The 57,671-nt window shown below is 70.0% G+C and carries 46 protein-coding genes and 6 pseudogenes (1 of these 52 running past the window's edge); 38 read left to right on the forward strand and 14 right to left on the reverse strand.

The features are described 5' to 3' along the window. Nucleotides 1-371 precede the first annotated feature (371 nt). The 5 genes and pseudogenes from xylA to ACRRRO_RS16265 all read left to right on the forward strand — a co-directional run bounded on the left by xylA (nt 372) and on the right by ACRRRO_RS16265 (nt 6,592). Complete coding sequence (gene xylA / locus ACRRRO_RS16245; RefSeq protein WP_434080585.1) at nt 372-1,601, forward strand: xylose isomerase; 1,230 nt, start codon at nt 372-374, stop codon at nt 1,599-1,601. Nucleotides 1,602-1,608: 7 nt separating this feature from the next. After that, nucleotides 1,609-3,035: pseudogene (locus ACRRRO_RS16250) on the forward strand (xylulokinase). 139 nt (nt 3,036-3,174) lie between these two features. Next, nucleotides 3,175-4,794, forward strand: a complete 1,620-nt coding sequence (locus ACRRRO_RS16255) for a circularly permuted type 2 ATP-grasp protein (RefSeq protein ID WP_424795965.1) — start codon at nt 3,175-3,177, stop codon at nt 4,792-4,794. Further along, on the forward strand, nt 4,794-5,720 hold the full coding sequence (locus ACRRRO_RS16260; protein WP_424795966.1) for an alpha-E domain-containing protein: 927 nt from the start codon (nt 4,794-4,796) through the stop codon (nt 5,718-5,720). The genes ACRRRO_RS16255 and ACRRRO_RS16260 overlap by 1 nt, the downstream gene beginning before the upstream one ends. After that, nucleotides 5,717-6,592 carry a transglutaminase family protein gene (locus ACRRRO_RS16265; RefSeq protein ID WP_424795967.1) on the forward strand — a complete coding sequence of 292 codons (876 nt, stop codon included), beginning with the start codon at nt 5,717-5,719 and terminating at the stop codon, nt 6,590-6,592. The genes ACRRRO_RS16260 and ACRRRO_RS16265 overlap by 4 nt, the downstream gene beginning before the upstream one ends. A gap of 52 nt (nt 6,593-6,644) precedes the next feature. On the opposite strand, the gene ACRRRO_RS16270 is transcribed toward ACRRRO_RS16265, so the two are convergent. After that, nucleotides 6,645-7,313 carry a hypothetical protein gene (locus tag ACRRRO_RS16270; RefSeq protein ID WP_424795968.1) on the reverse strand — a complete coding sequence of 223 codons (669 nt, stop codon included), beginning with the start codon at nt 7,311-7,313 and terminating at the stop codon, nt 6,645-6,647. A gap of 144 nt (nt 7,314-7,457) precedes the next feature. Here ACRRRO_RS16270 and lepA point away from each other — a divergent pair. From lepA to ACRRRO_RS16285, 3 genes and pseudogenes are all read left to right on the forward strand, one after another. Next, nucleotides 7,458-9,312, forward strand: a pseudogene (lepA, locus tag ACRRRO_RS16275) (translation elongation factor 4). 92 nt (nt 9,313-9,404) lie between these two features. Next, nucleotides 9,405-10,523, forward strand: a complete 1,119-nt coding sequence (gene hemW, locus ACRRRO_RS16280) for a radical SAM family heme chaperone HemW (RefSeq protein ID WP_434081596.1) — start codon at nt 9,405-9,407, stop codon at nt 10,521-10,523. 85 nt (nt 10,524-10,608) lie between these two features. Beyond that, entirely contained in the window at nt 10,609-11,313 is a 705-nt protein-coding gene (locus tag ACRRRO_RS16285) for a hypothetical protein (RefSeq protein ID WP_424795971.1), read from the forward strand. 7 nt (nt 11,314-11,320) lie between these two features. Here the strand turns inward: ACRRRO_RS16285 and ACRRRO_RS16290 are convergent. Continuing rightward, nucleotides 11,321-12,192, reverse strand: a pseudogene (locus tag ACRRRO_RS16290) (DUF3097 domain-containing protein). A 185-nt stretch (nt 12,193-12,377) separates the two neighbouring features. Here ACRRRO_RS16290 and hrcA point away from each other — a divergent pair. From hrcA to ACRRRO_RS16400, 22 genes and pseudogenes are all read left to right on the forward strand, one after another. After that, a complete protein-coding gene (hrcA, locus tag ACRRRO_RS16295; protein WP_424795973.1) occupies nt 12,378-13,406 on the forward strand; it encodes a heat-inducible transcriptional repressor HrcA in 1,029 nt (342 codons plus the stop codon). 24 nt (nt 13,407-13,430) lie between these two features. Next, a complete protein-coding gene (gene dnaJ, locus ACRRRO_RS16300) occupies nt 13,431-14,549 on the forward strand; it encodes a molecular chaperone DnaJ (RefSeq protein ID WP_424795974.1) in 1,119 nt (372 codons plus the stop codon). A 113-nt stretch (nt 14,550-14,662) separates the two neighbouring features. Beyond that, nucleotides 14,663-15,707, forward strand: a pseudogene (locus ACRRRO_RS16305) (PhoH family protein). Continuing rightward, nucleotides 15,704-16,189: an rRNA maturation RNase YbeY gene (ybeY, locus tag ACRRRO_RS16310; protein ID WP_424786200.1), complete on the forward strand. Its 486-nt coding sequence runs from the start codon at nt 15,704-15,706 to the stop codon at nt 16,187-16,189. The pseudogene ACRRRO_RS16305 and the gene ybeY overlap by 4 nt, the downstream one beginning before the upstream one ends. Further along, on the forward strand, nt 16,186-17,151 hold the full coding sequence (gene era / locus ACRRRO_RS16315; RefSeq protein WP_424786199.1) for a GTPase Era: 966 nt from the start codon (nt 16,186-16,188) through the stop codon (nt 17,149-17,151). Before ybeY ends, era begins: the two co-directional genes overlap by 4 nt. Nucleotides 17,152-17,193: 42 nt before the next feature. Continuing rightward, nucleotides 17,194-18,651 (forward strand): alpha/beta hydrolase family protein, encoded by a 1,458-nt coding sequence (locus ACRRRO_RS16320; RefSeq protein WP_424795976.1) that lies wholly within the window; start codon nt 17,194-17,196, stop codon nt 18,649-18,651. A 67-nt stretch (nt 18,652-18,718) separates the two neighbouring features. Continuing rightward, nucleotides 18,719-19,630: a PP2C family protein-serine/threonine phosphatase gene (locus ACRRRO_RS16325; protein WP_424795977.1), complete on the forward strand. Its 912-nt coding sequence runs from the start codon at nt 18,719-18,721 to the stop codon at nt 19,628-19,630. Further along, nucleotides 19,627-20,994: a hypothetical protein gene (locus tag ACRRRO_RS16330; RefSeq protein WP_434080586.1), complete on the forward strand. Its 1,368-nt coding sequence runs from the start codon at nt 19,627-19,629 to the stop codon at nt 20,992-20,994. The genes ACRRRO_RS16325 and ACRRRO_RS16330 overlap by 4 nt, the downstream gene beginning before the upstream one ends. Further along, complete coding sequence (locus ACRRRO_RS16335) at nt 20,949-21,488, forward strand: FHA domain-containing protein (protein WP_434080587.1); 540 nt, start codon at nt 20,949-20,951, stop codon at nt 21,486-21,488. Before ACRRRO_RS16330 ends, ACRRRO_RS16335 begins: the two co-directional genes overlap by 46 nt. After that, entirely contained in the window at nt 21,489-23,024 is a 1,536-nt protein-coding gene (locus ACRRRO_RS16340; RefSeq protein ID WP_424795979.1) for a serine/threonine-protein kinase, read from the forward strand. Nucleotides 23,025-23,048: 24 nt separating this feature from the next. Further along, nucleotides 23,049-23,777 (forward strand): hypothetical protein, encoded by a 729-nt coding sequence (locus tag ACRRRO_RS16345; RefSeq protein ID WP_424795980.1) that lies wholly within the window; start codon nt 23,049-23,051, stop codon nt 23,775-23,777. A gap of 195 nt (nt 23,778-23,972) precedes the next feature. Then, nucleotides 23,973-26,627, forward strand: coding sequence for an Ig-like domain-containing protein (locus tag ACRRRO_RS16350; protein ID WP_434080588.1), 2,655 nt, complete (start codon nt 23,973-23,975; stop codon nt 26,625-26,627). Then, a complete protein-coding gene (locus ACRRRO_RS16355; protein WP_434081597.1) occupies nt 26,530-30,237 on the forward strand; it encodes an Ig-like domain-containing protein in 3,708 nt (1,235 codons plus the stop codon). The genes ACRRRO_RS16350 and ACRRRO_RS16355 overlap by 98 nt, the downstream gene beginning before the upstream one ends. 39 nt (nt 30,238-30,276) lie before the next feature. Further along, nucleotides 30,277-31,263, forward strand: a complete 987-nt coding sequence (locus tag ACRRRO_RS16360; protein WP_424786192.1) for an AAA family ATPase — start codon at nt 30,277-30,279, stop codon at nt 31,261-31,263. 6 nt (nt 31,264-31,269) lie between these two features. Continuing rightward, the gene (locus tag ACRRRO_RS16365) at nt 31,270-32,514 is read left to right on the forward strand and encodes a DUF58 domain-containing protein (RefSeq protein ID WP_424795982.1); all 1,245 of its coding nucleotides are present in this window, start codon (nt 31,270-31,272) and stop codon (nt 32,512-32,514) included. Further along, on the forward strand, nt 32,511-34,814 hold the full coding sequence (locus tag ACRRRO_RS16370; RefSeq protein WP_424795983.1) for a transglutaminaseTgpA domain-containing protein: 2,304 nt from the start codon (nt 32,511-32,513) through the stop codon (nt 34,812-34,814). The genes ACRRRO_RS16365 and ACRRRO_RS16370 overlap by 4 nt, the downstream gene beginning before the upstream one ends. 26 nt (nt 34,815-34,840) lie before the next feature. Next, the gene (locus ACRRRO_RS16375; protein WP_434080589.1) at nt 34,841-35,512 is read left to right on the forward strand and encodes a lactate racemase domain-containing protein; all 672 of its coding nucleotides are present in this window, start codon (nt 34,841-34,843) and stop codon (nt 35,510-35,512) included. Next, nucleotides 35,440-36,153, forward strand: a complete 714-nt coding sequence (locus ACRRRO_RS16380) for a hypothetical protein (RefSeq protein ID WP_434080590.1) — start codon at nt 35,440-35,442, stop codon at nt 36,151-36,153. Before ACRRRO_RS16375 ends, ACRRRO_RS16380 begins: the two co-directional genes overlap by 73 nt. A gap of 127 nt (nt 36,154-36,280) precedes the next feature. Further along, nucleotides 36,281-37,651 carry an FHA domain-containing protein gene (locus ACRRRO_RS16385; protein ID WP_424795985.1) on the forward strand — a complete coding sequence of 457 codons (1,371 nt, stop codon included), beginning with the start codon at nt 36,281-36,283 and terminating at the stop codon, nt 37,649-37,651. Nucleotides 37,652-37,860: 209 nt separating this feature from the next. Next, nucleotides 37,861-39,569: pseudogene (leuA, locus tag ACRRRO_RS16390) on the forward strand (2-isopropylmalate synthase). Nucleotides 39,570-39,626: 57 nt separating this feature from the next. Further along, a complete protein-coding gene (gene recO, locus ACRRRO_RS16395; RefSeq protein WP_424786186.1) occupies nt 39,627-40,358 on the forward strand; it encodes a DNA repair protein RecO in 732 nt (243 codons plus the stop codon). Beyond that, entirely contained in the window at nt 40,355-41,140 is a 786-nt protein-coding gene (locus ACRRRO_RS16400; protein WP_424795986.1) for an isoprenyl transferase, read from the forward strand. The genes recO and ACRRRO_RS16400 overlap by 4 nt, the downstream gene beginning before the upstream one ends. Before the next feature lie 134 nt (nt 41,141-41,274). Here ACRRRO_RS16400 and ACRRRO_RS16405 read toward each other — a convergent pair whose 3' ends face one another. The 5 genes from ACRRRO_RS16405 to ACRRRO_RS16425 form a co-directional block, all read right to left on the reverse strand. After that, nucleotides 41,275-41,847: a DedA family protein gene (locus tag ACRRRO_RS16405; protein WP_434080591.1), complete on the reverse strand. Its 573-nt coding sequence runs from the start codon at nt 41,845-41,847 to the stop codon at nt 41,275-41,277. Next, nucleotides 41,847-42,239 (reverse strand): Fur family transcriptional regulator, encoded by a 393-nt coding sequence (locus ACRRRO_RS16410; RefSeq protein ID WP_424786183.1) that lies wholly within the window; start codon nt 42,237-42,239, stop codon nt 41,847-41,849. Before ACRRRO_RS16410 ends, ACRRRO_RS16405 begins: the two co-directional genes overlap by 1 nt. A 13-nt stretch (nt 42,240-42,252) precedes the next feature. After that, complete coding sequence (locus ACRRRO_RS16415) at nt 42,253-43,128, reverse strand: metal ABC transporter permease (RefSeq protein ID WP_424796331.1); 876 nt, start codon at nt 43,126-43,128, stop codon at nt 42,253-42,255. 95 nt (nt 43,129-43,223) lie between these two features. Beyond that, complete coding sequence (locus ACRRRO_RS16420) at nt 43,224-43,913, reverse strand: metal ABC transporter ATP-binding protein (protein ID WP_434080592.1); 690 nt, start codon at nt 43,911-43,913, stop codon at nt 43,224-43,226. A gap of 72 nt (nt 43,914-43,985) precedes the next feature. After that, nucleotides 43,986-45,071 (reverse strand): metal ABC transporter substrate-binding protein, encoded by a 1,086-nt coding sequence (locus ACRRRO_RS16425; protein WP_434080593.1) that lies wholly within the window; start codon nt 45,069-45,071, stop codon nt 43,986-43,988. Between the two features lie 166 nt (nt 45,072-45,237). Between ACRRRO_RS16425 and ACRRRO_RS16430 the strand changes: the two genes are divergently transcribed. The 3 genes from ACRRRO_RS16430 (at nt 45,238) to dusB (ending at nt 47,802) form a co-directional block, all read left to right on the forward strand. Continuing rightward, entirely contained in the window at nt 45,238-46,002 is a 765-nt protein-coding gene (locus ACRRRO_RS16430; RefSeq protein WP_434080594.1) for a YibE/F family protein, read from the forward strand. After that, nucleotides 45,965-46,507 (forward strand): YibE/F family protein, encoded by a 543-nt coding sequence (locus ACRRRO_RS16435; RefSeq protein ID WP_434080595.1) that lies wholly within the window; start codon nt 45,965-45,967, stop codon nt 46,505-46,507. Before ACRRRO_RS16430 ends, ACRRRO_RS16435 begins: the two co-directional genes overlap by 38 nt. Nucleotides 46,508-46,617: 110 nt before the next feature. Further along, nucleotides 46,618-47,802 (forward strand): tRNA dihydrouridine synthase DusB, encoded by a 1,185-nt coding sequence (gene dusB / locus ACRRRO_RS16440; protein ID WP_424795991.1) that lies wholly within the window; start codon nt 46,618-46,620, stop codon nt 47,800-47,802. 54 nt (nt 47,803-47,856) lie between these two features. Here dusB and ACRRRO_RS16445 read toward each other — a convergent pair. From ACRRRO_RS16445 to ACRRRO_RS16475, 7 genes and pseudogenes are all read right to left on the reverse strand, one after another. Then, nucleotides 47,857-49,588: pseudogene (locus ACRRRO_RS16445) on the reverse strand (glycoside hydrolase family 13 protein). A gap of 75 nt (nt 49,589-49,663) precedes the next feature. Beyond that, nucleotides 49,664-49,942: a hypothetical protein gene (locus ACRRRO_RS16450; protein ID WP_434080596.1), complete on the reverse strand. Its 279-nt coding sequence runs from the start codon at nt 49,940-49,942 to the stop codon at nt 49,664-49,666. Continuing rightward, entirely contained in the window at nt 49,905-50,699 is a 795-nt protein-coding gene (locus tag ACRRRO_RS16455; protein ID WP_434080597.1) for an ABC transporter substrate-binding protein, read from the reverse strand. The genes ACRRRO_RS16450 and ACRRRO_RS16455 overlap by 38 nt, the downstream gene beginning before the upstream one ends. A 76-nt stretch (nt 50,700-50,775) precedes the next feature. Beyond that, nucleotides 50,776-51,588, reverse strand: a complete 813-nt coding sequence (locus ACRRRO_RS16460) for an ABC transporter ATP-binding protein (RefSeq protein ID WP_424795994.1) — start codon at nt 51,586-51,588, stop codon at nt 50,776-50,778. Then, nucleotides 51,585-52,667, reverse strand: a complete 1,083-nt coding sequence (locus tag ACRRRO_RS16465; RefSeq protein WP_424795995.1) for a FecCD family ABC transporter permease — start codon at nt 52,665-52,667, stop codon at nt 51,585-51,587. The genes ACRRRO_RS16460 and ACRRRO_RS16465 overlap by 4 nt, the downstream gene beginning before the upstream one ends. After that, complete coding sequence (locus ACRRRO_RS16470; protein ID WP_424795996.1) at nt 52,664-53,725, reverse strand: FecCD family ABC transporter permease; 1,062 nt, start codon at nt 53,723-53,725, stop codon at nt 52,664-52,666. The genes ACRRRO_RS16465 and ACRRRO_RS16470 overlap by 4 nt, the downstream gene beginning before the upstream one ends. A 34-nt stretch (nt 53,726-53,759) precedes the next feature. Then, the gene (locus ACRRRO_RS16475; RefSeq protein WP_424795997.1) at nt 53,760-54,782 is read right to left on the reverse strand and encodes a siderophore-interacting protein; all 1,023 of its coding nucleotides are present in this window, start codon (nt 54,780-54,782) and stop codon (nt 53,760-53,762) included. 468 nt (nt 54,783-55,250) lie between these two features. Here ACRRRO_RS16475 and ACRRRO_RS16480 point away from each other — a divergent pair, with 468 nt between their 5' ends. The 5 genes in view from ACRRRO_RS16480 to ehuA are tightly spaced (at most 7 nt apart) and all read left to right on the forward strand, a layout consistent with a single transcriptional unit that may run on beyond the window. Further along, on the forward strand, nt 55,251-55,979 hold the full coding sequence (locus ACRRRO_RS16480) for a transporter substrate-binding domain-containing protein (RefSeq protein ID WP_434080598.1): 729 nt from the start codon (nt 55,251-55,253) through the stop codon (nt 55,977-55,979). Beyond that, on the forward strand, nt 55,976-56,221 hold the full coding sequence (locus ACRRRO_RS16485) for a hypothetical protein (RefSeq protein WP_434080599.1): 246 nt from the start codon (nt 55,976-55,978) through the stop codon (nt 56,219-56,221). Before ACRRRO_RS16480 ends, ACRRRO_RS16485 begins: the two co-directional genes overlap by 4 nt. A 3-nt stretch (nt 56,222-56,224) precedes the next feature. Beyond that, nucleotides 56,225-56,938 carry an ectoine/hydroxyectoine ABC transporter permease subunit EhuC gene (ehuC, locus tag ACRRRO_RS16490; RefSeq protein WP_424795999.1) on the forward strand — a complete coding sequence of 238 codons (714 nt, stop codon included), beginning with the start codon at nt 56,225-56,227 and terminating at the stop codon, nt 56,936-56,938. Next, a complete protein-coding gene (ehuD, locus tag ACRRRO_RS16495; RefSeq protein ID WP_424786170.1) occupies nt 56,935-57,576 on the forward strand; it encodes an ectoine/hydroxyectoine ABC transporter permease subunit EhuD in 642 nt (213 codons plus the stop codon). Before ehuC ends, ehuD begins: the two co-directional genes overlap by 4 nt. Before the next feature lie 7 nt (nt 57,577-57,583). Further along, nucleotides 57,584-57,671, forward strand: the 5' end (the start) of a protein-coding gene (gene ehuA, locus ACRRRO_RS16500; RefSeq protein WP_424796000.1) for an ectoine/hydroxyectoine ABC transporter ATP-binding protein EhuA. It continues 668 nt past the right edge of the window; the window shows 88 of its 756 coding nt (coding positions 1-88); the start codon lies at nt 57,584-57,586; its stop codon lies beyond the right edge, outside the window.

The raw sequence follows: 57,671 nt of genomic DNA on the forward strand, positions 1-57,671 counted from the left end.
CGACGGTGGAGCGGTTCAGGCCCGTCGCCCGGGTCAGGTCTGCCCGGGACAGGGGCCCGCGGGTGTGCACCAGGCGCATCAGGGTAGAAAGGTTGATCCGGCGCACGGGCAGGCTGCCGGTGGCGCCGGGACGCCGCGCGGTGGTAGCGGTGGGGGCCGGACCGTTCGCGGACGAGACCGGCTCGTCCGGATCCGTGCCCCGCGGCCCGTCGGTTCCGTTGCCGGATGCTCCCGACGCCTGGGCACCCGGGGGCGTGGGATCCTCGAGGGCCACGCGCACCTCCGCGTCTAGTCGGTCAGGACCTACCGGTTCGGAACCGGCCGGCCAGATCTGTCGCTCAGGCTACCCGCACCGCCGCACACCTGATAGGTTGTGGTCAACAACAAAAGCCTCAGGAAGGAACCGCAATGGCGCTGCCCACCCCCACAAAGAAGACAAGTTCTCCTTCGGACTGTGGACGATCGGATGGACCGGCACTGACCCCTTCGGTGGTCCGACCCGTCCGGACCTGGACGTGGTGGAGGCGGTGGAGAAACTCGCCTCCTACGGCGCGTACGGGATGACCTTCCATGACGATGACCTGTTCGCCTTCGGCTCCACCGACGCCGAGCGGCAGAAGCAGATCGACCGCCTGAAGGAGGCGCTGGCTGCCACGGGGCTGGTGATCCCGATGGTCACCACGAACCTGTTCAGCGCCCCGGTGTTCAAGGATGGCGGCCTCACCAACAACGACCGTGAGGTGCGTCGTTACGCCCTGCGCAAGGTGCTGCGCAACATCGACCTGGCCGCCGAGCTCGGCGCGCAGACCTATGTGCTGTGGGGCGGGCGCGAGGGCGCCGAGTACGACGCCGCCAAGGACGTGCAGTCGGCGATGGCGCGTTACCGGGAGGGGATGAACCTGCTGACCTCCTACGTGCAGGAGCAGGGCTATGACATCCGCTTCGCGTTGGAGCCCAAGCCGAACGAGCCTCGCGGTGACATCCTGCTGCCCACCCTGGGGCACGCGATGGCCTTCATCGCCACCCTGGAACACCCCGACCTGGTCGGGATCAACCCCGAGGTGGGTCACGAGCAGATGGCCGGTCTGAACTTCACCGCCGGTGTCGCTCAGGCCCTGGACCACGGCAAACTCTTCCACATCGACCTCAACGGCCAGCGCAGCATCAAGTACGACCAGGACCTGGTCTTCGCCCACGGCGACCTGTACAACGCCTTCTCCCTGGTGGACCTGCTGGAGAACGGTTCGCCGGACGGGGGCCAGGCCTACACCGGGCCGCGCCACTTCGACTACAAGCCGTCCAGGACCGAGGACTACACCGGCGTGTGGGACTCGGTGCGGGCGAACATGGTCAACTACCTGATCCTGAAGGAGCGCGCCACCGCCTTCCGCGCCGACCCGGAGGTCGCCGAGGCGCTGGCGCAGGCCAAGGTCAACGAGCTGGCCACACCGACGCTGGGGCAGGGGGAGTCCGTCCAGGACCTCCTGACCGATGCCAGTGCCTGGGAGAACTTCGACGCCGACGCCTACTTCGGTGGCCGTGGCGCCGGGTTCGTGCGGCTGCAGCAGCTCGTCACCGAGCACCTGCTCGGCGCGCGCTGAGGTCGTGATGAGCCGGCGCCGACTCGTGGCCGGGGTGGACTCCTCCACCCAGTCCTGCAAGGTGGTGATCCGAGACGCCGACGACGGGACCCTGGTCCGGCAGGGCCGCGCCACCCATCCCGACGGCACCGAGGTGGACCCCGAGGCCTGGTGGCAGGCGCTGCTGGCCGCGGTGGCCGACGCCGGTGGGCTGGCCGACGTGGCCGCGATCTCGGTGGGTGCCCAGCAGCACGGCATGGTCGCCCTGGATGCGGGCGGCCGGGTGATCCGGGACGCGCTGCTGTGGAACGACACCCGCAGCGCCGGGGCCGCGGCCGACCTGACCGAGGAGGTCGGCGCGGCCGAGTTCGCGCGCCGCACGGGATTGGTGCCGGTGGCCTCCTTCACCATCACCAAACTGCGCTGGCTGGCCGATGCCGAGCCCGAGAACGCCGCCCGGGTGGCGGCGGTGGCGCTGCCCCACGACTGGCTCACCTGGCGGCTGCGCGGATTCGGGCCGGACAACCCGGACCTTGGCGCGCTGACCACCGACCACTCCGACGCCTCCGGCACCGGGTACGTCACCCCGGCCGGGGACTACGACCTCGACCTGCTCTCCCGGGCGCTGCGCCGGGACGCCTCCGAGGTGGTACTGCCCCGGATCGCGGCGGCCGGGGAGGCGGTGGGCGTCACCGCCGGTCACGAACCGATCCCCGAGGGGCTCACCGTGGGACCCGGGTGCGGAGACAATGCCGGCTCGGCGCTGGGGCTGGGGGCTCGTACCGGTGATGTGATCGTCTCGATCGGCACCTCCGGGGTGGTCTGCGCGGTCTCGGACACCGTCGCGCAGACGATGCCACCGGCACCGTGGCCGGGTTCGCCGACGCCGCCGGCGCCTACCTGCCGCTGATCGCCACGATGAACGCCGCCCGGGTGCTGGACGTGATCGCCAGTTTGCTCGACGTCGGCTATGAAGGGCTCGGGCGACTGGCCCTGGCGGCCCCGCCCGGCTCCCACGGCTTGGTGCTGCGCCCCTACTTCGAGGGTGAGCGCACCCCGAACCTGCCCGATGCCACGGCCACCCTGTACGGGATGACGCCGGCCTCCACCACCCGCCAGTGCATGGCCAGGGCAGCGGTGGAGGGCCTGCTGTGCGGGTTGGCCGACGGGATCGACGCCGTACGCGGCCAGGGCGTGGACGCCCGGCGGGTGAAACTCATCGGGGGCGCGGCCCAGAACCCGGCGGTGCAGGTCGTAGCCGCCCAGGTACTCGGGCTGCCGGTATCGGTGCCCGAACCTGGGGAGTACGTGGCCACCGGTGCCGCTGTCCAGGCGGCCTGGTCCCTGACCGGCGACCGCCAGACCTGGCAGGTGCAGGAGGAGCACGTCAGTGGTGTAGCGGCCGAACCGCTGATCCGTCGCCAGTACGCGGCCACCCCGGTCCAACCTCGATGAGGGTGGGTTCCGGGCGCGGGCGCGTGCGGACCCGGATGAGTGCGCCGGCGTGGATTGGGGTGCCGGCCTGACCGGCGGCGATCCGGTGGTGGGGCCGACCGGGCCGCGCGAACGGCGCGAGCGCGCTACCGTCGAAACCATGGCAGATCTGTTCGACGGCTACCCCGACGGCACGGCCTGGGATGAGATGTTCGAGGACGGCTTGCAGGTGCGCAAGCCCTACCGGCACGTGCACGACACCGTGGGTGCGCTGGACGCCGAGGAGTTGCGCCGGCGCGCCGACACCCTGGCCCGCTCCTACCTGAACCAGGGCGTCACCTTCGACGTCGGCGGTGTGGAACGGCCCTTCCCCCTGGACGCGGTGCCCCGGGTGATCGATGCCGCCGAGTGGGACCACCTGGCTCCCGGGATCGCCCAGCGGGTCCGCGCCCTGGAGGCGCTGCTGGATGACATCTACAACGATCAGCGTGCCGTCACCGACGGAGTCATCCCGCGCCGGCTGATCGTCTCCTCGGCGCACTTCCACCGCGCCGCCCGCGGGATCCAGCCTGCCAACGGAGTGCGTGTGCACGTCGCCGGCATCGACGTGGTGCGTGATGCGGCGACCGGGTGGCGGGTGCTGGAGGACAACGCCCGGGTGCCCTCCGGGGTCAGTTACGTGCTCTCCAACCGGCGCGCGATGGCACAGACCTTCCCCGAGTTGTTCGCGCGGATGCGGATCAACCAGGTCGCCGATTACCCCCGCCGGCTACTGGCCGCGCTGTCCGCCGCCGCCCCGGCCGGGGCGGAGGACCCGGTGGTGGTGGTGCTGACCCCGGGGGTGTACAACAGCGCCTACTTCGAGCACTCCCTGCTGGCCCGCCTGATGGGTGTGGAGCTGGTGGAGGGCCGGGACCTGTACTGCGCCGGGGACAAGGTGTACATGCGCACCACCGGGGGCCGCCGGCGGGTGGATGTGATCTACCGCCGCATCGACGACGACTTCGTGGATCCGGTGACCTTCCGGCCCGACTCCATGCTGGGTGTGCCGGGGTTGATGGGCGCGGCCCGCGCCGGCAGCGTCACCATCGCCAACGCGGTAGGCACCGGGGTGGCCGACGACAAACTCGTCTACACCTACATTCCCGACCTGATCCGGTACTACCTCGGCGAAGAGGTGCTGCTGCCCAACGTGGACACCTGGCGGCTGGAGGAACCCGAGGCACTGGCCGAGGTGCTGGACCGCCTGGACGAGCTGGTGGTCAAACCGGTCGACGGCTCCGGCGGCAAGGGCATCCTGATCGGACCCGACGCCGACGCGGCGGAACTGGACGCCGCCCGCAGGCAACTGCAGGCCGACCCGCGCGGCTGGATCGCCCAGCCGGTGGTGCAGTTGTCCACGGTGCCCACCCTGGCAAGTGACGCCCTGCGCCCGCGCCACGTGGATCTGCGCCCGTTCGCGGTCAACGACGGGACTGACGTGTGGGTCCTGCCCGGCGGGCTCACCCGGGTGGCCCTGGCCGAAGGGCAGCTGGTGGTCAACTCCTCCCAGGGCGGTGGGTCGAAGGACACCTGGGTGCTGGGTGAGCAGCGCCCCCTGGCCCGCACCTCCGACCTACCGGAGTGGACCCGGTCCGACTCCCAGCCCGCGCCCCCGGGGGTGGCACGGGACGCCAATCCGACCGACGGCTTCCTGACCGCTCAGGCCCGACAGCAACAACAGACGTCGGATGCGCCCGGTGCTCGCTCGTTCCCGCTGGCGACAGAGGTGGGTGGCTGATGCTCTCCCGGATCGCTGAGTCCCTGTTCTGGATCGGGCGGTACGTCGAGCGCGCCGACGACACCTCCCGGATCGTGGACGCCTATTTGCAGCACCTGCTCGAGGACGCCTGGATCGATGACGACCTGGCGCTGCGCTCACTGCTGGGGGTGATGGGCCTGGAAGCAGGCGAGTCCCAGGTCACCCGCTTCGACGTGCTCTCCAGGCTGGCCTACGACCAGGCCTCACCCAGTTCCTGCGCCGGTGCCCTGGCCGCGGCCCGGGAGAATGCCCGCCGGGCCCGGGACTCCCTCTCCTCGGAGTTGTGGGAGGCCCTGAACTCCACCTGGAACGCACTCCCGCAGATGATCGGGACCTCCACCTCCCATCAGTTCTTCAGCTGGGTGCGCGAGCGGGCGGCGGTGGTGGGTGGTATCACCGACGCGGCCACCCGGCGCGATGAGACCTTCCAGTTCTTCCTCCTCGGACGCAGCATCGAACGGGCCGACATGACCGCGCGGCTGATCAGTACCCGAGCGGTGGCCGGGCCGTCCGCGCCGGACTGGACCACCCTGCTGCGCTCCTGCGGGGCCTACGAGGTGTTCCTGCGCACCTACCGGGGCCGTGACTCCGACTCCCTGGCCGCGGAGTTCCTGCTGTTGGACCGGCTCTTCCCGCGCTCGGTGCTGTACGCCCTGGAGACCGCCGAGCGGTGCCTCGCCCGGCTGGACACCAGCGAGGTGCACCACCGCAGCGAGGCCGACGCCCGCCGCACCCTGGGCCGGGTGCGCTCAGACCTGGAGTACCAGCCGCTGCTGGCACTGCTGCACAACCTGCCCGAGCAGATGCAGCGCGTCCAGCAGGGGTGTTCGGAGGCCAGCGACGCCATCCGGGTGAAGTTCTTCCCCTCGGCAACCGACGATGAGTGGATCGGAGGGCAACTGTGAGTTCCCAGGCTCCGGCACCTACCTCGACCAGGACCACCTTGTTGATCGAGCACCGCACCACGATCACGTATGAGCGGGCCGTCACCGCCTCCTACAACGAGGTGCGGATGCGGCCGCTGACCCTGCCCGGGCAGACCGTGCTGGAGACCGACATCGCGGCCGACCCGTGCACCTTCCGGTCGGAGTACCGGGACTACTTCGGCACCGCGGTGCTCAGTTTCGAGGCGCTCACCCCGCACACCGAACTGGGCGTGCTGGCCCGGGCGCGGGTCGAGCTCAGCCCCCTGCAGGGCCGCTCGGGCGGAGCCGGCTGGGAGACCTTGAGGGCGCCGGACCTGCAGGACCGGATGACGGAGTTCCTGATGTCCACCCCGAGCACCAGGATCCCGGAGGATCTGCAGGCCCTGGCCACCGACGCGGCCGGGACCGCCGCCCCGGGGGCGGCGGCGGAGGCAGTCTGCCTGGCGCTGCGGGAGCAGATGGAGTACGTCACCGGGGTCACCGGGGTGCACACCTGGGCCGCGGAGGCCTGGGCCGAGCGCAAGGGTGTGTGCCAGGATCTGGCGCACCTGGCCGCGGGCGCGCTGCGCCACCTGGGCATCCCCACCCGGTACGTGTCCGGCTACCTGCACCCCTCCGCCGAGACCGCTCGGGTAGGGGAGACGGTGGCCGCGGAGTCACACGCCTGGGTGGAGTACTGGTGCGGGGACTGGTTCGGGTTCGACCCCACCAACTCCATCCCCACCGGGCCCCACCACGTGATCGTGGGCCGGGGCCGGGAGTACGACGACGTGGCGCCGCTGCGGGGTGTGGTGGCCGGCGGTGGTGCCTCGAGTCAGCAGGTGCAGGTGCACATCACCATCGAGGGGTGACCCGGCCGGCGCTCCCGTGTCAGCGGTGCTCCCGGGCAGGGGAGCAGCAGCGCTACTGGGTGAGCAGCACCAGGGCCAGGACGATCAGGGCCAGCGCCCCGAGCGGGATGGCCAGCATCGTCCCGAACAGGGACGCCACGGTGAGGCGCAGGTCGTCCTTGAGGTACGGGGCGCCGGCGGTGCCACCGGCGGCGGTGAGCAGGGCCCGCTGGGCGCGATCGATGGCGGCCAGTGCCCGGCCCACCGGGGAGAGCCGCCCGAGGCTGAAGACACGCGTCACTCGCGCGCCGGCGCCACGACCCGAACCCGGAGCCCGGGACTCGTTGACGGCGTCGAAGAGGACCTGCACGTCCTCCTGTCCCGGCCGGCCGCGCATGTCCTCCGAGATCCGTGCGGTCAGGTCCACCGGCGCGAGATCGGTGGACTCGGAGGGCCCGGGCAGGATCACCTGGTGTGTGGTGCCGGTCTCGGTGGTCCGGGCGAGCCAGCGGCGCCGTCTCCGCGCGAGCAGGAGCACCGGCAGCACCAACAGCACCCAGATCGTCACCCAAGCCACGGTGCCCGCCGTCCCGGCGTGACCGGAGGTCACGAAGACCACCACGAGCAGGCCCAGCACCACGAGCACGACGGTGGCCATCACCAACAGGATCTTGGTCGGCAGCGCCAGGAGCTGGCCCACGCCCTTGGCCAGCATGCTCAGGTGTTCCGGCAGGGAAGACATGGTCACGATGATGCCTGATGAGAGCCGCCGACAACGAGCCGAGCTCACCACGGGCGTAACCCGGCCACGCCCGGCGGACAGCCCGTACCCACCGGACGTGGGACGATAGGGCACAGCCCCACCAACCGACCGAAAGACCAGCAGGTGTCCCCGATCGCTTCCGCCGATGCATCCGCGCTGATCCAGCCGTCCACGACGGCACCGGAACTGCTGCGCAACTTCTGCATCATCGCCCACATCGACCACGGGAAGTCGACCCTGGCCGACCGGATGCTGCAGAACACCGGCGTGGTGGAGGAACGCCTGATGCGCGCCCAGTACCTGGACCGGATGGATATCGAACGCGAACGCGGTATCACCATCAAGTCCCAGGCGGTGCGGATGCCCTGGCAGGTGGGCGAACGCGCTTACGCCCTGAACATGATCGACACCCCCGGGCACGTGGACTTCTCCTACGAGGTCTCCCGTTCTCTGGCCGCCTGTGAGGGCGCGATCCTGCTGGTCGACGCGGCCCAGGGGATCGAGGCCCAGACCCTGGCGAACCTGTACATGGCGATGGAGCACGACCTGGTCATCATCCCGGTGCTGAACAAGATCGACCTGCCCGCCGCGCAGCCGGAACGCTTCGCCGAGGAACTCGCCGGCCTGATCGGCGGCGAGCCGGAGGATTGCCTGCAGGTCTCGGGCAAGACCGGTGTGGGGGTGACGGACCTGCTCGACCAGATCGTGGCCCAGGTGCCCGCCCCCCAGGGGTCCTCCGAGGCGCCGGCCCGGGCGATGATCTTCGACTCGATCTATGACACCTACCGCGGTGTGGTCACCTATGTGCGGATGGTGGACGGGCACCTGACCCCTGGCCAGAAGGTCCAGATGATGTCCACCGGGCAGTCCCATGAACTGCAGGAGATCGGCGTCATCTCCCCGGACCCGACCGCATCCAAGGGACTGGGCGTGGGTGAGGTGGGCTACCTGATCACCGGTGCCAAGGATGTGCGCCAGGCCCGGGTGGGTGACACCGTCACCAATGCGGCGAACCCGGCCACGGAGTCCCTGGGCGGCTACCGCGACCCACGCCCGATGGTGTTCTCCGGGCTGTACCCGATCGACGGATCGGACTATCCGACGCTGCGCGATGCGCTGGACAAACTCAAACTCAACGACGCCGCGCTGGGCTACGAGCCCGAGACGTCGGTGGCCCTGGGCTTCGGGTTCCGGTGCGGATTCCTGGGCCTGTTGCACCTGGAGATCGTGCGGGAGCGGCTGGAGCGCGAGTTCAACCTGGACCTGATCGCCACCACCCCGAACGTCATCTACCAGGTGACGATGGAGGACGGCACGCAGGTCGAGGTGACCAACCCCAGTGAGTTCCCGGCCGGGAAGGTCAACACCGTCACCGAACCCATGGTGGCCGCCACCGTGCTTACCCCCACCGAGTTCGTCGGAGCGGTGATGGAACTGTGCCAGGGCCGGCGCGGGGTGATGCAGGGCATGGACTACCTCTCACCCGAGCGCGTGGAACTGCGGTACGAGTTGCCCCTGGGAGAGATCATCTTCGACTTCTTCGACCAACTGAAGTCCCGGACCCGTGGCTACGCCTCCCTGGATTACGAGATGTCCGGGGGAGCAGGACGCGGACCTGGTCAAGGTCGACATCCTGCTGCAGGGGGAGCAGGTCGATGCGTTCAGTGCGATCGTGCACCGGGACAAGGCCTACGCCTACGGGGTGATGATGACCGGCAAACTCAAGGAACTCATCCCGCGCCAGCAGTTCGAGGTGCCCATTCAGGCCGCGATCGGCTCACGCATCATCGCCCGGGAGACCGTGCGCGCGATGCGCAAGGACGTGCTCGCCAAGTGTTACGGGGGCGACATCTCCCGCAAACGCAAACTCCTCGAACGCCAGAAGGAGGGGAAGAAGCGGATGAAGAACATCGGCCGGGTGGAGATCCCGCAAGAGGCGTTCGTGGCCGCGCTCACCTCCGACGGCGGTTCGGACTGACCCCCGATCGGCACCCGCAGGTGAGTACGGAGCGCAGCCACGAGCTGGACCTGGCCGGGGCAGCAACCGGCTCAGCCGACCGGGACTTCGGTGTGTACCTGCACATCCCGTTCTGCGCCGTGCGCTGCGGATACTGCGACTTCAACACCTACACCGCCACCGAGCTGGGCGGCGGGGCCAGCCAGGACGCCTACGCCGGGACCGCGATCGCCGAGATCGACCTGGCCCGGGCCGCCATGGACGCCGCCAGGATCCCCGCCCGAGAGGTCCGCACCGTCTTCTTCGGCGGCGGGACCCCCACGCTGCTACCGGCGGCCGATCTGGTGGCGATGCTGCAGGCGGTTCGGCAGGCGTGGTCCCTGGCCCCCGATGCCGAGATCACCACCGAGGCCAACCCCGACTCCGTCACCCCGCAGGCGCTGGCCGAACTCGCCGGAGCCGGGTTCACCCGCGTCTCCTTCGGGATGCAGTCCGCCGTCCCGCATGTTCTTGCCACCCTGGACCGCACCCATGACCCGGCCCGCGTGCCCGAGGCGGTGGCCTGGGCGCGCCAGGCCGGGCTGTCGGTCTCGCTGGACCTGATCTACGGCACTCCAGGGGAGTCGCTGGCGGACTGGGAGGAGAGCCTGCGCGTGGCCATCGCGATGGCCCCGGACCACGTCTCCGCCTACGCACTCGTGGTCGAACCCGGTACCAGGATGGCCACGCAGGTGCGGCGCGGGGAACTGTCGATGCCCGACGACGACGACGAAGCGGACAAGTACGAACTCGCCTCGGCGATGCTCACCCGGGCAGGGTATGAGTGGTACGAGATCTCCAACTGGTCCCGCGGCGCCTCCCAGCAGTGCCGGCACAACATCGCCTATTGGCGCTCGCAGGACTGGTGGGGGGTCGGCCCGGGTGCCCACAGCCACATCGGGGGACAGCGGTGGTGGAACCTGAAGCACCCGCGCCCCTATGCCGCAGCAGTCGAGGCCGGACGTCTCCCGGTGGCCGGTCAGGAGCACCTGTCCGCTCCCCAGCGCCGGGCCGAGGAGGTCCTGCTGGGGGTGCGTCTGGCCCAGGGCTTCCCGGTGACCGATAGCGCGGTGCTGGAGGGGCTGGTGGCCGAGGGCCTCGCCCAGAAACTCCCGGCGCGCCAGGGGATGCTCGTCCTGACCGTGCGGGGCCGGCTGCTGGCCGACTCGGTGGTGCATCGCGTGCTGGGCTGAGGGGCACGCCTGGGACGAACTGCGCCGCAGTGATGCCGCCGGGGTGGCCTATTCTGGCCATGACCAGCGACGACAGGTGGGTGGGATGACTCAGGAAGCGCCGACGCCGGCCGATCCGGTCGAGCCGGCCGAGCGGTCGACGAACCAGCCGGGTGTGCCGCCGACGCAACCGTCGGCCGGGCAGCCGGCCGGGCCCACCGCACCGACCGCGCCGACCCCCACCACTCCTCCACCCGGTGCCGGCACCGGGGAACCGGGCGAGCCGGGAGGGCCCTGGCCCGTCGGCGACTACGCTGCCGCCCCGCCGCTGCGCTCGGCCTACCCCACCGCCGCCGAGGGCGGTTTCCGGATCGATCCGGTGCAACCGCCCGAGGCCGGCGAGTCGCCCGGTCCCGGCTACGCCGGCGACGACCAGACGTTGGCGCCCGGACCCGGTGAGGCAACGACCGGCGTCATCGGCGCACCGTCCCGGCCCGATGGCGCACCCGGTGACGCGGGCGCTGCCCAACCCTCCGGTGCGGATCAGGAACGGTCCGGTCCGGAAGTCCCGGAGCAAGCGGCGTGGATGCTGATGCCGATCCTGATCGGGCTGGTCCTGGGCCTGGCCGCGATCGTGGGGCTGGGCGCGTGGCCCCCGGTGGTCTCGGCGGCCATCGTGGTGCTGATCGCGGCGGCCGCCGTGCTGAGTTGGCAGGCCGGTGCGGTGGTGCGGCGCAGCGTGCTGATCGCCGCGGCGGGCCCGGCCGGGGTGCTGATCGGCTACTGGGTGTTCACCCTGTTCCGCGGCTGAGCGCCCGTCATTGGGGACCTGCGCTGACGAAGTCGACCAGTTCCTCCACCCGGCCCAGCAGTGCCGGCTCCAGGTCCTGGTAGGACCGCACCCGGCCCAGGATGCGTTTCCAGCCAGCGCGACATCGGCCTGGGTCTCGGCCGGCCAACCCAGTGCCGTCAGGGTGCCGACCTTGATGTCGACGCCCCGTGGCACCGAGGGCCACTGGGTCAGCCCGAGCCGGGCGGGCTTGACCGCCTGCCACACGTCCACGTACGGGTGCCCCAGCACCAGCAGGTTCTGCGCGCCGCATGCGCGCATCGCCTCGGCCGCTATCCGGGACTCCTTCGATCCCGGCACCAGATGGTCCACCAGCACCCCCAGGCGCCGGTGCGGACCGGGCGCGAAGTCGGCTGCGGCGCGGGCAAGGTGATCCACGCCGTCGAGCATCTCCACGACGACTCCCTCCAGGCGCAGGTCCTCGCCCCAGACCTTCTCGATCAGTTCAGCGTCGTGGCGTCCCTCCACCCAGATCCGGGAAGCCCGGGCCACCCGAGCCCGGGCGCCGGTCACGGCGCGAGAACCCGAGGCGGTGCGGGCCCGGGTAGTCCGAGCACTGGCCGGTGGGAGGACCAGGTGCACCGGCTTACCGTCCACCCAGAACCCGGGCCCGAGCCGGAACGCCCGCTCCTTCTCGTGCCGGTCGGCCAGTACCACCACGACCATCCCGCCGGACTTCTCCACCCGCACCACCGCACCGGTGAAGCCTGTCTCGGCGTCCTCCACCACCAGGCCCACCTGGGCCGGGACCTTGGGCACCGGTGCGGCGACCGGGTGGGGGTCGGCGGAGAGCACGTCGGTGCCGTAACGATCGAATCCTGGATACTGCGAAGGGCTCATCCGGGTGAGGCTACGCACATCGCTGGGGTATTCGGCGCAGCGACGCGTAGAATTGGCACTCGAAACCGGTGAGTGCTGATCCACACTGCCGCCGGTGGCGGTCGATCACGGCACCAAGGGCCCTCGGGGCGCCGGTGCCGACCATGAGGCGCATGATGAGGGACCACGCGGAGAGGAGGCCCGGGATGAGTTCGGAACGTCAACTGGAGGTACTGCGCGCGATCGTGCAGGACTACGTGCGATCCCGTGAGCCGGTCGGGTCCCGCAACCTCGTGGAACGGCACAACCTCGGCGTGTCACCGGCGACGATCCGCAATGACATGGCGGCGCTGGAGGACGGTGGCTACATCGCCCAGCCGCACACCTCGGCCGGCCGGATCCCCACCGACAAGGGTTACCGGTTCTTCGTGGATCAGATCGCCGCGCTCAAGCCCCTATCGGTGGCTGAGCGCCGTGCCATCGCCGGTTTCCTCGAGGGCGCGGTGGACCTCGACGACGTGCTGGAGCGCAGCGTGCGACTGCTCGCCCAGTTCACCCAGCAGGTGGCCGTGGTGCAATACCCCTCTCTGCGCCGGTCGGCCCTGCGCCACGTCGAACTGATCCCCGTCTCGGCTACCCGGTTGATGGTGGTCATCATCACCGACACCGGGCGCGTGGAACAGCGCATGGTGGCGATGCCCGAGGCGATGGATGCGGCGGTGCTCGGGGAACTGCGGGCCCGGATCAACGCCCTGGGTGCCGGCCGGGAACTGCCCGGGCTGCGCAGCGCACTGACCGATCTGGAGAACGTCTTCGACCCCGAGGAGCGGGCCATGGTCGCCGAGGTGGTGAGCGCGGTGCTGGATACCGTCGGGGAGGACGTCGAGGATCGGATCGTGATGGCCGGGACGGCGAACCTGGCCCGATCCGACACCGACTTCACCCGCACCATCTCACCGGTCCTGGAGGCACTGGAGGAGCAGGTGGTGCTGTTGCGGTTGCTCTCGGAGATGGCCGAGGACGCCTCCGGTGCCTCGCCGGCGGTACGGATCGGTCGCGAGACCTCCTCCGAGCACCTGTCCGAGACCTCCGTGGTCGCGGGGGGTTACGGTGGGACCGGAAGCCAGGCGATCGCCCAGGTGGGGGTCCTGGGCCCGACCCGCATGGATTACCCCACCACGATGGCCACGGTCCGCGCCGTGGCGCGTTACCTGTCCAGGATCCTGTCCGCCTGAGTCGATGAGTCAAGAAAGCGATCAGTGAGCGACTACTACGCCGTTCTCGGTGTCGAACGCGACGCCAGTACCGAGGAGATCAAGCGCGCCTACCGTAAGTTGGCGCGCCAGCACCATCCCGACGTGGCCGGAGCGGATGGTGCCGAGAAGTTCAAGGACATCGCCGCCGCCCATGACGTGCTGTCCAATCCGGACAAGCGTCGCCAGTACGACGCCGGCGGACTGGGTGGGATGAACGGCGGTGGCGGTGGGGACTTCCCGTTCTCCGACATCTTCGACTTCTTCTCCGCCGCTGCCGGTGGCGGCGGCCAGCGTGGCCCCACCCCGCGGGCCCGGCGCGGCCAGGACGCGCTGCTGCGGGTCACCGTCACGCTGGAGGAGGCCACCTTCGGGGTGACCAAGGACCTCGAGGTGGACACCGCCGTGGTCTGTCAAACCTGCCACGGCACCTGCTGTGCGCCCGGGACGGGTCCGCGCACCTGTGACATGTGCGGGGGCCGCGGTTCGGTGCAGCGGGTAGCCCGCTCCTTCCTCGGCAATGTGATGACCAGCCAGGCGTGCGCGGCCTGCCAGGGCTTCGGCTCCGTGATCGAGCACCCGTGCGCCGAGTGCTCCGGCGAGGGTCGCGTCCGCTCCCGCCGCACCATCAACATCAACATCCCCGCCGGGGTGGACGAGGGCACCCGGATCAAACTCACCGGTCAGGGTGAGACCGGTCCGGGCGGTGGACCCCCTGGTGACCTGTACGTGGAGATCCGGGAGAAGTCCCACCCGACGTTCACCCGCCGCGGCAACGATCTGCACTGCACGGTGGAACTGCCGATGACGGCCGCGGCGCTGGGCACGGTGCTGACCATCGAGACCCTCGACGGCGACCAGGACATCGACGTGCGTGCCGGCACCCAGCCCGAGGAGGTCCTGACCCTGCGCGGACTGGGCGTGGGTGTGCTCAGCAGTGGTGGCCGCCGCGGTGACCTGCACGTACACATCCAGGTCAGGGTGCCCACCGGGCTGGACGAGACCCAGGAGGGGCTACTCAAGGACCTGGCCGCCGAGCGCGGTGAGGAACGCCCGCAGGGGCGGCTGGCCCCGGCCGGCTCCGGGATGTTCTCACGGCTGCGGGACCGCTTCTCCGGACGCTGACCCGAGGGCCAGACCACGGCCGGATCGGTCGATCTCGTAGACTCCGCAGTGTCCGGTCCCCACGATGTGTGGACCCCGTCCGAGCAAGGAGACCCTGGGCGACGGCCCGGCCCATGACCGATCCCACCCTTGAACCGCAACCCGGCCATGTCCGCGAGGAGGTCACCGTACCGGCGCACGTCCCGATGGTGGCCCTGCTCGGTCAGCGAGATGAGGTGCTCCGTGCCGTGGAGGAGGGGTTCCCCGGCCTCGATGTGCACGTGCGCGGGAACCAGATCGCGCTCAGTGGCCCCAAGGGCGATGTGGACCTGGCCAAGCGGCTCATCGATGAACTGACGCAGATCGCCTCCTCGGCCCAGCCGCTCACCGCCGACGCGGTGGGAGCGGGCAATCACGATCCTGACCGCCGCGACCATGGAACGCCCCGCCGAGGTGCTGACCATGAACATCCTGTCCAGCCGCGGGCGCACCATCCGGCCCAAGACGCTGGGACAGAAGCAGTACGTGGAGGCCATCGACGCCAACACGGTGGTGTTCGGGATCGGGCCGGCCGGCACCGGAAAGACCTACTTGGCGATGGCCAAGGCCGTCCAGGCGCTGCAGGCCAAGCAGGTGAACCGGATCGTGCTGACCCGGCCCGCGGTGGAGGCGGGGGAGCGGCTGGGATTCCTGCCCGGCAGCCTGAACGACAAGATCGACCCGTACCTGCGCCCGCTCTACGACGCCCTGCACGACATGCTTGACCCCGAGTCCATCCCGCGGCTGATGGCGGCCGGCACCATCGAGGTGGCGCCGCTGGCCTATATGCGTGGCCGTACGCTGAACGATGCCTTCATCATCCTGGACGAGGCCCAGAACACCTCCGCGGAGCAGATGAAGATGTTCCTGACCCGCCTGGGATTCGGTTCCACGATCGTGGTCACCGGTGACGTCACCCAGGTGGACCTGCCCGACGGCACCCGCTCGGGACTGCACGTGGTGCAGGAGATCCTCGACGACATCGACGACGTCGCCTTCTGCCGACTGTCCAGCAAGGACGTGGTGCGGCACCGGTTGGTGGCCGACATCATCGACGCCTACGGGCGCTATGACGAGGGCCTGCGCCGTAGCGAGATGCACCGTCGCAGCGCCCATTCCCAGGAGGGACGACGACGATGAGCACCGAGGTCGCCAACGAGTCCGCGCACGCGGTGGATGAGTCCGAGTTCGCGGCACTGGCCACCTTCGTGCTCGACGAGATGCATGTTCACCCCCAGGCCGAACTCGAGGTTCGCTTCGTCGACGCCGAGGTGATGACCGAGTTGAACGAGCGGTGGATGGACGCCACCGGGGCCACCGACGTCCTGGCCTTCCCGATGGATGAACTGCGCCCCGGTAGCCCCGGCACACCGAGTTCCGAAGGCATCCTGGGATCGGTGGTGCTGTGCCCGCAGGTGGCCATCGACCAAGCGCGCACCGCAGGACACTCCGCCGATGAGGAGATGCTTCTGCTCACCACGCACGGGATCCTGCACCTGCTCGGCTACGACCACGCCGAGCCGGAGGAGGAGAAGGAGATGTTCGCCCTGCAGCGCCGGTTGCTGCTCACCTTCCTCGGTTCACGGCCCACGGTTCCGGGCCGCTCCGAGCAGGGCTCATGACGAAGGCGGGAGAGGAGTCCGCCCGGGCGCCTCACCAGGGGCAGGGCGGGCAGCAGGCGAGTCCCGAGTACCGGGCGGGTTTCGCCTGTGTGGTGGGACGCCCGAACGCGGGCAAGTCCACGCTCACCAACGCCCTGGTGGGGCACAAGGTGGCGATCACCTCCGGACGTCCTCAGACCACCCGGCACACCATCCGCGGCATCGTGCACCGTGCGGACGGCCAACTGGTCCTGGTGGACACTCCGGGCCTGCACCGCCCTCGCACCCTGCTGGGGGAGCGCCTGAACGACCTGGTGATGCAGACCCTGTCGCAGGTGGATCTCATCGTCTTCTGTCTACCCGCCGATCAACCGATCGGGCCCGGGGACCGGTACATCGCCGCGCAGCTCGCCGATGCCACCACCCCGGTGGTGGCCGTGGTGACCAAGACCGACGTGGTCAGCAGGCCGGCGCTGACCGAGCACCTGCTTGCCGTGGCCGACCTCGGTTCGTGGGCCGACATCGTGCCGGTCTCAGCGCTGGCCAACCACCAGCTCGACGTGCTGACCGGTGTGCTGTTCTCCCACCTGCCGCCGTCGCCCCCGCTGTACCCGGACGGGGATCTGACCGACGAGCCCGACTCGGTGATGGTCGCCGAACTGGTTCGCGAGGCCGCCCTGGACGGGGTGCGCGATGAGTTGCCACACTCCCTGGCCGTGGTCGTGGAGGAGATCGTGCAACGGGACCGCCCGGCCAAGGATGGTCGCGCCCTGCTGGATGTGCGGGTGAACCTGTTCGTGGAGCGGGACTCACAGAAGGGCATCGTGATCGGTGCCAAGGGTGCGCGCCTGCGCGAGGTGGGCACCCGGGCCAGGGCCGGGATCGAGGCGCTGCTGGGTGCCGCGGTGTTCCTGGACCTACACGTGAAGGTCGCCAAGGACTGGCAGCGTGACCCCAAGCAGTTACAGCGTCTGGGCTTCTGAGTACCCGGGGGGCTCGCGTTGGTGGTGCGCAGGTGGCTTGCCGTGCTCGGGTTGGTGCTGATCCTGGGCACGATCGGCTCGTTGGCGGGGCCTCGCTGGCACCCGGAGCTGATCCAGGACCAGGTGGAGTCCCAGACCCGGGAGACCACCATCGGCTCCGACGTCCGCACCGACCCGGTGGGCACCTACGCCACCGCCAGCGAGGACTTCGAGGTCGATCTGGGTGAGGTCAGCGTGCCGGCACGCCTGACCTATCCCGTCGATGCCGGGCCGGACCGGCCGGGCATCCTGCTGATGCACGGGGCCGGAACCGGTCGGGCCACCTCCTTCGCCGACCAGGCCCGCGAGCTCGCCAGCGCCGGTCTCTACGTGCTGGTGCCGGCCAAGCGGATGGACACCTACACGGTGCGCAACCGCAACTACGTCCAGATGGCGGCCGACTACATGGTCTCCTTCGACGTACTCGCCGATTGGCCGGGAGTTGATTCCGGTCAGACGGGTATCTACGGGGAGTCCGAAGGCGCCTACATCGCCACGGTGGCCGGTGCCGCCTACGACCAGGTCAACTTCGTGGTGCTGGTCTCCGCCCCGGTGGTCCAGCCCCGTCAGCAAGTCGCATTCGCGGCCGACGTCTACCTGCGTAACACCGGCGCTCCGGGGGCACTGCTGCGGGCGATCCCACGAGCGGTGGGGATGAACATCCCCGGCGGGGGGTTCGAGTACGCCGACTTCGACGCCAGCCCCTACCAGCAGCGCCTCGATGTGCCGGTGCTGATGGTCTACGGCACCGATGATGCCTCGATGCCGGTGGTGCAGGGGGCGGTGGTGATGCGCGACGACCTGGCGGTCGCCGGTAACGACGAGTTCACGGTGCGCTACTACGACGGCGCCAACCACGGCATCCGTTCCAACGGCGATCTGGCCCCGGGGTTCACCCGGGACCTGGCGCGCTGGACCCAGGGTCTGCCGCAGACGGCCAGCGCCGTCCCCCAGGTGGCCGGCGCCGAGCCGGAACAGCGGTACGCCGCAGCCCCGGTTGCGTCACCCCGCTGGTACGCCGATGGGGACTGGGTGATGTACACCCTGCTCGGCTCCCTCGGTCTGCTGGTGCTGGGGCCCGCGCTGTGGGCTGGGGCCCGGATCGCGCAGCGCGCGCGGGAGCCGATCATGCCCGCATCACTTGCCAGGTACGCCGCCGCGACCGCGCTGGCGGCGCTGGCGGCGCTGGTGATGTTCGTGGCCTACCTGACCCAGGTTGCCCAGTACGCCCTGAACTATCTGCGCAACGACCTCGTCGTCGTCGGAGGCTACTTCCTGGTGCTGGGCACCGGGGTGCTCGCCGCCGGGGTGCTGTACGCCTCGCTGGAGCGCACCCACCGGGCGCGCGCACTGGGTGTCTGGCGCGGGCCCGGACGCCTGGTCTGGTGGCTGGTACACCTGGGTGCGGTCTCGTTGCTGATCATCGCCGCGTACTGGGGCGTGTTCCCCTCGTTCGTGTGAGCGCCGGACCGCCGGGCCCGGGTGCGGTCGGTAGGATCGGGCCCAATCGAGGCAGGAGAAGGGGTGCGTGGTGCACACGGACTGGGGTGCGGTCACCGACGCCGGCGGACGCCGCCGGGTCAATGAGGACGCCGTCCTTGCCGCCCCGCCCGTATTCCTGGTGGCCGACGGGATGGGCGGGCACGTCTACGGTGCCCTGGCGGCACAGTGCGTGGTGGAGGCGTTCGAGGCCTTCGCCGCCGGACTCGAGCCCGGCGCACCGGTCGAGCCGGCCCAGATCCTGGCGGTGATCGACCACTCCCGGGACCTGATCCGCGCCGGGGTGAGGGCTGCACAGGGGGACCGGCCTGAATCGCGAGCCCGGCCCACCGGCGAGACGGGGGGACACGATGATCCTGGGTCGGGGGAGCCCCCGCTGGCCGGGTCCACCGCGGCCGGTCTGGTCCTGACCACCCAGCAGGGGGTGCCGTACTGGCTGGCGTTCAACGTGGGGGACTCGCGCATCTACCGCTACGACGAGGACGGACTCGTCCAGGTCAGCGTGGATCACTCGGTGGTGCAGGAACTGCTCGACGCCGGCGCCATCACCGCCGGTCAGGCGCGCGAGCATCCGCAACGCAACGTGATCACGCGAGCGGTGGACAGTAGCCACGATGTCGACGTCGACTTCTGGATGCTGCACGCCGGAGGGCCGCAACGGCTCCTCCTGTGCAGCGACGGCCTCACCGAGGAACTCACACCCGATGAGGTGACCGCCTCCCTGGCCGCTCCGGGCGATGCCGAGCAGGCCTGCCGGGACCTGGTGGAGCGGGCCACCAGAGCCGGTGCACGCGACAACGTGTCGGCGGTGGTGGTGGATCTGCTCGCCGACGGCGCCGCGCAGTCCACTGCACCCCGGTGTGGTGGACGGCGCGCATCTTCAGCTGATGCCGGCGCGGAGCTTGATGACACACTTCCACGAGCCGGTGCGATCCGATGAGAGAGGCTGATGAGGTGATGATGAGTTCCTACCGCAGCGGGACCTGGACGGGCCTGGTCGCGCCCGGGGGACTGGCGCTGCTGGCCCCGGACTTCGCTGCCGTGACCGCCCGGTCCCTCTGGGAGGCGATGGTGGCCGAGCGCCCGCTGTCGGCGTGGCTCGAGGCGATCGCTGGGGGAAGTCTCTCCGCACTCCCGGACTTCGCGCTGGTCCGGACCGAGGGCACCCAGGTCAGGGTCCTCGTGCGGGGGCAGGTCAGTGTCGATTGCGACGGAACCGAGATCCGGGCCGAGGGGATGAGTACCTGGCGCGAGCACGTGGGTCCCCTCCCGCAGCGCCTGCGGGTCAGCGGGCCCGAGGACGGTGGCCAGGAGTGGCCGTTGGGTTCGGGTGTGGTGGCGGCAGCAGCGGTGCAGTCCGGGTCGGAGGACGCGGAGCGTTCCGCCCTCGCCGGGACGGCTGCCGCCAGTGAGGTCGACACCGACGCGCGGAAGCACACTCCGGTGGAGGGTGGGCCGGAAGAGGGGGTCCTGACCCCGGACGAGCCCGAGGGTGCGGAAGAGCCTGAGACCCCGGCTGAGGCTGAGGACGCCGGTGCGGCCGAGACGCCGGATGAGCCTGACGATGCGGCGGAGTCCGACGGAGGGACCGCGGGATCGGAGGCAGGCGGTGACCGTGGTCTGATCGACTCCCTGCCCTGGAACGTCCCGGCGATGAAGGCCGGCCAGACCTCGGAGGGCGAGGGCGGTGAGGCTTCGGCGGAGGCGGAGGTCGCCGACACCGGGGCTTCGGCGGAGGCGGAGAGCGCCGACGCTGACAGTGCCGCCGACAGCGGCGCCGATTCCGACACTGAGGCCGCCGTCCTCGAAGCCGAGGAAGACGACACGGCCGAGACGGCGGAATCCGATCGCCCGGGATCCGCCGCCGGGAGCGACCACTTCTCAGAGGCGACCGTGTTCCCCGCCCCCGCGGTCGGCGGTGGCTGCAGCACCGGCGAGCACGAGTCAGATCATTCCGATGACGTCGCCGCCGGGGACGCCACCGGGGAGGACGTCGCCGGCGAGGCGAATGAGGACGACGGTGACCACGACGGCCACACCGTCCTTGTGGCGCATCTGCGGGAGGCCCTGAACTCGGGCGGACAGGAGGCGGTCGGGGAGGACACGGTCCTGGCCGGCGCCGGGTCACAACCCGCGCGCGTGGTGCCGGTAGTGGTGATCTCCACCGGACAGCGGGTCGAACTTGACCGGCCCGCACTGCTCGGCCGGGCACCGGAGGCCACCCGGTTCGAGGGGCCGTCGCACCGCACCTGGTCGCTGTGCCCAGCCCGCAGCAGGACATCTCCCGCACCCACGTCGAACTGAAGCCCGAGGGTGACCACGTGGTGGTGACCGACCTGCGTTCGACCAACGGCACGGTCGTCACGCTGCCCGGTGCCGAGGCCCGCCGCCTGCATCCCGCCGAGGCGATCCCGGTGGGTGCCGGAGCGGTGATCGACCTCGGGGACGGCGTCACCGCGGAGGTCCACAACGACCAGGACGGCGGCGGGGAATCCGAACCCGTTCCCCGCGCCGGAACCGGCGAACCCGCACCCGGGCAGACCCCGGCCGCACCGGCGGCTCCGTACGGCCGGCCCGCACCCTACCGCCAGCCGAATCCGTACGGGCCAACCGGCGCGCAGGCCCAGCCCGGGCACTATGGCCAACCGCCGGCCCCCGGTTCCTCGTCCCAGCCGGGCCCGTACGGCCCACCCCCGCAGGGACCCGGGGTGCCGCCACCACCGGACCGCTACGGATCCGCCGGCGGCGCGGGGCCCGTCGTGGACCCTTACGGCCCGTACCAGGGTGGTGCACGCTAGGTGGCTCCGAGCCGTCCACCCTCGCAACCCCCGCAGATCCCCGGATTCACCTACGAACGACTCCTGGGTTCGGGTGGTTTCGCCGACGTCTTCCTGTACACCCAGCAGCTACCGCGGCGTAGCGTCGCGGTGAAGGTGCTGCTCGCGCCGACCACCGACGCGGCCAGTCGTGAACAGTTCGTGGCCGAGGCCAACGTGATGGCCCAGTTGTCCGCCCATCCCTCGATCGTCACGATCTACCACGCCGACACCGCCGACGACGGACGCCCGTACCTGATGATGGAGTACTGCCCGCGGCCGAACCTGTCGGTGCGCTACCGCACCGCGCCGCTGGGCGTGGCCGAGGCCCTGCGGATCGGGGTCCGCCTGGGTGGTGCGGTGGAGACCGCCCACCGGGCCGGCATTCTGCACCGCGATATCAAGCCGGCGAACGTGCTCACCACCGACTACGGCTGGCCGGCACTGACCGACTTCGGCATATCCGTCGTCCAGCACGCCAGCGAGGAGTCCGAGGCGGTGGGGATGTCGATCCCGTGGTCGGCCCCGGAATTCTTCGACGAGCACGCCGAGCGCGGCACTCCCGGGGACATCTACGCCCTGGCGGCGACGGTGTACACCCTGCTCGCCGGTCGATCCCCCTTCGAACTCCGGGAGGGGAAGAACTCCGCTCTGGACATCATCGGTCGGATCGAGCGCGATCCGCTGCCGCCGCTGCTGCGAGATGACGTCCCGCCCTCCCTGGAGCAGGTGTTGCAGCGCGGCATGGCCAAGGCACCGGAACAACGGTTCGGCACGGCCGCGGAGTTCGCCCGCGCACTCCAGCGGGTCGAACAGGAACTCCAGCTGGCTCAGACCAGCCTGGACCTGCCCGACACCTCCTGGATCCAGGTGCCCGATACCGTCGGGGAGGACCTGCGCACCCGGGTGCGCTCGGTCGTGGAGATCCCGGCCGCCCCGCGCACCGGAGGGGACGCCGTAGACACCGAGGCAACGCGCGTGCGCACCCCCGGCGTCGTCCCGGCCGCAGACTCCGCCGGTGCCCCCGCACAAGCCGGCCGGGACGGCCCCCCTCACGCCGGCGTCGGCCCCGACCAGGAGGCCGGCGGCAACGAGCGCCGGGGCCGCCGGCTGCGCTGGCTGACGCTTGCGGCCTCGATCCTGGTCATCCTGGTGGTCAGCGGGGTGGTCATCTACGGCGCGGTCAACGCTCCCGACGATCCCCCACCACCCACCGACCCCACTACCGCACCCCCCGATCCGCCGGTCACCGACGCCTCCCGTCCGGGACCGCCCGAGCAGCTCACCGGGCAACGCGTGGAGGGGGAGGACGAGGTCACCTTCACATGGAGGGCCCCGGAGTTCGATGCCGACCTCGCCTACGCCTGGCGCCAGGTCGGCGGCGCCGATACCGGGACCGAACGCATCACCGAGACCGAGATCACCCTCACCGACGTTCCGGAGCGGGTCTGCGTGGAAGTCGCCGCAATTTCGGTGGAGAGCTCTAGGCTGTCGGAATGGAGCGAGGCGTGCGCCTAGGATGGTCGGTGTTGGGGGTAGAAGATGACGTTGAAGGTGGAGTTCTGCGGTGAATGGTTCGATGCCGATCGAACCAAACCGTTCACGATCGGGCGCGAGGGGGACCTGGTTGTCGATGACAACCCCTACCTGCACCGACAGTTCCTGACGATCGCCTACCAGGACGACCTGTGGTGGCTCACCAACACCGGCTCCCGCCTGTCGGCCACGGTCTCCGACTCCGAGGGCAACATGCAGGCCTGGCTCGCTCCCGGTGCCCGGCTGCCGTTGGTGTTCGCCCGCACCTCGGTGCTGTTCACCGCCGGGCCCACCACCTATGAGGTCGGCATCGTGGGGGAGACGCCCACGTTCGAGTCCTCTTCTCCCGAACGTACCCAGGTGGGGGAGACCACGATCGGCCCGGTCGCCCTGACCGAGTCGCAGAAGCTGCTCATCCTGTCCCTGGCCGAGGCGGTGCTGCGCGGCCGAGGGTCCAGCGCGTCGATCCCCACGTCGGCCCAGGCCGCCGCGAAACTGGGATGGACCATCACGCGGTTCAACCGCAAACTGGACAACGTCTGCGACAAACTGTCCCGGCAAGGCATCCGTGGCCTGCGCGGTGGTCAGCAGAAGCTGGCGGTGAACCGGCGGGCCAGACTGGTCGAGCACGCCGTTGCCTCGCGCCTGGTGGTGGCCGGCGATCTGGACCTGCTGGAGGAGAACTACCGGCGGGCCAGCCTGGAACGGGCCGAGGAAGCCCGGACCGGTTCCTGAGTCGCGGCGGCTAGGGCAGCCCACGTCCACCCCGATGGGCGGGTAGAACAGCCCATGTCCACGCCCACGTCCATCCGTTAGGATTCGGACCGGGACGGGGTGTGGCCCCCGTCAGTTGTGCCGGGGGAACCGGGGAGGAGTCTGGGAGTGCGGGCACGCACGACGATACGCCGCCGCAGGATCGCAAGTGCGACCGTGGTGTCCCTCGTGCTCGGTACCGTGGTGGCCCTGAGCCTGAACTACGAGGGCGTGGCCACCGCTGATGTCGAACTGAACGACGGCGGCGTGTGGGTCTCCAACAGCACCGAACTGGCCATGGGCCGGCTGAACTACCCGGTCCAGCAGATCGACGCCTCCCTGGCGGCGACGAGCCAGAACATCGACCTGCTGCAACGTCACGACGTGGTGTTCATGCGCGACCTGGCCTCGGGCACCATCCAGCGGGTCGACACCGCGCAGGTCGCGACCTCCGGGCCGGCTACACAACTGCCCGCGAACGCCGACGTGGCCATGGGCGAGGGCACCGTGGGGGTGTTGAACTCCCGTAGCGGTGAATACCACGTGCTCGGTCTGGACGAACTCGGCGTGCTCGATGAGGGCACCGCCCCGCCGCTGGCGGACCTGGGAGCCCAGGCCGCCCACGTCGTGGCCGACGACGGAACCGCCTTCGGCCTGAACGGCCTGAGCGGGGAACTGCTCACCGTGAGCCCCGAACTGCGGGCTGAGCGGAGCGCGGCGGCAGAGTCGATCACCGACGACGGTGCGACGGACGCGGACTCCGGCGGAACCGGTGCGCAGAACTCCGAGCCCGACGATACCGACGCCGCCGGCGAGGACGCCAACACGGACGCACAACAGGAGGACGGCGAAGGTGAGGAGGTGGATCTCGAGGCCCTGGAGCCCGAGATCAGCCAACTCGAGGAGGCCTACTTCGATGCGAGCGTCCAGACCCAGATGACCGCCGTGGGCACCACCCCGGTGGTGCTCAGTATGCGCCAGGAGGGCCCGGACGCACCGGTCGAGGCTGTGCTTGTGCAACCACGGGAGAACGTCCTGGACCTGTCCGGGTTGGACGTGGATCTGGCCTCGGCGCGGTTGCAGGCGGCCAGTCCAGACGGGAACTCGGTGGCGATCGCCACCACTGACGCCCTGATCGAGGTCCCGCTGCGTGGCGGCGAACCCGTGGTGTGGAAGGTGCAGACGCCGGGGGAGCCGGTTCAGCCGGTGCAGGTGAGCGGCTGCCTGCACGGGGCCTGGACCGGGTCCGCGCCGCTGCACCTGCGCACCTGCCGCGGCGCCGACCCGGTCGAACAGGCGATCCCCTCCGCCGGCGCCGGTGCGGACCTGGTGTTCCGGGTGAACCGGCAGCTCGCGGTGCTCAACGACATGCGTAATGGTGACTCCTGGATGCTGGAGGACACCCTGATCCTGGTGGACAACTGGGAGGACATCACCCCGCCCCAGGATCAGCAGGAGGAGGAAGAGGAGTCCCTGCAGGAGATCCGTGACGAGGTCCCCTTGGACAGGGAGGCGGAGAACCGCGACCCGAACGCCGAGCCGGACTCCTTCGGAGTGCGCGCAGGGCGCACCGTGATGCTCCCGGTTCTGGACAACGACTCCGATCCCGACGGCGACCTGCTCACCGTCTCCGAGTTCGAGGATGTGCCGGAGAGTTTCGGTACCGTGGAGCACGTGCTGGGCGGACGCGCCCTGCAGATCCACGTCGCCGCGGAAGCCAGCGGCCAGCACCGCTTCTCGTACACCGCCGATGACGGCCGTGGGGGCACCGATAGCGCTCAGGTGAGCCTGGACGTGGTGCCGCCGGGACAGAACTCGCCGCCCGAGCAACTGCGCGACATCGGCGCCGAGGTGGTCGCCGGCGAGTCCGTCGAGGTCAACATCATGAACGATGTGCGCGACCCCGACGGCGATCCGATGTACGTGATCGGTGCCGAGGCGCCGGAGAGCCTGGAGGTGATCACCTCTCCGAACGGGCTGACCAGCATCACCGATCGTGGCATCGAGGTGGGCCTGAAGCAGATCGTGGTGCTCGTGGGGGACGGCACCGATATCGGTGAGGTGCTCATCGACATCGAGGTGCTCCCGGACGGGCCCTACCCGCCGACCGCGGTGTTCGACTTCGCCACGGCGTTCGTCGGGGAGACGATCACGGTGGAGCCGCTGGTCAATGACATCGACCCGAACGGCCGCCCGCTGCGCCTGTCGCACGTGGAGCAGGTGCCGAACGCACAGATCGTCACCGACAACGATGCCGGCACGTTCACCTTCACGTCCGACATCGCCGACGACTACTACATGACGTACATCGTGGCCGATGACGACGGCAGTTCGGCCACCGGGTTGGTGCGCGTCAGCGTCGTCGGCCAGGACGAGGGGGCACCGCCGGTTGCGGTGGCCGACACCGCACTCCTGCCGCCGGGTGGCTCGGTGCTGGTGGATGTGCTGGAGAATGACTCCGACCCGGCCGGCGGGGTGCTGGCGGTGCAGCAGATCGACGTGCCGCCCGGACTCGGGCTGCACGTGGCGATCGTGGACCACCGGCTGCTGCGCATCTCTTCCAACCAGACCCTGTCCGAGCCGGTCACCCTGACCTACACCGTCTCCAACGGGGACCAGAGCGCCGTCGGTGAGGGTGCAGGTGCTGCCCCTGGTGCACGCCGAGGCCGCCCGGCCCCCGATCGCGGTGCGCGATTCGGCCCGGGTTCGGGTGGGGGACTACGTCACCATCCCGGTGCTGGCCAACGACTCCCACCCCAACGGGCTGGAGTTCTCCCTCGACACCGACCTGGTGGAGGAACCGGAGGCCGGGCTGATGTTCGTGGCCGGTGACGTGGTCCGGTACATGGCCCCTGACACCCCGCAGACCGTGACCGGGGTCTACCGCATCACCGACGAGAACGGACAGTCCCACTCGGCGCCGATCACGGTCAATGTGGTCGCCAGTGGGGACGAGTCGAACTCCCCGCCGGTACCGGAGGACGTGGTCTCCCGTGCCTTCGCCGGTGAACGGGTGCGGATCCCGATCAACACCCACGGCATCGATCCCGACGGTGACTCGGTTCGGGTGCTCGGTGTGGAGTCCTCCCCGGAATTGGGTCGCATCGTGGAGCAGGGTCCGGGGTACCTGGACTATCAGCCCTACACCGACTCCCGTGGCACCGATGAGTTCCGCTACACCGTCCAGGACCGTCTCGGCGCGGTCGCCGCCGCCAGCATCACGGTCGGGGTGATCAATCCCCCGGACCGGAACCGGCCCCCGGTCGCCGTGCCCGACGAGGTGACGGTGCGCCCGGACCGTGAGGTCCAGGTGGACGTGCTCGCCAATGACACCGACCCGGACGGGGACCGGCTGGTCTTCGGCGACCCCTCGATCGCCGACGACGGGGGCCTGGCCGACGTCGGCATCCGGGACGCCACCGTGCTGTTCACGTCCCCGAGCGAGCCCGGCACCTATCTGATCCAGTATCTCGTGAGCGACCGCAACGGCGGGGAGGACGTGGGCACCCTGTCGATCACCGTGGACCCGGACGCGGATCCGCAGCCACCGGTCGCGGTGGATGACCAGGTCCCCGCGGACGCGATCGCAGGCATGGAGACCATCACCGTCGGGGTGCTGGAGAACGACTACGACCCCGACGGCAGCGTCGACGCCCTGAGGTTGTCGGTTCCCGAGGGCAACCCCACCGCACGGCTGAGCGTCGACGGAAGGGAGTTGGAGGTGGATCTGACGCCGGAGCGCCAGGTCATCACCTACCAGATCACCGACGAGGACGAGTTGAGTTCCTACGCGTTCGTGGAGGTTCCGGGCCTGGAGGACACCGGCCCGGTGAAGCGCTCCGATGCTCCGCCGATCGAGGTCGACTCCGGTGACCGGATCGAGATCCCCCTGGATGATCATGTGACCTCGATGTCCGGGGACCCGGTGCAGTTGACCGACTTCTCCCTGGTTCGTGCCACCAACTCCGACGGCTCCGAACTGGTGGTCGATGAACAGACCCTGGCCTACACCTCCGCGGAGGGGTACCACGGGCCGGCCACGATCACCTTCGAGGTCACCGACGCCCTCGACCTGAACGTGGACGGGCTGCGCAGTTCGGTGATCACCCTGGACATCACGGTGCACTCGGTCGAGAACGTGGCGCCCCAGATGCGTCCCGGTTCCCTGGAACTGGAAGCGGGCGGGGACCCCGGCAGCCTGAACCTGCAGCGCCTGGCGGAGGACCCCGACGGCGAGGTGCACCTGCTCACCTACGAGATCGTCTCGGTCCCGGCCGGGTTCGACGCCTCGATCGACGACGCGAACATCCTCACCGCCTCCGCCGGCAACGACACCACCCCCGGCACCGAGGAGGTCATGGAGGTGGAGGTGACCGATCCCGAGGGCGCCTCGGTGACCGGCGAGATCACCCTGACCGCCACCGCCAGCAACCGGCCGCTGATCGTAGCCAATGACGACGACGCCGGGGAGGTGCACCAGGGCGAGAGCGTGACCGTCGATGTGCTCGCCAACGACTCCAACCCGTTCCCGGGGGAGGCGCGCACGCTGTTGTTCGCCACCACCGAAGCCGGTGTGGCCGACGTGTCCGTCAGTGGCGACAACGTCACCTTCACCCCCGGGTCCGACTACGTGGGCCGGCTCTCCATCGTCTACACCGTCGTGGATGTGACCGGCGACCCGGACCGCCAGGTCCAGGCCCGGGTGAGCGCTGCGGTGATCGGGGCGCCGGAGGCCCCGGCGCCGCCCAGAGTGGAGTCGGTGGGCAACCAGCAGGCGCAACTGTCCTGGAGCCCGCCGACCGACAACGGCTCACCGATCACCGGGTACCGGGTGGAGGGCGGCGGAGTCTCCCAGATGTGCGGGTCGACCACCTGCACCATCACGGGGCTGACGAACGGCACCGTGTACAACTTCACCGTGATTGCCATCAACGCGGTCGGGGAGTCCCCGGCCAGCGGTGCTTCCGGTGACGCCCGCCCGGACGTCAAGCCCGATGCGCCCGGGGCGCCGACCGTGGAGTTCGGTGACACCGAGCTGACGTTGAACTGGAACCAGCCGAACAACGAAGGCACCCCGATTACGCACTACGACGTGCGGATCTCACCCGGCGGGGGCGGTAGCGATCAGGTGAGCGTGACCGGCACCGGCCACACCTGGACCGGACTGACCAACGGTCAGGCCTACACCTTCCAGGTGCGCGCGGTGAACGAGGCCCCTGACCCGGGGGACTGGAGCGCCTGGTCGGCCGCGGAGATCCCCTCCGGACCGCCCTTCCAGCCGGACGCGCCGCGCGCCACCCGTGTGGACATCGCTGCCGGCGGGCAACTGCAGGTCAGCTGGACCGAGCCGAACACCAACGGTGACTCCATCGACGCCTACCACCTGTACATGTACAAGGACGGTGTGGCGCAGCCGGTGATCACCGTCGGGGGCAGCACCCGGCAGCGGACCGTGAACGTCGAGAACGCCCACGACTACACCTTCGCCGTGGTGGCGCAGAACCGTGCGGGGGAGTCCGAGGCGTCGCCGCAGTCGACCCCGGTGCGCTCCTTCGGCGCACCCGGCCGCACGCAGGGGGTCAGCGCCTCCGCGGACGGGGAGAACGGCCGGGCGACCATCTCCTACACCGCCCCCAACGACAACGGGCAACCGATCTCCCGCTATGAGTACCGCCTCAACGGCGGCAGCGTGCAGGCCCTGCCGTCCGGCGGCCGGATCAGCGGCCTGAACAACGGCAGCAGCTACACCGCGCAGGTGCGTGCCTGCAACACCTACTGCGGGCAGTGGAGTGCCTCCTCCAACTCCTTCACCCCCTACGGGCCGCCGGTGGCGGGGTCGGTGAGTTCTGACGTCGATGAGCGGCGGGTGAGTTTCTCCTGGCGCTCCCCGTCCGGTAACGGCGCGAGCATCGAGCGCTCGGAGTACCGCACCCGCAGCGGCAGCAGCGGCTGGACCTCCTGGCAGCGCGGCACACCCACAGACAGCACCTCCCTGCGCGGGGACTGGGAGGAGACGCACCGGATCGAGGTCCGCTGGGTGAACAACCACGGTCAGACCTCGCCGGTCGCGGCGGACTCCCGGCGCGCCGCGGACCGCCCGCCACCACCGGAACCGCCACCGGTACCCCGGGCCTGGGTCACCAAGGGCGACGCGCGGCCCTGCGACCGTGGTACGAACTGCCACACGTTCCGCCTGCACTGGTCGGACTGGCCCGCGGGGACCCATGACGTCAATGTGCGGGCCTCGGGCAGCCAGTGCGGTACCTTCGACACCTCCCAGCGGAACGGCCCCTACCGGATGTCCATGGGGGGCAACGGCAGCGCCATCATCACCCACCAGGGATACACACCCCCGCACTACGGCTCCAACTGCACCGCGACGGTGCGTCCCACGATCTCCGGGGCGCCGGGCAACGCCGTCATCGAGACGCGCAACTGGTAACTCCCCGAACCTGCACAGCCCCAGCAACCAGAGGACCTCATGACCGTCACTGACCACGCCACGATGACGCCGCAGCGCGCCACCTGGTTCGCCGAGACCTTCGAGCGCCTGGTGCAGAACGTCTCCGAGGCGATCCTGGGCAAGCACCACGTGGTCCGGTTGGCCTTCACGTGTCTGCTGTCCAACGGGCACCTGCTGCTGGAGGACTTCCCCGGCACCGGGAAGACCTCGCTGGCCCGGTCACTGGCGGCGACCGTGCAGTCGTCACACTCCCGGATCCAGTTCACCCCGGACCTGCTGCCCTCCGACGTGACCGGTGTGACCATCTATGACCAGGAGGCCAAGGAGTGGGACTTCCACAAGGGCCCGATCTTCGCCTCGGTGGTGCTGGCCGATGAGATCAACCGGGCCTCGCCCAAGACCCAGTCGGCGTTACTGGAGGTGATGGAGGAGGGCCGGATCACCGTGGACGGTGTCCCGCACGAGGTGGGCCGCCCGTTCATCGTGCTGGCAACCCAGAACCCTATCGAACAGGCCGGCACCTACCGGCTGCCCGAGGCCCAGCTCGACCGCTTCCTGATGCGTACCTCGCTGGGCTACCCCGATGCCGAGGCCACCACCCGGATCCTGGCCGGGTCGGCGGTGCGGGACCGAACCGCCTCCCTGACCCCGGTGATCACCGGCCCGGCCGTAGTGGACATGGCCGAACTGGCCGGCACGGTCTATGTGGACCCGGCGGTGCTGACCTACGTCACCGAACTCGTCGAGGCCACCCGCGCCGCTCCCGAGATCGCACTGGGCTCCAGTGTCCGGGGCGCTTTGGCACTGGTGCGGACCGCCAAGGTCTGGGCTGCCTCGCAGGGCCGCCACTACGTCATCCCCGATGACATCAAGGAGCTCACCGAACCGGTGCTGGCGCACCGGATGGTGTTGGACGCCGAGGCGGAGTTCGAGGGCGCCAGCGCCGCCGGTTCCCTGGCCCGGATCCTCACCGAGGTGAATCCTCCGGCGCAACGAGCCTCCTGATTCCTCGTGAGCACCACCCAGGCATCCACACCCGAGACCACCCGTTCGGTGACCCGGACGGTCACCCAACTGGTCGGTCAGGTGCGTCGCACCACACAGGCGTTGAGTTGGATCTCCCGCGCCGCGTGGGTGCTGCTCGCCCTCGGGGTGGTGGGTTTGGTGGCCGGGCGGATGCTCGGCTGGGTCGAACTGGTGGTGCTGGGCGCGGGTTTCACCGCGACGGTGATGGTGGCCGCGATCTTCGCGATCGGCCGCCACCCCTACGCCATCGGACTGCGCCTGCGCGAAGGCCGGGTGGTGGTGGGGGAGCGCGCCATGGGCGGGGTCGATGTGCGCAACGTCGGGGACCGGCCCGTGCTGCCGGCCCGCATCGAACTGCCGGTGGGCGGGAGCAGAGCCAGTTTCGCTCTGCCGGCCCTGGCCCCGGCGGAGGAGCACGATGAACTGTTCGTGATCCCCACCGCCCGGCGCGGCGTGATCACCGTGGGTCCGGTCTCCTCGGTTCGCGGTGACCCGCTCGGTCTGGTGCGCCGCTCGGTGCTGTGGACCGATCCGGAGGAACTCTACGTCCACCCCCGCACGGTCCGGATGGGCTCGTCCGCCGCAGGCTTCCTGCACGACCTGGAGGGCCAGGAGACCCGCGACGTCACCAACGCGGACCTGTCCTTCCACGCGCTGCGCGAGTACGGACCCGGGGATGACCGTCGATACGTGCACTGGCGTTCCTCGGCCAAAACCGGCACCTTGATGGTGCGCCAGTTCGAGGAGACCCGGCGCTCCCACATGGTGGTGGCGATGAGTTCCCAGGAACGTGACTACGGTGACCCGGAGGAGTTCGAACTGGTCATCTCCGCACTCGGTTCCCTGGGTCTGGAGGCCATCCACGCCTCGAAGGACCTGACCGCGATGGCCAGCCACGAGGTGATCTCGAGCACCACCACACGCAGACTCCTCGATGACCTGACCCGGCTGGAGGCGGTCCACAGCCCCAGCACGCTGGTGGACCTGGCTCGTGCCGTCACCCGGGACGTCCAGCGCGCCACGGTGGTGGTGCTGTTGTGCGGCTCCGAGGTGGGGCCGCGGGAGATCCGCGCCGCCGGTGCTGTCCTGCCCCTGGGCGTGCGGTCCCTGGCGATCCAGGCGCGGATCGGGGCCGAATCGACCGTGCGCCGGCTCGGACAGGTGACCACGCTGACCCTGGGCTCCCTGGAGGACCTGCCCCGGGGGTTCCGGAAGCTGGAGCGCGTGTGAGCGCCCCGGCACCGGCAGCGAGGCCGCCGGAGGGCTCACCGGTCCCCGCTTCGGGCCCGGCGGGCGGCGGGACCCGGCGCGACCGCGTCGGCCGCGGGTCCTGGTGGCCCGGAGCCGGCTGGTTCACCACCGAGCGTGTCCTGGCGATCGTGGTGCCGGTGCTGCTGATCGCGATGGCGTTGGCCCCCCTGGAACCGGTGTACCTGTCGGCGCGGCTCTTCCTCGTCGCCGGCGTCGCCCTGGTGCTCGGCACCACGATCGCGGTGCTCGGGGCGATGGTGCGCTGGCACACCCTGACCGTGCTCGCGGTGGCGCTGCCGACGTTCTTCGCCTTCGGCGGCCTGGTCGCCCCCGGCAGTGCGATCGGCGGGGTCATCCCCACTCCCACCACCTGGCAACTCATGGGCCGGGGCGTGGTGACCGTATGGAAACAGGTCCTGACCATCGCCCCGCCGCTGGGCAGCACCGGAGCGCTGCTGCTGCTGCCTTACCTGCTGGCGTTCGTTGGGTCCCTGGTCGCCGTGACGATCGCGCTACGGGCCCGGCACTACTCCCTGTCCCTGATCCTGCCGGGTGCGGTTCTGGTGGCCTCGATCCTGTTCGGCACCCGGCTCTCGGTGCTGCCCGGGGTGCTCGGGGTGGCCGGGGTGCTGATCAGCCTGACCTGGGTGGCCCAACGCGCCGGACGACTGGAACTGAATCGCGTGCTGGCGGTCTCGGTGGTGCTCGGGATGGCGGCGGTGGCCGGCACCGGTGCCTCCCTGGTGCTGACCCCCAGCCAGCCCCGAATGGTGTTGCGCGACTACGTCGAGCCACCGCCGGACCCGCACGACTACACCAGCCCCCTGGCCGCCTTCCGCTACTTCGTGGATGACCTGGGCGAGGAGACCCTGCTGCGGGCCACCGGTGTGCCGGCCGGCACACCGGCCCTGCGGCTGGCCACCATGGACTCCTACGACGGGATGGTCTGGGACGTCACGCCCGGGCAGACCCCGGCTACCGGGTCCTTCACCCGGACCGGGGACCGGATCACCGTGGAGGTCCCCGAGGACCCCGCCCGGATCCAGGTGGACGTCGACGCCCTCGGTGGGGTGTGGGTCCCCAATATCGGGATGAGCATCGACGTCACGTTCACCGGGCCCCGCGCGAGCGATCAGACCGAGGGCTTCTACTACAACACCGCCACCCACACGGGCCTGACCACGGCGGGACTGCGGGAGGGAGACTCCTACCAGCTGACGGCCCATCAGCCCGAGCCCGTCCAGGACCTGGAGACCACGCGTCTGGTGGCCGAGAGCCTCGCACTGCCCGAGCCCCGTCAGGTGCCCGACGTGGTCTCCTCACTGGCCACCCAGTTCGCCGACGGGTACACCGGGGACTACCCGCGGATCGAGGCGATCGCCTCGACCCTGTCCACCCAGGGCTTCTTCTCCCACGGCCTGGTCAACGAGGTGCCCTCCCGGCCCGGCCACGGGGCCGGGCGGATGCTGGACATGCTCGAGGCCGAGCAGATGGTGGGCGACCACGAGCAGTACGCCGCCGCGATGGCCCTGATGGTGCGGGCCTTGGGCTACCCCGCCAGGGTCGTCATGGGATTCGAGGTGGATCCCGCCGGCGGCACGGTGCAGGTTCGGGGCGAGGATGTCACCGCCTGGGTCGAGGTGCCCTTCGAGGGGCACGGCTGGTTGCCCTTCTACCCGACGCCGGATGAGGACCAGGTGCCCCAGGCCGAGGACCCCGACCCCCTGGACCACCCCCAGCCCCAGGTGCTGCAGCCGCCGGATCCCCCGCAGGAACCCCCGGACGTGCCACCGGAGGACCGCGACGACGCGGAGGTCCAGGACGAGACCACCGAGGATGAGCAGGAGCAGCGAACCTGGGCGCTGATCGCCGCCGTTGCGGCGATCCCCCTGTTGCTGCTGCTCAGTCCGTTCCTGATCATCGCTGCGGTCAAGGCCCGACGGCGACGGCGCCGGCGCACCGTCGGGACACCGGACCGGCGGATCGCCGGGGGGTGGACCGAGCTGGAGGATCAGGCGATCGACCTCGGATCCGGGCGCGCCGACGGGCTCACCCGCCGGGAGGCCGCTGCCGAGCTGGACGCCCGTTTCGAGGGCGCGGGCACCTCGGGGCTGGCCATCGCCGCCGACGCGGGTGTCTTCGGTCCGCGCCTGCCCGATGAGGAGGAGGCGGCCACGTTCTGGGTCGAGGTGCGGGCCGCCCGATCCCGGCTGCGCGGGAGCGTGGGGCGGCGAGCCAGGTTCCGTTCCCACTTCTCCCCGCGATCGCTTCGCCGCTGAGGTACCCGCGACGATAGGCTGGGCCCATGTGGTTCCATCACGAGGAACGTTGGGTCAGCGAGCAGACCATCAAGGACCTGTGCGTCGAACTGATCGACCAGGCTCGCAGCCGGCTGGGGATCGCGGACCTGCGCCGGGTGCTGCTGCTCCCGCCCGACATCACCCGGGCACACTCCGGCGTCGGCTGGATCACCGAGCACCTCTATCACCTGCTCACCGACGCCGGGGCGGACGTGCACCTGATCCCCACCCTGGGACAGCACGTGCCACACACCCCGGCGGACAACACCTTCATGTTCGGCTCCGTGCCGCATGAGCGCATCCACGTGCACGACTGGAAGGACGGGGTCACCCACCTCGGCACCGTGCCGGCCGAGAAGGTGGCCGAGTTCACTGGGGGGGCGGTGGCCTGGGATATCCCGATCGACGTCAACACCATGACCGTCACCGGGGACTGGGACCTGATCATCAACGTCGGACACGTGGTGCCGCACGAGGTGCTCGGGTTCGCCAACCACAACAAGAACTACTTCATCGGCCTCGGCGGGAAACGGCTGCTGGGTGCCTCCCACATGGCCTCGGCCGTCTACGGCATCGAGAACAACCTGGGCAATCGCTCACTCCGGTGCGCCAGGCGTTCAACTACGCCGAGGAGCGCTTCCTGTCCCACCTGCCCGACGTCTATCTGCAGGTGGTGATGGACTACGACTCCGACTCCACCCTGCGCCACACCGGCGTGTACGTGGGGGACGGGTTGGAGACCTACCTGGCCGCTGCCCGCGCCAGCACCGAGCAGAACATCATTCCCTTCGATGAGCCGGTGGACAAGATCGTCGCGGTGATGCAGGCCGATGAGTTCCGGGCCACCTGGGTGGCGAACAAGGCTGTGTACCGCACCCGGATGGCGATGGCCGACGGCGGTGAGCTCGTGGTCATCGCCCCCGGTGTCGAGCGGTTCGGCGAGCAACCCGAGGTCGATGCGCTGATCCGCAAGTACGGATACCTGAGTAAGGAGGAAGTGTTGGCCCACTACGCGGTGGAGGCGGACATGCAGGACATTCCGCACGGCACCGCCCACCTCGTGCACGGCTCACCCGAGGGCCGATTCACCATCACCTACGCCCCCGGCGGGCTGACCCGGGCCGAGATCGAGTCCGTCGGCTACCGGTACATGGACCCCGGCGAGGCGCTTCGCCGTTACGATCCCGAGATCATGACCGACGGCTGGAACACCATGGATGACGGCGAACGCGTCTTCTACATCTCCACCCCCTCGGCCGGGTTGTGGGCCACCCGCGAGCGGCTGGCCGCCCGGTCCGCGCACGAGCGACACCACTGAGACCGCCGTCATGAGCCAGCCCCTACCTGGCCGGGCCGTGCCGGCCCGGCCCGGACCGCAGGCACCCGGGCCACCTGGCCCGGGCGGGCAGGCGCCCGAGCCCGCGCCCTCGCCATGGTCCCCGAGTGTGCGGTCAGCGGTCTACCTGCCCCCGGACGCCCCGTCACGACCCGGGGCGTGGCACCTGCCGCAGGTGCGCGCTCAAGCGCTGCACGCGCTGATCGAGGACGTGGCCGGGTGGCCGCGCAACATCCACGGGCTGTTCGTGCTGCTGCTCGGCGTGGCCGGTGCGAGCACGCTGGTACTGGCGACCTCCGGAATGGCGCAGGGGGCGCTCTTCTGGCTCCTGGTCGCCACCGCCGCGGTGGCGCTGCTGGCGTGGGTGTTGTGGGGGCTGTGGCTGGAACGCAGCGGGTGGCGGGCCATCGCTGCGGCCGGCCGGTGGCACGCTGCCTACGTGCGCGGCACCGGAGCCAGTGGGCACGTCACCACTCCCTCGGTGCGGGATGTCTTCACCACCGCGATGGTCGTGCGGATCGCCGTGGCCCTCGGGCTACTTGCCGGCGCCGCTTGGACGCTGGCCTACGCGGCACCGGAGACCGGCGCCCGGTCCGGGCACCCGGGTGCCTACCTTGCGCTGGCAGCGGTACTGGCAATCGGCAGCCTGGCCGTGCTGGCCGGCCTCGTGGCGATGCTGGTGGCGCTGCGGCGTCGTCCCTCGGCCGAGGCCCGGGCTCGCGCACAGGGCCAGGACCGCACGCACGCCGCGCACCCGGGGCAGCCGCAGGTGTCTGCCGACGGTACCGGCGCCCCGCAGCCGGGCCACGCCGTCACGTTCGGTCCGCCGGACCAGACGCTCATGCCCACCGCACACCATCCCGGCCCGGCGGCGCAGCAGGTGCCCCCCGCTGCGCAGGACGTGCCGGGCGCACCGACCGCGCCCGGACAGCCGGTGCCCTCGGTGGGCTGGGCCCAGGAGCCCGGCCCACCGGCATCGCCGGCCCGCCCTGCTGCGCCACCGCAGCGTTCGGCAGGTGCGGGTGCCGCCCAGGGGACGGGGTACGCCCCGGAGGCCCCTGCCGGCGACGGGGAGGAGTTGGAGCGTACCCGCCTGGCTGCCCGGCTGGGCCCGGTCCCCTCGGAGTCACGCACCCGCGAACCCGGTGGTGTGGCCGTGGTGCTCCCGGACGGGCGGCACCTGCCCGGTGAGGCAACCACCCTGATCGGTCGTGATCCGCGGGCCCGGGAGGGCGAACAGGTGGAGGCGCTGCTGCGGGTGGCGGACCAGTCGGTCTCCAAGACCCATGTGCAGATGCGGATCAGCGGTGGCCGCGTCTCCGTGACCGACCGGGCCTCGACCAATGGCACCGTAATGGTGGGCCCGGACGGCACCCGGGTGGAACTTGAGCCGTGGCGGGAGACAGCGGTACGGGTCGGCTCCACGGTACGGATGGGCAGCACCGAGATCCTGGTCATGCTGCCCGAGGATGTCTCCTGACCGGCCCGCCATCGTCGACCGGAGTCACCGCGACGACGGGACCGGCCGGCTGCGCTAGAGTGGGCATCGTGAACCACCTCCTGCTCCTTCCTCGCCGCGACGAGGCCTGACCCGGCCGGATCCTCGTCGCGGGCGCTAGCGACCCCGGCTCGAAGGACAAGGACTGGGAAGGACGCAACACAACGATGAGCACTCGCACTATTCACGGCATGCCGGTGGGCAAGTACCGGCCGTTCCTGGACACGATGGCGGTGGATCTGCCGAACCGGCAGTGGCCCTCACGGCGGATCCAGCAGGCACCGCGATGGCTATCCACCGACCTGCGCGACGGGAACCAGGCCCTGATCGAACCCATGGATCCGCAGCGCAAACGGACCATGTTCGACCTGCTCGTACGAATGGGGTACAAGGAGATCGAGGTCGGGTTCCCCGCGGCCAGCAAGGCCGACTTCGACTTCGTCCGTTCCATCATCGCCGATGACGCGATCCCGGAGGACGTGACGATCTCGGTGCTGACCCAGGCGCGCGAGGACCTGATCGAGCGCACCGTCCGCTCACTGATCGGGGCGCACCGGGCGAACGTGCACATGTACAACGCCACCGCGCCGGTGTTCCGGGAGGTGGTGTTCCGCAACGACAAGGACGGCACGAAACTGCTGGCCACCGCTGGAACCCAGCATGTGATGGACCACGCCGAGAAGTTGCTGGACCCCGATACCGAGTTCGGGTACCAGTACTCCCCGGAGATCTTCTCCGACACCGAGTTGGAGTACGCCCTGGAGGTGTGTGCGAGGCGGTCATGGACGTGTGGTCCCCCGGCGAGGGCCGCGAGATCATCCTGAACCTGCCCGCCACCGTGGAGCGGGCCACCCCGAACGTCTACGCCGACCAGATCGAGTGGATGTCCACGAACCTGTCCCGCCGGGAGTTCGTGTCGCTGAGCGTGCACCCGCACAACGACCGGGGCAGCGCGGTCGCCGCCGCCGAGTTGGCGGTGATGGCCGGTGCGGACCGGATCGAGGGGTGCCTGTTCGGTCAGGGTGAGCGCACCGGGAACGTGGACCTGGTGACCCTGGGCATGAACCTGTACAGCCAGGGCATCGATCCGCTGATCGACTTCTCCGACATCGACGCGATCCGCCGCACTGTGGAGCACTGCACCCAGATGGATGTGCACCCGCGCCACCCCTACGGCGGGGACCTGGTCTACACCGCCTTCTCCGGATCCCACCAGGACGCGATCAAGAAGGGCTTCCAGAACCGGGCGCTACAGGTGGCCGAGCACGGCGAGGACGTGCCCTGGGACCTGCCCTACCTGCCGGTGGACCCGCGCGATGTGGGCCGGGACTACGAGGCCGTCATCCGGGTGAACTCCCAGTCCGGCAAGGGCGGAGTGTCCTATCTGCTGGCCTCCACCCGCAGTCTGGACCTGCCACGGCGGTTGCAGATCGAGTTCTCCCGCATCGTGCAGCGCCACACCGATTCCGGGGGCGGGGAGATGACCGCGGACGCGTTGTGGGCGATCTTCTCCGATGAGTACCTGCCGGCCACCCCGGGCAGCGACCTGCGGCCGTGGGGGCGGTTCGAACTCGGCGCCACTCAGGTGATCTCTGCCGGTGACGGCTCCGATGACACCCTGACCGTCACCCTCACCGACGCCTCCGAGCAGGTGGAACTGACCGGGCGCGGCAACGGGCCGGTGGCGGCGTTCGTCGACCTGCTGGCCGGGCGCGACGTCATCGTGCGGGTGCTGGACTACCACGAGCACGCCCTCTCGGCCGGTGGGGACGCCGCGGCTGCGGCATACGTGGAGTGCGAGGTCGGCGACCAGGTGCTGTGGGGGGTCGGCATCGACCCGTCAATCACCACGGCGTCGTTCAAGGCGATCATCTCGGCGGTCAACCGCGCGTTGCGCTGACGGACTCACCGATGGGGCCACCGGGCCTGCCCCGGGGCGATGGTGGACAATGGGGCGGTGCGTACCTATCGGGATGAGGCGATCGTGCTGCGCACCCACAAGTTGGGTGAGGCGGACCGGATCCTGACCTTGCTCACCCGGCACACCGGGCAGGTGCGTGCCGTGGCCAAGGGAGTGCGGCGCACCTCATCGAAGTTCGGTGCGCGCCTGGAACCGTTCAGCCTGATCGACGTCCAGCTCTACTCCGGGCGTAACCTCGACATCGTCACCCAGGTGGACACGATCGCTCCGCACGGTCGGGCGATCGGCTCCGACTACGCCCTGTTCACCACCGCCACCGCGATGGTCGAGACCGCCGGGCGGCTCACCGAGATGGAACGCCAGCCGGCCACCCAGCAGTTCCTGCTGCTGGCCGGTGCGTTGCGCGCCCTCGCTGGGCGTGAGCACGCGATCACGCTGGTGCTGGACTCCTACCTGCTGCGGGCCCTGGCGATCGCCGGCTGGGCCCCGAGTTTCGCATCCTGCGCCCGGTGCCAGTCCGACGGGATCCACCGGGCGTTCTCTGCCGGCATGGGCGGGATGGTGTGCAGCAACTGCCGCCCACCCGGTGCCGCGGCACCGGCCCCGCAGACCGTGGCACTGCTGTCGGCGTTGCTCACCGGCGACTGGGACGTGGCCGACGTCTCGGAGGAGACCCACCGCAAGGAGGCCTCCGGTCTGGTGGCGGTGTACACCCAGTGGCACCTGGAGCGGCAACTGCGTTCGCTGCGGATGGTGGAACGGGTGTGAGCGGACAGGTTCAATCGCCACCCGCGCATCCATCGGGAGCCCGGCCCCCACGGTTGCCGCCCGGCCGGATACCGCGGCACGTGGCGATCGTGATGGACGGCAACGGCCGTTGGGCCAATGCTCGCGGTCTTCCCCGAACCGAGGGACACGCCGCAGGGGAGGCGGTGCTGCTGGACGTGGTGGCCGGGGCGATCGAACTCGGGATCACCCACATCAGCGCCTACGCCTTCTCCACCGAGAACTGGAAGCGCTCGCCGGCCGAGGTGCGCTTCCTGATGGGCTTCAACCGGGACGTGCTGCGCCGGCGCCGCGACGAGATGAACGACTGGGGGGTGCGGGTGCGCTGGGCCGGGCGGCGCCGGCGGCTCTGGCGCAGCGTCATCGCGGAACTCGAGGAGGCCGAGCGCCTCACCGCCAACAACACCGTGTGCACGCTGACGATGTGTGTGAACTACGGCGGCCGCGCCGAACTGGCCGACGCCGCCGCGGCCATGGCCCGCGATGCGGTGGCCGGGCGGGTCGATCCGGAGCGGGTCAGCGAGCGGACGTTGGCCAGGTATCTGGACGAGCCCGACCTGCCGGATGTGGATCTGTTCCTGCGCACCGGGGGAGAGCAGCGCGCGTCGAACTTCCTGATCTGGCAGGCCGCCTACGCCGAGATGATCTTCATCGACAAACCCTGGCCGGAGGTGGACCGCCGGGACCTGTGGGAGGCAGCCGCCGCCTACGCCGCGCGGGACCGGCGCTATGGGGCTGCGGTGGACAGGCCCAGCAGTTCCTGACCGGCACCTCCGCGGGCCCGCTCAGGTCCCGTCGTCAGGAGGAGGGGGTGACCGGTGCGTCGTCGGAGGCTTTGCGCGCGTGGGCGGTCTGGCTGCCGTGCGCTCCCCCACCGCGCAGGCCCGTGTCGCCGCCGTCAAGTCCGCCGTCGACGCTCCCCGGCTCGACCGGCTCGGTACCGGTACCGGTGAGCAGAGGTGGCTCCGCGGCCGCCCGGGCACGCTTGCGCCGGATGCGTAGCGCGATCAGCGTGACGGCCAGGGCCAGCGCCAGGGTCATGGCGATCAGGCCCCGCCGGACTCCCGGCCGCTGCGGCGATGATGGCCGCCCACAACCCGAACCCGATGGTGGAGTAGATCGCGGCCCACGCCAGGGATCCGGGAATCTGGGCCAGGATGTACCACAGCAGCGGAATCCGCAGCATGCCGGCCGCGGCCTGCACCAGCGACTGGAAACCCACCGTGACGTAACAGAACGAGACCACCGGCAGACCCCAGCGCTGGATGGAACGCACACCCGCATCGGCGCCGCCGTCGGAGAGCCAGCGGTGGGCCCGCGCCCGCCACCCGGTGGTCGGTGCGGTCCGCTTCAGCGCCTGCTCGGTGGGGATGCGGCCGATCCAATACATCATCTGCCCGCGCGCCATCGCCATGAGGAACAACACCACGTACACCGCCCAGAAGGGCCCCGTGGTGAAGAAGTTGCCCATCAACTCTCTCTTCCGGCGCAACTTGCGCAGATGCCGTACAACTCCGCGATGTGTTCGACCTCGACGAAATTGTACGCGCGGGCCACGCTGGCGGCCCACTGCTCGACCAGGTCCGCCCCGATCTCCTCGGTGCGTCCGCACCGCCGGCACAACAGGTGATGGTGATGCTCGGTCCGCGCGCACCGGCGGTACATCGCCTCACCCTCGTCGTTGCGCAGCACGTCCACGTCCCCGTTGGTGACCATGGTCTGCACGGTCCGGTACACCGTGGCCAGGCCCACCGAGTGGCCCTGGTCGCGCAGTAGATCGTGCAGTTCCTGTGCGGTGCGGAACTCCTCAGACTCCGCGAGCACCTCGGCAACGGCGGCCCGCTGGCGGGTCATGCGCTGCATGGCCTCATCTCTCCTACGTGACGTTGTTCAGCCGGACATCGTCGGCCATCTCGGGGTGGGCCGACCGGTCCCGGGGGCGCCTGGCCTGGATGATCGGGCGCACCGCGGCGATCAGGGCGTACACGCCGATCGCCACCACCACGATCATCGCACCCGGGGCCAGCCGGTGGAAGAAGGTGATCGTGAGGCCCGTCACGCACACCAGCGCACCGATCACCATCGCCAGCGCCATTGTGCGACGGAAGGAGGAGGTGATGAGCTGGGCGATCGCGACGGGCACGATCATCAGGGCCGAGACCAGCAACAGCCCGACCACCCGCATCGCCACCGTCACGGTCACGGCTGCGACCACGGCGATCAGGATGGTGAGCAAGCGGACCGGCAGACCGGTGGAGCGGGCGAACTCCTCGTCCTGGCAGACGGCGAACAGCGCGGTGCCCAACCCCAGACCGACGACCAGGATCGCCGCCGACATGAGGACGGTCACGGTCAGGTCGCTGGTGGACACGGTGGCCAGCGAGCCGAACAGGTAGGCCATCAGGTTGGCGTTGGTGCCGCCGGCCAGGCCGATGATGACCACGCCTCCGGCGATGCCTCCGTAGAACAACAGCGCGAGCGCCACGTCGCCGCTGGTGGCGCCGCGGGCACGGACCACCTCGATCAGGACCGCACCGATCACGGCCGCGGCCATCGCGCCCGGGACAGCGTAGGCCTCCATGTCCGTGGCTCCGGTGGCGGCACCCACCAACCATCCGATCGCCACCCCGGTCAGGGCCACGTGCCCGATCCCGTCACCGAGCAGCGAGAGCCTGCGCTGCACCAGGTAGGTGCCCACCACCGGCGCCGCCAGGCCCACGATCAGCGCCGCCAGCAGGGAACGTTGCGTCATCGGGCTGGCCAGCACCGCGGCGAGTTGGTCCAGGACGCTCGTCGAGGCCAGGTTCGCCGTCGCACTCGCCGTGGTCATCAGCGCCAGGGCAGCGATCATGGCAGCGTCACCTGGAGCGGGTCGGGCGGGCCCTCGTACTCTCCGTGATCGGCGTGCACGTGCTCATGCTCGGGATGGTCGTGGAACGGCGCAGGTTCGGGCAGGTCGCCGTCGTGGACCACGCGTCCCTGACGGATCACGACCGCGCGGTCGATCAGCGGGCGCAACAACCCGAGTTCGTGCAGCACCACCACCGTGGTGACCTCCTGGGACTTCAACTCGCTGAGCAGGTCGGCGAAGACCTCCTGGCTCGGGTGGTCCACCCCTGCCATCGGTTCGTCCATCAGCAGCAGATCGGGACGTCGGACCAGCGCGCGGGCGATGCTGACGCGTTGCTGTTGCCCACTCGAGAGGTGATGCAGTGCCTTGCCGCGCTGGTCGACCATGCCCACCGCCTCCAGGGCGGCCTCGGTGGCGGCGCGCCCGTCCTTGCCCACCCACCAGCGTCGGCGTGACAACAGGCCGGTGCGGACAACCTCCTCGGCGGTCGCCGGGACGCCGCTGGCCGAACTCGGGCGTTGCGGGACGTAGCCGATCCGGTGCCACGGCGCACCGTGGCCCAGGGGTGCCCCCAGGATGCCCACCTGGCCAGCCGAGATCGGCACCAGGCCGAGGCAGGCGCGCATCAGCGTGGACTTGCCCGAGCCGTTCGCACCGAGTAGCGCGACCATCTCACCCTTGGTCACCTGTAGGTTCGCCCCGGTGCAGGATCTGGACGCCGCCCAGGTGCACGTCCACGTTCGTGGCGTTCAGGGTGCTCACCGGCATGTCAGCCCCTCGGCCAGGGCCTCCAGGTTGGCCTCCATCACCTCGAAGTAGTCGGTGGCCGGTGGGTGCAGGTTCTCCAGGGAGTCCAGCGTGAGGACCTGGAGGTCGAGTTCAGCGGCCAGGGCATCGCTGACCCGTGCGCTGGCCAGGGGGTCCACGAAGATCGTGTTCACGCCCTCGGCGAGCACCACGGCGCGGATCTCGGCGAGGCGGGCCGGGGAGGGTTCCACGTGCGGGTCCAGGCCGGCGATGCCCACCTGGGTCAGGTCATAGCGCATCGCCAGGTAGCCGAAGGCGAGGTGGCTGACCAGCATGACCTCGTCGGAGCAGGAGGCCAGCGTGGTGCGGTAGTGCTCATCGAGAGCGTCCAGATCCGCCTGCAGCTGCGCGGCGTTGGCCTCGAATGTCCCGGCGTGCTCCGTCGCGGTCTGACCGAGCGCCTCGGCAAGTGCGTGAGCGGCAGTGGCCATCCGCTCGGTGTCGAGCCAGAAGTGCGGATCCTCCGTGCCGTGGTCGTGCCCGTCGTGGTCGTCGTCGTGTGCGTGCTGGTCGTTGTGGTCGTCGTCGCGTGCGTGGTCGTCGTCGTGTGCGTGATCGTCGTTGTGGTCGTCGTCGTGTCCGTGGTCGTCGTGTGCGTGCTCGTCATCTGAGGCGGTGCCCGAGTCCGTGCCGGAGCGCACGGTGGCGGAGGTGTCCTGCAGATCCACCACCTCGGCGAGATCCAGTCCGACCGGCCCGGACACCTGCTCCATGGCCGCATCCACCGCGGGCTGGAAGCCGGATAGATAGACGACCACGTCGGCCTGTTCGATCATCGCCACATCGACCGGGGACAGTTCCAGGTCGTGTGGATCGGCGCCGGAGGGCGTGAGGTCGTCGGCGCCGACCAGGTCGCCTCCGACCTGCTCGGCGAGGAAGTGCAGCGGATAGAAGGCCGTCACCACGCTCACGCTCAGGTTCTCCGGTTCCCCGGGAGAGGTGGGGGCTGGGGTGCCGGCGTCGGAACATGCGGCAAGGAGCAGGCCGACGCCCGCCAGGGTCGCCGTGCATCGGAATGGCGCTGTGCGTGCGAACATTGTGCCATTCTCATCGGCAATGAGAACCAGTGTCAATAAGGATATGGTGTGTCCCGTACCACTCTGCACGGATGGTGCGCTGACCCGGCTGCCGTCAAACACGAACGAGGAATTACGGCAGTGTCGCTGCGGCGAGCACGGCCTGATGCCGGGCACAGTGTGAACAATGACGCATGAGCACACCGATACCGACCTCGATCCAGCGGTAGCCCGACGAACACGGCGGATCCTGCTGGCGGTCGTGCTGCCGCTGCTGTTGGCCACCGTCGTGGGTCTGGCCCTCCTGTGGCCGCGGGGGGAGACCCCGGTGGGCTCGCGGGAGAATCCGGTGGAGGGCCCGGGTTTCACCACCGCGGTGATCACCGAGGTCACCGGTGAGGTCGGCACCGAGGCGATGGCCGAACTGCAGGACGGCACCGAGCGGATCGTGCCGATCCAGGTGCCTCCGGAGATCGTCTCCGCCGGGATCGAACCCGGTGACACCATCCGGATCTTCTTCACCACCGGGGCGATGGGCTCGGGTAGCCCGTATGTGTACGTGGACGCCGTCCGGGACGTGCCCTTGTTGCTGCTCACCGGCCTGTACGTGCTCGTCGTGGTGCTGGTGGCGCGGATCCGGGGGTTGATGGCTATCGTCGGCCTGCTGGCTTCCCTGGGTGTGGTGGCGGCGTTCCTGGTGCCGGCGCTGATGTCGGGCGCCCCGGCGATGCTGACCACGCTGGTCGGTGCCAGCGCGATGATGTTCTTCGCGGTGTATCTGGCCCACGGTGTCTCGATCCGCACCACCACCGCGCTCCTGGGCACCTTCATCGGGCTGGCTGTGACGACGGGACTGGCGTGGTGGTCCACGAGTGCGGCGCGGCTGTCCGGGGGGGGGGTCGGACAGTGCGCTGATGCTCGACGCGGTCCTGCCCGGGTTGGGCCTGCGTGACCTGTTGATGTGCGGCATCGTGATCGCCGGGTTGGGCGCGCTCAACGACGTCTCGATCACGCAGGCCTCGGCGGTGTGGGAACTGCACGCGGCGAACCCGGACGCCCCCACCCGCAGCGTCTTCGCCCGGGCGATGCGAATCGGCCGCGACCACATCGCCTCCACCGTCTACACCCTGGCCTTCGCGTACGTCGGCACCGCGATGACCACCCTGATGGTGGTGATGCTCTACGACCGTTCCGTCACCAGCACACTCACCGCCGGGGAGATCGCCGAGGAGGTGGTGCGCACCCTGGTCTCCTCGATCGGCCTGGTACTGGCCATCCCGGCGACCACCTTCATCGCGGCCATGCTGGTGCGCTCCAGCCGCCGCCGTGCTGAGCCGGTCCGGGCCGGCGGCCGGCGAAGCGCCGGGCGCCCCGGCACACCCGTGAGTGTCGAGCACCGGGCTGCCGAGATCGAGTCCGACGACGACGGTGCGCATCGCCAGAGCCCGGCGACGTGAGGCGGTGGGCCGGTGGCCCGGGACCACCTGAGCCGATCAGGTGATCCGGCTCGGCCGCCCGTGGCGGGCATCACCGTGGCCGGCCCCGGCCTGGATGCGAGAATACCCAGGTGAATCCCTTGCAGATCGGCTCCATCACCGTGGGCAGCCCGGTGGTGCTGGCACCGATGGCCGGCGTGACCAATGCGCCGTTCCGTGCGCTGTGCCGCCGGGCCGGCGCTGCCGGGATCCCCGAGGGTGCCGCACTGCCGGGTCCGGCACCGGCCGGGCTGTACGTGGCCGAGATGCTTACGTCCCGCGCACTGGTGGAGCGCACTCCCGAGTCGATGCGCATCATCTCCCACGACGCCGGTGAGGCGGTGCGCAGTGTCCAGCTCTACGGGGTGGATCCGGCCACTGTGGGGGCGGCGACGCGGATGCTGGTCGAGGAGGACCTTGCCGATCACATCGACCTGAACTTCGGCTGTCCGGTTCCCAAGGTGACCCGCAAGGGCGGCGGTGCGGTGCTGCCATGGAAGTCCGAACTCTTCGGGGCGATCGTCACGGCCGCCGTGCGCGCCACCGAGGGCAGCGATGTGCCGGTCACGGTGAAGATGCGGATGGGCATCGACGCCGAGCACCTGACCTACCTCGATGCCGGGCTGCGCGCCCAGGACGCCGGTGTGGCCGCGGTGGCACTGCACGGGCGCACCGCCGCCGACCACTACTCCGGCACCGCCAACTGGGACGCGATCGGAGCACTCAAGGAGGCCGTCACCGACATTCCGGTGCTGGGCAACGGCGACATCTGGTCAGCGCAGGACGCGCTGGCGATGGTGGCCCACACCGGCTGCGACGGGATCGTGGTCGGGCGCGGCTGCCAGGGCCGGCCGTGGCTGTTCACCGACCTGGTGGCGGCCTTCGCCGGCTCATCGGTGCGTCGCCGCCCCGGGCTGGCCCAGGTGGCCACGACGATCCGGGAGCACGCCGAGCTGATGGTGACGCACTTCGGTGATGAGGGTAAGGCCCTGCGGGAACTGCGCAAGCACATGGCCTGGTACCTCAAGGGTTACGTGGTGGGAGGCCCGGTGCGGGCCGCGTTCGGTCTGGTGTCCTCCCTCGCCGAACTGGACGACCGGCTCGCTGCACTGGACCTGGACCAGCCCTATCCCGGCGCCGGGGCGGAGGGGCCGCGCGGGCGCGCCGGCACCCCGAAGGTCCCGCACCTGCCGCAGGGTTGGCTGGACTCCCGGCACCTGGATGAGGAACTGCGAGCCCTGCTGGAGCAGGCCGAACTGGGCGTCTCCGGCGGCTGAGCCCCTCCGTGCTCGCCCGCCCGAGTGCGCGGTGGCTCGCGGTACGCCTCAGTGCTACCCGTCGTCGTCCGCCGGCCGGGGGATGACCGCCCAGACCGCCTCGTCCGGGCCCACGTCGTCGCCTCCGCCGGATGCGAGCAGGACCTCCAGGTCCGTGGGGAGCGGAACGGCCCGCTCGCCCAGATTCACCAGGACCACCACCTCGCGGTTGGTGAAGACCAGCAGATCACCTTCGTTCGCCGGCAGCCCATCCACCCAGGCCAGCGACCCCGAGCCCAATCGCCAGTCACGACGGATCCGGAGTGCGGCGCGCACCAGCTCATAGGTCGAGGACGGGTCACCCTTCTGCATATCGGCCGCCAACGCGGCGAATGAGTCGGGCTGGGGCAGCCAGGTGGCGCCGGTGGGGGAGAAACCGTACCCGGGAGCGTCGGAGCGCCAGGGCAGCGGGATCCGGCACCCGTCCCGGCCCACGACCCGCCCATCGGTGCGCGCGAAGGTCGGGTCCTGGCGCACCTCGCCGGGCAGATCGGTGTGCTCGGGAAGGCCGAACTCCTCGCCCTGGTAGAGGTAGGCCGAGCCCGGCAGCGCCAGCATCAGCAGCAGCCCGGCCCGTGCGCGCCGCAGACCGAGTTCGCCATCGGGCTGTGGGTCGCCCGCGCCGATCCCATTGGGACCCTTGCCGGTCACGGACAATCCGAGCCGGCTGGCGGCACGGACCACGTCATGATTGGAGAGAACCCAGGTGCAGGGTGCTCCGACGGCGTCGAGTTCGAGCAACGAGGTCTGGATGCTCTGCCGCAACGACCCGGCCCGCCAGGGGGTGGTGAGGAACTGGAAGTTGAACGCCTGGTGCATCTCATCGGGGCGGACATACCGGGCCAGCGCGCGATCGTCCTCGACCCACGCCTCGGCGATCAGCACTCGCTCCGGACCGTACTCGGCCAGCACCTCACGCCAGGTGCGGTAGATCTCGTGCACGCGGGGCTGGTCCCACATCGGAGCCTGCTTGCCGGCAGGCTCGGCGCTCTCCTCGGCGCTGATCATCGTGCGGTGGCCCTCCCACTCCGGGAACGACTGATCCTTGATCAGACCGTGAGCCACATCCACCCGGAACCCGGCCACACCTCGGTCCAGCCAGAACCGCAGCACGTCGATGAACTCGCCGCGGACATCCTCGTGCTCCCAGTTCAAGTCCGGTTGGTGGGAGTCGAACAGGTGCAGGTACCACTGCCCCGGACTTCCGTCGGCCTCGGTGATGCGGGTCCAGCCGGGTCCGCCGAACACGCTGCCCCAGTTGTTCGGGGGCTCGGCCCCATCGGGCCCGGTCCCGTCGCGGAAGATGTACCGGTCCCGCTGCGGTGAACCCGGCGGTGCCGCCAGGGCCTCGGCGAACCAGGGGTGGGCGTCCGAGGTGTGGTTGGGCACCAGGTCCACGATCACCCGCAGGCCCAACTGGTCGGCGCGGGCGATGAGGGCGTCCATATCCGACAGCGTGCCGAGCTGGGGGTGCACCGACCGGTAGTCGGCCACGTCGTAGCCGCCGTCGTGCTGGGGGGAGGGGTAGAAGGGTGACAGCCACGCCGCGTCCACGCCGAGGCGGGCCAGGTGGTCCAGCCTGCCGGTGATCCCCGGCAGGGTCCCCGACGCCGTCGCCGTCGGAGTCGGCGAAGGAACGGGGGTAGATCTGGTAGATGACGGCGTCGCGCCACCATCCCGGGGCCTGGTCGGCCCGGTGCACGAGGGTCGTGGTCGTGGCGGCGGCGACGTGCGAAGCGGTGACCATCGGCCCAGTCTCACCCGTGACAGGCGGTGATGCCAATCTGTGCCGCGACCTCGGGCGACCGCGCTGGGTGCTGGGCTATTGGGCGTTCGCCGCGGCAGCGCTGATGGAGTCCACGTACTCCTCCAGCCCCCAGGTCAGGGACAGGGCAGTGGGCGGGGACATCGCCGCGATCAACTGATCACCGGTGATGTGGGCGACGGCGCCGCGCTGGACCGCCGGGATGACCTGGGCGTAGGACTGGTCCAGGAACGTCTGTACCTCCTCGCCGGTGGAGGCGTAGTTCACCAGGATGTCGGCGTCGATCGCGTCGGTGCTCTCATAGGACAGGGCGTAGACGAACGACTCCCCCCCCACCGTCCAGTTCCTCCACCGACGGTGCGCTGGTCAGGCCGAGGTCGAGCAGGAAGTCCACCCTGGAGTCAGCCGGCTTGTACACGTAGAAGGTGCCGCCGACGTCCCATATCGCTGCCACGGTCAGTCCCTGCAGTTCCGGGTGCTCCTGGGTGACGGCGGCCAACGTGCCGTCCAGTTCGGTCACCAGATCCGCGGCCTCGCCCGGCATGGACAGGGAGGTGCCGACGATCTCGATCACCTCGCGCCACGGGGTCGTCCAGGGCTGGTCCGGGTAGGCCACGGTCGGGGCGATCTCGGACAGGATCTGGTACTGCTCCTCGGTGAGGCCCGAGTAGGGGGCCAGGATCAACTCGGGACTGAGCGCGTCGATCTCCTCGTACGCCGGTTCCTCCACGTTCGCGGGCACGATCGCGGGCTCGGCGCCGAGGTGCGCGAGTTCCTCGTTCACCCAGGGCAGCAGGCCGTTGTCGTCCACGGCGTAGGTCTGTGCCTCGATACCCACCGGGACCACCCCGAGTGCGAGCGCGGCCTCGGTGGACCCCCAGCCCAGGGTGACCACGTCGCTCACCCCGGCCGGAACCTCGGTGCGACCAAAGGCGTGGTCGATGCTGACCGGCGCCCCGTAGCGGCCGCCATCGCCGGTGCCTGCGGTGCCGGCGGCTCCGCCTGCTCCGTCGCCGGTGCCGGCGGAGGAACCGCAGGCGGACAGGGCGAGGGTGGCAGCAGCGAGAACGGCCAGGAGCGAGCGTCGGACCACGAGATCTCCACATCCATCGAAAGTTAGGTGAGGCTAACCTAATGTCAAGTGTGCGGCGGTGACAAACCGGTACCGCTCATCGATGGAATCGTCCGATCGGGACCACCATCGGGGTGCCGCAGACCGGGTCCGGCACGATCCGGGCACGCAACCCGAACGCGTCGGCGACCACCTCGGCGGTGAGTACCTGGTCCGGGCTGCCGATCGCGTGCACCCGCCCTGCCCGCATCACCACCAGGTTCTCGGCGTAGCGGGCGGCCAGGTTCAGGTCGTGCAACACCATCACCACCGTGCCGCCCCGTTCCCGGTTCACTGCCGCCAGCAGGTCCAGTACCTCCAGCTGGTGGGTGACGTCGAGGAAGGTGGTGGGTTCATCGAGTAGCAGGATGTCGGGATCCTGAGCCAGCGCCATGGCGATCCAGACGCGCTGACGCTGCCCGCCGGAGAGCTCATCCACACGCCGCCCGGCCAGCCCCTGCGTCCCGGTGGCTTCCAGTGCGGCGGTGACCACGTCGTCGTCGGCCGCGTTCGGCTGCCCGAACCATCCCTGGTGCGGATGGCGACCCCGGGCGACCAGGTCGGCGACCGTGATGCCCTCCGGAGCCGTGGGGCTCTGCGGCAGGATCCCGATCGTGCGCGCGACCTGGCGGGAGGGCAGTTCGTGCAGGGCCCTGCCGTCCAGGGTGATCGCACCGGACGCGGGGCGCAGCAGACGGGCAAGTCCGCGCAGCAGCGTGGACTTGCCGCACCCGTTGGCGCCGACGATCGCGGTGACCGCCCCCCGGGGAACAGTCAGGTCCAGGTCGGTGATCACCCGGCGGCTGTCGTATGCCAGGCTCAGCGCACTCGCGCGCAGGTCATGGCCGCTCTTGTGGTCGGTGGTGCTCATGCGCCTCGCTCCCCGGCGTCGTCGGTGGCCAGCAGCCACAGCAGGTACGGGGCGCCGACGGCACCGGTGACGATCCCGACGGGTGCCTCGAGGGACCCGATCAGGTGGGTGGCAGCGAACTCACCACCGAGCACCACGGCGGCCCCCACCAGCGCCGCCGCCCCCAGTGCGAGGCCACCGGAGGGTAGCAGCCGGCGCGCGATCGGAGCCGAGACGAACGCCACGAAGGCCACCGGACCGGCGAATGCGGTGGCACTGGCGGCCAGGCCCACCCCCACCACCAGCACCAGCAGACGTGCCGGTTCCACGCGTACCCCCAGACCGCCCGCCATCTCATCGCCGAGTTGCAGCGCCTGCAGGCCTCGCGCCGCTAGGCCCACCAGCGGCAGCAGGGCGCCGACCAGCACCGCCAGCACCGCGATGTCGTTCCAGCGGGGGGTGCCGATGCTGCCGACCATCCAGACCAGTGCGGTGCGAACGTCGGCGACCTCGGCGCGGGTGAGTAGGTACCCGATGCCGGAGTTGATGGCGAAGGCGAAACCGACCCCGATCAGCACGAATCGGAACCCGGTCACCCCGCCACGCCAGGCGAGCAGGTAGATCGCGGCCGCCACCGTTGCGGCACCGCCGAAGGCGAACAGACCCACCGTTGCTCCGGTCAGGCCCAGCGCCATGATCGCAAAGGCCGCGGCAAGGCTCGCACCGCCGGAGACCCCGAGGATGTCCGGGCTGGCCAGCGGGTTGCCCAGGACGGACTGGAACAGCGCCCCGGCCAGACCGAGCGCCACGCCGACCAGGGCCGCCAGCACCACCCGTGGCAGCCGCAGCCGTCCGATCAGGAAGGAGGAGTCCCCGCTCCCGGCACCGAGGGCCGTGGCGAGGTAGTCCAGGACCGCACCGGTGTGACCGCCCCAGGTCAGGCTGGCCCAGGCCAGGGTCAGGACGAGGGTGGCCAGGATCGCGGTCACGATCAGGGTGCGCCGACGTCGGGCCCGGCGCACCCCGGCCAGCACCGTCCCGGCTGGGGCGGGGGGAGCCGGCGGATCCGGGGTGGCGGCCGGCGCCGCGGGCGCGGTCACAATCCCGCCAACCGGGCGCGGCGGACGATGGCCACCATCACCGGGGCCCCCACAAGGGCGACCACCAGCCCGGCCTCGAGTTCGCCGGGCCCGGCGATCAGGCGCCCGAGCACGTCGGACGCCAGCAGGAGCGCAGGGCCCACCAGTAGGGCGTAGGGGAGGATCCAGCGGTAATCCGGGCCCGTGAACGGGCGGATCAGGTGTGGAACCACCAGCCCCACGAACACGATCGGTCCGGCCAGCGCTGTAGCGCCGCCGGCCAGCAGCACCACACCCAGCACAGCCAGTGCCCGCGCGCGAGCGATGTGCAGACCGAGGCCGCGGGCAAGGTCATCACCCATCGAGAGCAGGTTCAGCCACCGCCCGCACGCCAGGACCAGCACGCCACCCACGGCCAGGAACGGTGCCAGGGTGGTGATGACGTCGCCTCCGGTGCTGCTGCCGCGTCCGGCCAGCGAGCCCACCGCCCAGAAGCGGTACGTGTTGGTGGCGGTGGTGGAGGACAGCAGCAGCAGGGTCAGGATCGAGGTGATGCCGGCGGTCAGTGCCACCCCGGCCAGCGCCAGGGTGACCGGGGTGGCGCCCCGGGGCCCCAGGGCCCCGATACCGTAGACCACCACGGTCGCCGCTGCCGCACCGGCGAAGGCGAACCAGAGGTAGTTCGAAGGGCTGGTGATCCCGAACAGGGTGATGGCCAGCACCACGAACAGCGAGGCCCCGGCGTTGACACCCAGCAGGCCGGGATCGGCCAGCGGGTTGCGGGTGATGCCCTGCATCACGGTGCCGGCCAGCCCCAGCGCGGCCCCGACCAGCAGTCCCACGATGGTGCGGGGCAGCCTCTGGTCCAGCACCACCGCGTGGTCGGCCGCGCCGGCCACCGGGTCCAGCAGTGCCTCCCATACGGTTCCCAGCGCCACCTCCCGGGCACCCAGCGCCAGGCTCGCGGCACACACGATGAGCAATAGCACGACGGCAACGCCCAGGCCGAGGAGACGGCGGCGGGTAGGGACTGCGGTTGCGGGCGCCGGGGTGGGCGCCCTGGTCAGGGTCCTGGTCATGGCTGGTGCCGGAGCCGCGCGCTCAGCGTGCCCCTCACTGGGACTCGCTGCGTCCCTGGCGCCAGTAGCCCATGAACGCCACCCGGCGCCGGCATACCCCGGCCTCGGAGACGAGCATCCGGCGTAGCGTCTTGATCATCCCGGCCTCACCGGCGAACCAGGCGTAGAAGTCCGAGCCGCAGCGCTGACCGCGCCCGCAGGTGTCGACCGGTTGGAGCTGGAGCACGGGGGAGTCCCAGAGTAGCTCGGTGTCGACGTCGACGTCCTCCAGTGCCTGGCCGACCACGGCACGAGCATCGTCGACGACCGCCGCGTGTGCGGCGACCCAGGAACGCACGGCCGGGAGGAGGTGCTCGCCGTGCCCGGCCCCGTCGCGACCGAGCCAGGTGATCTGTGCGTGGTCGCCGTGGTCGACGTCCAGGAAGTCCCCTTGCCCGGGCACTTCGATGAAGGCGCGGGCGCGCTTGTCCGCCGCCAGATCCTCCAGGATCGAACAGATCGCCGGAGCGGCGGTCTCGTCCCCGGCGAGCAGCAACTCGGTGGCCGTTCCGGGTGCCCAGTCCGCTCCGGTCGCATACTGGCGGGAGCGGGCATCGGGACCGACGACGACGACGCGGTCGCCTCGCGCGGCCTGTTGCAGCCAGCGCGAAGCCGGTCCGGCGTCGCCGTGAATCACCATGTCCACGTCGATCTCGGCCGCGTCGGGGCGGACCGCCCGGATGGTGTAGGTGCGCAGCGGACTGCGCCGCTCCTGGGGTGCCTCGCGCCAGTGTTCGTACCAGGTGCCGGCCATGGCGATCCCCGCATCGTCGGCCCCGACGTCGGTCAGGTGGCCATCGGCCAGCGGGAACAGAATCTTGATCCGCTGGTCCTGGCCGTAGGTGCCGAACCAACCGATCTGCGCACCGGTGAACGTCACCCGGCGGAAATGCGGTCCGAGCGTGCGTACGTTCGTCACCTCGGCGGCGAAGGGCCGGTACGCCGGCCGGTCGTCGCGGGTGAGGATCTCCTGGATGCCGCGTGCGGTTGTCCCGGCCGCTTTTTGTAAGGCAAGCATTACCTAAGTAGACCATCGAGGCCGCGCCGCGCGCCACCCTGGTGGACCGGCGGCCGCCCGCGATGCACGTCCGGTCGATCGGCCACCGACGATGGACGCTACCAATGCCACTCAATGACCTACCCAAGTGCTGGGCAATGAGCGTCCCAGCCTGCGCTAGTCAAAGGTCAACCCGTCCTCAAGTTTCCCGCTCATATGTTTCAACCCCGTAACGGTTTTGAGGTACTCTCGAGCAATGTCCTGCACATCAGTGGCGATGAGCGTGACCGCTCTGTGCCGCACCAGAATGCGCCTCCGGCCGCATCGGCCGAGGGGTGGGAACCGGCGTGCCGGCGCCGAATCACACCGTTTGTGCCACCGCTTGGTGGCTCATACGGTGGTCTGCGGTTCTGACAAGTCGGTGTCACCGGTTCCGCTTCGCACGTCTGGGTGCGTTGGGCAGGCAGGCACCACATCGAGAGGAGCACGATGAAGAACACTTCGCGCCGAATGATGGCGCTCACTGCCACCGCGGCCGCGGCCACGCTGGCCTTGGCGGCTTGCGGCAACGGCGATGGTGACGGGCTCGACGATCCGCCCCCGGTCCCCGGTCAGGAGGACGAGGGCAACGGCGACGAGAACGGCGACGCGAACGGCGATGGCGGCACCCTGGCGGAGTTGCAGGAAGCCGGTTCGATCTCCGTCGGGTTCGCCGGCGAGGAGCCCTACAGCTACACCGACGACAGCGGGGAACTCACCGGTGCCACGATCGCGCTGCACCGCGAGGTCTTCGCTTCGATGGGCATCGAGACGGTCGAGGGCACCGAGGTGGACTGGGACGCCCTCATCCCCGGCCTGAACGCAGGTCGCTTCGATGCGGTCTCCGCCGGTATGTCGATCCTGCCCGAGCGGTGTGAGCAGGCGTCGTTCTCCAACCCAGAGATCATGTACACCACCGCGTTCATGGTGCCTGAGGGGAACCCGAACGACCTGCACGACATGCAGGACGTTCAGGAAGCCGGGGTCACCTTCGCCGCCATGAACGGTGCGGTCGAGGAGTCCTACGCCCAGGCCCTGGGCATCGACTTGATGACGGTGAACACCCCGCAGGACGGGATGGACGCTGTGGTCTCCGGCCGCGCCGACGTCTACGCCCTCACCGGCATCTCGCTGCGCGCCATGGCGGAGAGAACAACCCCGACCAGCCGGTCGAGGTGACCGAGGCGTTCGAGGCCGTGGTCGACGGTGAGATCCAGGTGGGTGCCGGCGCGACGGTGTTCCGTGACGCGGACACCGATCTGCTGGACGCCTACAACGAGGCTGCCGCGGAGATCATCGGCGACCCGGCGGAGTTCGAGCGGGTGCTTGGCCCGTTCGGCTTCACCGAGGCCGAGCGGCCCACCGATGAAGTCAGCACTGAGATGCTCTGCGAGGGTGATCTGCCCACCGTCGAGGAATGATCGGTGCAAGACTTTCTTGATTCGTTCGTCTCGGCGGCGCCGCGCCTCTGGGAGGGCACAGTTGTCACACTGCAGCTCTCCGTGGGCGGCGCCGCCGTGGCGTTCTTCGTTGCCTGTCTGCTGGGCGTCGCGGCGAACAGCAGGTTCATCATCGTGCGCACTCTGGTGCGGATCGTCGTGGAGTTCTTCCGCGGGACCTCGCTGGTCGTGCAGATGTTCTTCCTGTTCTTCGTCCTGCCGATGCTCGGGATCGAGTGGGCCTCCCTGACCACCGGGATCATCGCCCTGGGCCTGAACTACGGGGCCTACGGTTCCGAGGTGGTGCGCGGCTCGCTCAACGCCGTTCCCAAGGGTCAGTGGGAGACCACCACCGCGCTGTCGATGTCCTGGTGGAACAAGATGCGCCGGGTCATCTGGCCGCAGGCCTGGGCCCTGATGCTCCCCGGGTTCAACAACCTGCTGATCATGCTCATCAAGGGCTCGTCCCTGGCCGGGTTCATCTTCCTGCAGGACCTGTTGTTCATCACCCAGCAGGTGCGCCGCACCATGGATACCGCCACCGCATTCGGCCTGAGCCTGGTGATCTACTTCCTGATCTCGCTGGCCTGTTCGGCGGTGCTGCGGTGGATGGAACTGCGTGCCCAGCGCAAGCTCGGGCTGAAGGAGAGCAAGAAGCCGCGCACCGATAAGGCACTGGCGGGAGGGGGAGCAGCATGATCTGGAATACCCAGTTCGCGCTGGATGTGCTTCCCCCGCTCCTGGAGGCCTTCGTCCGGGTGACCCTGGTCGTGACGGTGGTCGGTTCGCTCGCCGCTGCGGTGCTCGGTCTCATCTGGGCGATCGCCCTGCGCAGCCTTCCCTACATACCTGCCAAGATCCTGAGTTGGATCCTGGACTTCATCCGGATGACCCCACTGCCGGCGCAGTTGCTGTTCCTGTACCTGACGGTGTCGACGCTGTCAGCGATGCAGGTCGGGATCATCGTCATCGGGATCCACTACTCCACCTACATGGCCGAGTCCTACCGCTCCGGGATCGAGTCGGTCCCCAAGGGGCAGTGGGAGGGTGCGACGGCCCTGTCGTTGCCGCAGAGCCGTACCTGGCGTGCGGTCATCATGCCGCAGGCAATCCGGGCGACCATCCCGTCCCTGGGTAACTGGGCGATCGCGATGTTCAAGGACACACCGTTCCTCATCTTCATCGCGGCCCCGGAGATGGTCACCGTGGCACGGAACATCGGTGGGACCACCTTCCGGTACGTCGAACCCCTGACCATCGCCGGACTGATCTTCCTCGCGGCGAGTTATCCCACGGCCATCCTCATGCGCAGACTGGAGAAGCGACTTGCGTACTAATGACCCCATGATCAGATTCGAGGACGTCGTCAAGAAGTTCGGTGACACCACCGTGCTCAGCGATCTGAACTTCGACGTGGCCAAGGGCGAGCGCG

It is taken from the genome of Sanguibacter sp. Z1732, assembly GCF_051020515.1.
Classification (GTDB): Bacteria; Actinomycetota; Actinomycetes; order Actinomycetales; family Beutenbergiaceae; genus CALKWS01.

What these genes read in the sequence shown, in the direction of transcription:
- ybeY (WP_424786200.1), top strand. Translation starts at nt 15,704, where the DNA reads ATGAGCACCGAGGTCGCCAACGAGTCCGCGCACGCGGTGGATGAGTCC.
- ACRRRO_RS16430 (WP_434080594.1), top strand. Translation starts at nt 45,238, where the DNA reads ATGACGCATGAGCACACCGATACCGACCTCGATCCAGCGGTAGCCCGA.
- ACRRRO_RS16405 (WP_434080591.1), bottom strand. Translation starts at nt 41,847, where the DNA reads ATGGGCAACTTCTTCACCACGGGGCCCTTCTGGGCGGTGTACGTGGTG.
- hrcA (WP_424795973.1), top strand. Translation starts at nt 12,378, where the DNA reads ATGAGTTCGGAACGTCAACTGGAGGTACTGCGCGCGATCGTGCAGGAC.
- ACRRRO_RS16410 (WP_424786183.1), bottom strand. Translation starts at nt 42,239, where the DNA reads ATGCAGCGCATGACCCGCCAGCGGGCCGCCGTTGCCGAGGTGCTCGCG.
- ACRRRO_RS16415 (WP_424796331.1), bottom strand. Translation starts at nt 43,128, where the DNA reads ATGACGCAACGTTCCCTGCTGGCGGCGCTGATCGTGGGCCTGGCGGCG.
- ACRRRO_RS16345 (WP_424795980.1), top strand. Translation starts at nt 23,049, where the DNA reads ATGACGTTGAAGGTGGAGTTCTGCGGTGAATGGTTCGATGCCGATCGA.
- ACRRRO_RS16285 (WP_424795971.1), top strand. Translation starts at nt 10,609, where the DNA reads ATGACTCAGGAAGCGCCGACGCCGGCCGATCCGGTCGAGCCGGCCGAG.
- ACRRRO_RS16375 (WP_434080589.1), top strand. Translation starts at nt 34,841, where the DNA reads ATGTGGTTCCATCACGAGGAACGTTGGGTCAGCGAGCAGACCATCAAG.
- ACRRRO_RS16435 (WP_434080595.1), top strand. Translation starts at nt 45,965, where the DNA reads ATGCTCGACGCGGTCCTGCCCGGGTTGGGCCTGCGTGACCTGTTGATG.
- ACRRRO_RS16480 (WP_434080598.1), top strand. Translation starts at nt 55,251, where the DNA reads ATGAAGAACACTTCGCGCCGAATGATGGCGCTCACTGCCACCGCGGCC.
- ACRRRO_RS16330 (WP_434080586.1), top strand. Translation starts at nt 19,627, where the DNA reads ATGAGAGAGGCTGATGAGGTGATGATGAGTTCCTACCGCAGCGGGACC.
- era (WP_424786199.1), top strand. Translation starts at nt 16,186, where the DNA reads ATGACGAAGGCGGGAGAGGAGTCCGCCCGGGCGCCTCACCAGGGGCAG.
- ACRRRO_RS16460 (WP_424795994.1), bottom strand. Translation starts at nt 51,588, where the DNA reads ATGAGCACCACCGACCACAAGAGCGGCCATGACCTGCGCGCGAGTGCG.
- ACRRRO_RS16270 (WP_424795968.1), bottom strand. Translation starts at nt 7,313, where the DNA reads ATGTCTTCCCTGCCGGAACACCTGAGCATGCTGGCCAAGGGCGTGGGC.
- ACRRRO_RS16470 (WP_424795996.1), bottom strand. Translation starts at nt 53,725, where the DNA reads ATGACCAGGACCCTGACCAGGGCGCCCACCCCGGCGCCCGCAACCGCA.
- ACRRRO_RS16425 (WP_434080593.1), bottom strand. Translation starts at nt 45,071, where the DNA reads ATGTTCGCACGCACAGCGCCATTCCGATGCACGGCGACCCTGGCGGGC.
- ACRRRO_RS16255 (WP_424795965.1), top strand. Translation starts at nt 3,175, where the DNA reads ATGGCAGATCTGTTCGACGGCTACCCCGACGGCACGGCCTGGGATGAG.
- ACRRRO_RS16475 (WP_424795997.1), bottom strand. Translation starts at nt 54,782, where the DNA reads ATGCTTGCCTTACAAAAAGCGGCCGGGACAACCGCACGCGGCATCCAG.
- ACRRRO_RS16260 (WP_424795966.1), top strand. Translation starts at nt 4,794, where the DNA reads ATGCTCTCCCGGATCGCTGAGTCCCTGTTCTGGATCGGGCGGTACGTC.
- ACRRRO_RS16360 (WP_424786192.1), top strand. Translation starts at nt 30,277, where the DNA reads ATGACCGTCACTGACCACGCCACGATGACGCCGCAGCGCGCCACCTGG.
- ehuD (WP_424786170.1), top strand. Translation starts at nt 56,935, where the DNA reads ATGATCTGGAATACCCAGTTCGCGCTGGATGTGCTTCCCCCGCTCCTG.